41 protein-coding genes and 3 pseudogenes (2 of these 44 cut by a window edge) are annotated in these 57671 nt (G+C 44.1%); 11 read left to right on the top strand and 33 right to left on the bottom strand.

From position 1 onward, the window contains the following. The 13 genes and pseudogenes from PWYN_RS05245 to PWYN_RS05310 all read right to left on the bottom strand — a co-directional run. On the bottom strand, window positions 1–1008 hold the 5' portion of the coding sequence (locus PWYN_RS05245; RefSeq protein ID WP_036649195.1) for an ATP-binding cassette domain-containing protein. 576 nt of this gene lie to the left of the window's left edge; the window shows 1008 of its 1584 coding nt (coding positions 1–1008); the start codon lies at window positions 1006–1008; the stop codon falls past the left edge of the window. Between the two features lie 379 nt (window positions 1009–1387). Beyond that, window positions 1388–1900, bottom strand: a pseudogene (gene sigK / locus PWYN_RS05250) (RNA polymerase sporulation sigma factor SigK); the annotation flags it as partial. A 401-nt stretch (window positions 1901–2301) separates the two neighbouring features. Next, a complete protein-coding gene (locus PWYN_RS05255; protein WP_036649198.1) occupies window positions 2302–3132 on the bottom strand; it encodes a hypothetical protein in 831 nt (276 codons plus the stop codon). 658 nt (window positions 3133–3790) lie between these two features. Next, entirely contained in the window at window positions 3791–4528 is a 738-nt protein-coding gene (locus PWYN_RS05260) for a hypothetical protein (RefSeq protein ID WP_036649200.1), read from the bottom strand. A gap of 1038 nt (window positions 4529–5566) precedes the next feature. Continuing rightward, window positions 5567–5884 (bottom strand): annotated as a pseudogene (locus PWYN_RS05270) (sigma-70 family RNA polymerase sigma factor); the annotation flags it as partial. A gap of 376 nt (window positions 5885–6260) precedes the next feature. Beyond that, window positions 6261–7472 carry a copper amine oxidase N-terminal domain-containing protein gene (locus PWYN_RS05275; protein WP_036649204.1) on the bottom strand — a complete coding sequence of 404 codons (1212 nt, stop codon included), beginning with the start codon at window positions 7470–7472 and terminating at the stop codon, window positions 6261–6263. A 177-nt stretch (window positions 7473–7649) separates the two neighbouring features. Beyond that, window positions 7650–8180 (bottom strand): RNA polymerase sporulation sigma factor SigK, encoded by a 531-nt coding sequence (gene sigK, locus PWYN_RS05280; RefSeq protein WP_084146608.1) that lies wholly within the window; start codon window positions 8178–8180, stop codon window positions 7650–7652. Window positions 8181–8547: 367 nt separating this feature from the next. Continuing rightward, on the bottom strand, window positions 8548–10656 hold the full coding sequence (locus PWYN_RS05285; RefSeq protein WP_052087770.1) for a serine hydrolase domain-containing protein: 2109 nt from the start codon (window positions 10654–10656) through the stop codon (window positions 8548–8550). A 767-nt stretch (window positions 10657–11423) separates the two neighbouring features. Further along, window positions 11424–12125 (bottom strand): RNA polymerase sporulation sigma factor SigK, encoded by a 702-nt coding sequence (sigK, locus tag PWYN_RS05290; RefSeq protein ID WP_036649206.1) that lies wholly within the window; start codon window positions 12123–12125, stop codon window positions 11424–11426. Window positions 12126–12823: 698 nt separating this feature from the next. Further along, complete coding sequence (locus PWYN_RS27860; protein ID WP_052087771.1) at window positions 12824–13924, bottom strand: acyltransferase domain-containing protein; 1101 nt, start codon at window positions 13922–13924, stop codon at window positions 12824–12826. 87 nt (window positions 13925–14011) lie between these two features. Then, complete coding sequence (locus PWYN_RS05300; RefSeq protein WP_036649208.1) at window positions 14012–15031, bottom strand: Gfo/Idh/MocA family protein; 1020 nt, start codon at window positions 15029–15031, stop codon at window positions 14012–14014. Window positions 15032–15077: 46 nt separating this feature from the next. Beyond that, window positions 15078–16091, bottom strand: a complete 1014-nt coding sequence (locus PWYN_RS05305) for a Gfo/Idh/MocA family protein (RefSeq protein WP_036649209.1) — start codon at window positions 16089–16091, stop codon at window positions 15078–15080. Window positions 16092–16116: 25 nt separating this feature from the next. Continuing rightward, window positions 16117–16965: a sugar phosphate isomerase/epimerase family protein gene (locus PWYN_RS05310; RefSeq protein WP_036649211.1), complete on the bottom strand. Its 849-nt coding sequence runs from the start codon at window positions 16963–16965 to the stop codon at window positions 16117–16119. A 178-nt stretch (window positions 16966–17143) separates the two neighbouring features. Here PWYN_RS05310 and PWYN_RS05315 point away from each other — a divergent pair, with 178 nt between their 5' ends. Next, a complete protein-coding gene (locus PWYN_RS05315; protein WP_036649214.1) occupies window positions 17144–18049 on the top strand; it encodes a helix-turn-helix domain-containing protein in 906 nt (301 codons plus the stop codon). 91 nt (window positions 18050–18140) lie between these two features. Here the strand turns inward: PWYN_RS05315 and PWYN_RS05320 are convergent, their stop codons facing one another. The 7 genes from PWYN_RS05320 to PWYN_RS05355 all read right to left on the bottom strand — a co-directional run bounded on the left by PWYN_RS05320 (window position 18141) and on the right by PWYN_RS05355 (window position 33545). Continuing rightward, window positions 18141–19754 (bottom strand): response regulator transcription factor, encoded by a 1614-nt coding sequence (locus PWYN_RS05320; RefSeq protein WP_036649217.1) that lies wholly within the window; start codon window positions 19752–19754, stop codon window positions 18141–18143. A gap of 13 nt (window positions 19755–19767) precedes the next feature. Continuing rightward, window positions 19768–21480, bottom strand: a complete 1713-nt coding sequence (locus PWYN_RS05325) for a sensor histidine kinase (protein WP_036649220.1) — start codon at window positions 21478–21480, stop codon at window positions 19768–19770. Continuing rightward, complete coding sequence (locus PWYN_RS05330; RefSeq protein WP_036649223.1) at window positions 21477–22997, bottom strand: ABC transporter substrate-binding protein; 1521 nt, start codon at window positions 22995–22997, stop codon at window positions 21477–21479. The genes PWYN_RS05325 and PWYN_RS05330 overlap by 4 nt, the downstream gene beginning before the upstream one ends. An 855-nt stretch (window positions 22998–23852) precedes the next feature. Then, window positions 23853–30260, bottom strand: a complete 6408-nt coding sequence (locus PWYN_RS27865) for an S-layer homology domain-containing protein (protein WP_052087772.1) — start codon at window positions 30258–30260, stop codon at window positions 23853–23855. Between the two features lie 155 nt (window positions 30261–30415). Continuing rightward, the gene (locus PWYN_RS05345; protein ID WP_036649225.1) at window positions 30416–31255 is read right to left on the bottom strand and encodes a carbohydrate ABC transporter permease; all 840 of its coding nucleotides are present in this window, start codon (window positions 31253–31255) and stop codon (window positions 30416–30418) included. 9 nt (window positions 31256–31264) lie between these two features. Further along, window positions 31265–32134 carry a carbohydrate ABC transporter permease gene (locus PWYN_RS05350; RefSeq protein ID WP_036649227.1) on the bottom strand — a complete coding sequence of 290 codons (870 nt, stop codon included), beginning with the start codon at window positions 32132–32134 and terminating at the stop codon, window positions 31265–31267. Window positions 32135–32213: 79 nt separating this feature from the next. Further along, a complete protein-coding gene (locus PWYN_RS05355) occupies window positions 32214–33545 on the bottom strand; it encodes an ABC transporter substrate-binding protein (RefSeq protein WP_052087773.1) in 1332 nt (443 codons plus the stop codon). Between the two features lie 238 nt (window positions 33546–33783). Here PWYN_RS05355 and PWYN_RS05360 point away from each other — a divergent pair, with 238 nt between their 5' ends. After that, window positions 33784–35322, top strand: coding sequence for a glycoside hydrolase family 31 protein (locus PWYN_RS05360; RefSeq protein WP_036649229.1), 1539 nt, complete (start codon window positions 33784–33786; stop codon window positions 35320–35322). A 25-nt stretch (window positions 35323–35347) separates the two neighbouring features. Further along, a complete protein-coding gene (locus PWYN_RS05365) occupies window positions 35348–36622 on the top strand; it encodes a Gfo/Idh/MocA family protein (protein WP_036649231.1) in 1275 nt (424 codons plus the stop codon). Between the two features lie 508 nt (window positions 36623–37130). On the opposite strand, the gene PWYN_RS30275 is transcribed toward PWYN_RS05365, so the two are convergent. The 5 genes from PWYN_RS30275 to PWYN_RS05390 form a co-directional block, all read right to left on the bottom strand. After that, window positions 37131–40055, bottom strand: a complete 2925-nt coding sequence (locus PWYN_RS30275; protein ID WP_036649234.1) for a DUF4832 domain-containing protein — start codon at window positions 40053–40055, stop codon at window positions 37131–37133. Window positions 40056–40244: 189 nt separating this feature from the next. Next, window positions 40245–41273, bottom strand: a complete 1029-nt coding sequence (locus PWYN_RS05375) for a LacI family DNA-binding transcriptional regulator (protein ID WP_338049192.1) — start codon at window positions 41271–41273, stop codon at window positions 40245–40247. A gap of 155 nt (window positions 41274–41428) precedes the next feature. Continuing rightward, window positions 41429–42331 carry a class I SAM-dependent methyltransferase gene (locus tag PWYN_RS05380; protein WP_036649238.1) on the bottom strand — a complete coding sequence of 301 codons (903 nt, stop codon included), beginning with the start codon at window positions 42329–42331 and terminating at the stop codon, window positions 41429–41431. Window positions 42332–42446: 115 nt separating this feature from the next. Continuing rightward, on the bottom strand, window positions 42447–42854 hold the full coding sequence (locus PWYN_RS05385; protein WP_036649241.1) for an RrF2 family transcriptional regulator: 408 nt from the start codon (window positions 42852–42854) through the stop codon (window positions 42447–42449). A gap of 45 nt (window positions 42855–42899) precedes the next feature. After that, window positions 42900–44303, bottom strand: coding sequence for a DHA2 family efflux MFS transporter permease subunit (locus PWYN_RS05390; protein WP_036649244.1), 1404 nt, complete (start codon window positions 44301–44303; stop codon window positions 42900–42902). Between the two features lie 396 nt (window positions 44304–44699). Here PWYN_RS05390 and PWYN_RS05395 point away from each other — a divergent pair, with 396 nt between their 5' ends. From PWYN_RS05395 to PWYN_RS05405, 3 genes are read left to right on the top strand one after another with little or no spacing between them, the layout of a single operon-like run. After that, window positions 44700–45005: a chorismate mutase family protein gene (locus PWYN_RS05395; RefSeq protein WP_036649247.1), complete on the top strand. Its 306-nt coding sequence runs from the start codon at window positions 44700–44702 to the stop codon at window positions 45003–45005. Continuing rightward, on the top strand, window positions 45005–47080 hold the full coding sequence (pabB, locus tag PWYN_RS05400) for an aminodeoxychorismate synthase component I (RefSeq protein ID WP_036649249.1): 2076 nt from the start codon (window positions 45005–45007) through the stop codon (window positions 47078–47080). Before PWYN_RS05395 ends, pabB begins: the two co-directional genes overlap by 1 nt. After that, a complete protein-coding gene (locus tag PWYN_RS05405; protein WP_036649252.1) occupies window positions 47077–47970 on the top strand; it encodes a prephenate dehydrogenase dimerization domain-containing protein in 894 nt (297 codons plus the stop codon). Before pabB ends, PWYN_RS05405 begins: the two co-directional genes overlap by 4 nt. Before the next feature lie 95 nt (window positions 47971–48065). Here PWYN_RS05405 and PWYN_RS05410 read toward each other — a convergent pair whose 3' ends face one another. Beyond that, the gene (locus PWYN_RS05410; RefSeq protein ID WP_036649255.1) at window positions 48066–48719 is read right to left on the bottom strand and encodes a Crp/Fnr family transcriptional regulator; all 654 of its coding nucleotides are present in this window, start codon (window positions 48717–48719) and stop codon (window positions 48066–48068) included. 107 nt (window positions 48720–48826) lie between these two features. Between PWYN_RS05410 and PWYN_RS05415 the strand changes: the two genes are divergently transcribed. Both PWYN_RS05415 and PWYN_RS05420 read left to right on the top strand, forming a co-directional pair. Continuing rightward, entirely contained in the window at window positions 48827–49786 is a 960-nt protein-coding gene (locus tag PWYN_RS05415; RefSeq protein WP_052087775.1) for a DMT family transporter, read from the top strand. Window positions 49787–49867: 81 nt separating this feature from the next. Further along, window positions 49868–50308, top strand: coding sequence for a DUF6376 family protein (locus PWYN_RS05420; protein WP_036649257.1), 441 nt, complete (start codon window positions 49868–49870; stop codon window positions 50306–50308). A gap of 118 nt (window positions 50309–50426) precedes the next feature. Here PWYN_RS05420 and PWYN_RS05425 read toward each other — a convergent pair whose 3' ends face one another. The 3 genes from PWYN_RS05425 to PWYN_RS05435 form a co-directional block, all read right to left on the bottom strand. Further along, window positions 50427–50729, bottom strand: a complete 303-nt coding sequence (locus tag PWYN_RS05425) for a hypothetical protein (protein ID WP_052087776.1) — start codon at window positions 50727–50729, stop codon at window positions 50427–50429. A gap of 354 nt (window positions 50730–51083) precedes the next feature. Further along, window positions 51084–51581: a hypothetical protein gene (locus PWYN_RS05430; protein WP_036649260.1), complete on the bottom strand. Its 498-nt coding sequence runs from the start codon at window positions 51579–51581 to the stop codon at window positions 51084–51086. An 88-nt stretch (window positions 51582–51669) separates the two neighbouring features. Next, window positions 51670–52299 (bottom strand): YfbR-like 5'-deoxynucleotidase, encoded by a 630-nt coding sequence (locus PWYN_RS05435; RefSeq protein WP_036649263.1) that lies wholly within the window; start codon window positions 52297–52299, stop codon window positions 51670–51672. 290 nt (window positions 52300–52589) lie between these two features. Between PWYN_RS05435 and PWYN_RS05440 the strand changes: the two genes are divergently transcribed. Together PWYN_RS05440 and PWYN_RS05445 are read left to right on the top strand one after the other, a co-directional pair. Continuing rightward, on the top strand, window positions 52590–52808 hold the full coding sequence (locus tag PWYN_RS05440) for a PspC domain-containing protein (RefSeq protein WP_036649266.1): 219 nt from the start codon (window positions 52590–52592) through the stop codon (window positions 52806–52808). A 45-nt stretch (window positions 52809–52853) separates the two neighbouring features. Further along, window positions 52854–53546 carry a PspA/IM30 family protein gene (locus tag PWYN_RS05445; protein ID WP_036649268.1) on the top strand — a complete coding sequence of 231 codons (693 nt, stop codon included), beginning with the start codon at window positions 52854–52856 and terminating at the stop codon, window positions 53544–53546. 105 nt (window positions 53547–53651) lie between these two features. Here PWYN_RS05445 and PWYN_RS29935 read toward each other — a convergent pair whose 3' ends face one another. Together PWYN_RS29935 and PWYN_RS29940 are read right to left on the bottom strand one after the other, a co-directional pair. Beyond that, window positions 53652–54320 carry a vWA domain-containing protein gene (locus PWYN_RS29935; RefSeq protein ID WP_036653334.1) on the bottom strand — a complete coding sequence of 223 codons (669 nt, stop codon included), beginning with the start codon at window positions 54318–54320 and terminating at the stop codon, window positions 53652–53654. Between the two features lie 99 nt (window positions 54321–54419). Next, a pseudogene (locus tag PWYN_RS29940) lies at window positions 54420–54935 on the bottom strand (TerD family protein); the annotation flags it as partial. 79 nt (window positions 54936–55014) lie between these two features. Here PWYN_RS29940 and PWYN_RS05455 point away from each other — a divergent pair. Continuing rightward, the gene (locus tag PWYN_RS05455) at window positions 55015–55647 is read left to right on the top strand and encodes a 3'-5' exonuclease (RefSeq protein WP_036649271.1); all 633 of its coding nucleotides are present in this window, start codon (window positions 55015–55017) and stop codon (window positions 55645–55647) included. A 7-nt stretch (window positions 55648–55654) separates the two neighbouring features. Here PWYN_RS05455 and PWYN_RS05460 read toward each other — a convergent pair whose 3' ends face one another. Together PWYN_RS05460 and PWYN_RS05465 are read right to left on the bottom strand one after the other, a co-directional pair. Beyond that, window positions 55655–56611: a 3'-5' exoribonuclease YhaM family protein gene (locus PWYN_RS05460; RefSeq protein WP_036649274.1), complete on the bottom strand. Its 957-nt coding sequence runs from the start codon at window positions 56609–56611 to the stop codon at window positions 55655–55657. A 192-nt stretch (window positions 56612–56803) separates the two neighbouring features. Continuing rightward, a protein-coding gene (locus tag PWYN_RS05465; protein WP_036649277.1) for an FMN-binding protein crosses the window boundary here: on the bottom strand, window positions 56804–57671 show its final stretch. Its footprint extends 1361 nt past the window's final position; the window shows 868 of its 2229 coding nt (coding positions 1362–2229); the start codon falls outside the window, past its right edge; its stop codon occupies window positions 56804–56806.

The raw sequence follows: 57671 nt of genomic DNA on the forward strand, positions 1-57671 counted from the left end.
CTCCAGAGCAAAGTCTCCCAATCTAACAGAAACATCTATAAATTTGATAGTGGAATTGAAATTTATTTGTTCAGGTCTAGAATCATTCTTCTGATATATCAAAGTTAGAAGTTTTTCCTTCGCCTTTCTGGAAGCATTAACATTATTGATTTCTTTCAATAGGTAAGCCATAGGGAAGCAAAAGCTCTGTATATACCCCAAGACCGCAACAGCGATTCCCATTGTTATATGATGTTTATAAAGCATAAAGGCTATAGAGACAAATACAATCAGTTCTAATAAATACATGCTGCTTCCACTTAACACATTTGCAAAAGTCTTAAATAACCCAAACGCATATAGTTTACCTTCCGTATCATTTAGTGTTTTCTTTTGCCTATCTGAAATACTCCTCCTAGTGTCCTCATTAACGAACCGGAATCCGGAAAACAAATCTGTAATCATATCAATATAACCTGCCATGGCAGACAAATGATTGTTTTTTTTCTCAGCCAGACGGTTACCTGTTATTCGGGGCAAAATAATACTGAACAAAGAACTCAAAATTATAATTATTGCCAGCCGATAATCAAGTGTAACCAGAAAGAAAGCATACACACATAATTGTAAAATGGTCTGAATAATAGCAACAATACTCTCTATATATTGCTCACAGGTTTTTATATCATTATTAAAAATTGAAACATATTCAGGAACATCATAGTTCAGAAACTTTGTATAATCTTTATGTAGTATGGAATCAAATAAATCCTGTTTCACTAACAGGTTAAACCTTTGTTCAAGCTTCCATGCATGACTTTGACTTATATACTCAAACAACATTCCCACAACAATAGCACCAGCGTAAGCTAAAATTAAAACAACAATACCTTTTATCCCTTTAGAAAAGTCATAGTCGAATAATAATTTCAGTATGTATGGCATACTTGCCAGACCGATAATGGATATAAGAGCAGCAAGAATTTTTGTAAGTATAACGTACTTGAGTTTAAAAACGTAGTTTTTCATTTTGCCTCCTGCTTAAAATGAAAGGCAGTAAGAAAAACCCTTTCTTACTGCCTTTGTTTTTGTTATACCCAAGTTATCTTCGGTTACAGCGCCACAATGGACTTGCATTCTGTTTTATTATTTTTGTATGAATTCCGTTGATTTCATCTAACTCAATTATTGTGTATTTAAGGTAATGTTATCCATACCATTTTTTATCTTATACAGACTATTTCTATTTCTTTATCCTTTCCTTAGATCTTACATAAAAATTTTGTACCGCTAAAATTCCAGATCCGTATAATCTATCCATATAAAAACAAAAGCAACCTCTCCGTAGACAAGTCGCTTTTCAAACCATTTTTTTTAATGGGTACTGCTTTGTAATTGTCGTTCATCTTCAACGCTTCACCTTATAAAACTCATGATACAGCTTCATGAGCGCCCTTTTCTCTATTCTTGAAACATAACTCCGACTTATCCCCAGCTCCTTCGCAATCTCCCGCTGCGTCCGCTCTTCCCCGCCTGTATCCAACCCAAACCGTCCAACCACAACTTCCTTCTCCCGGTCGTCCAGAATATCAAGGTTCCGGTAGATTTTACTCTTCTCAATATTCAAATCCACTGTCAACAGCAGATCGTCCGCTCCCGAGCCCAAGATATCTATCAAAGTAATTTCATTTCCCTCTTTGTCCGTTCCAATAGGATCGTGCAGCGACACGTCCTTGCGGGTTTTCTTCAGTGAACGGAGATGCATCAGGATCTCATTCTCAATACAACGTGCAGCAAAAGTGGCCAGCTTCGTCCCTTTGTTGGGGCGGTAGCTTTCAATGGCTTTGATGAGTCCGATCGTACCGATCGAGATTAGGTCCTCCATGTCTTCGCCGGTGTTATCGAATTTTTTGAGGTTGTGGACACGATACGATGTAAATTATTCCAACTGTAGTAACCCGACTAATAATAAGGTGTGTGGCCCGGGACGGGTGAAAGACGGCTGCGTATCCATCTGCTGGCAGCTATACTTGAAACTTCATAGAGGTAATATTGCTATCGCCAGTTTCCTGTATATAGTGCTTTAGTGCTTGTTCGATATACGGATACAACCTATCCCCCATGATCCCAGTGTACACAGAATTGGAGTAAGGGACTTGTTACCTCTGACCATTTTTATAAATTAAGTATACTCCTTGGCATATTTCGTTTGCTTGTCGGTATCATCTTTAGTGTTTGCTAATAGGATTGTATATGTAAGCATCATCACTTAGACTCAGAAACTAAATCAGTTGTCATCGTAAAGCCCCTCCCAAGTTAAATTCAAAACACGATTTCACTAAGTGTAGAACATTCGGCTGCAACATAATCCGTAATAGTTAAATTCTCATTAAAGGCTTCAAGAGAGAAGGAGCATTCATCTACCTTATCCCGGCGTAAGGGAGTATCCCTTATTTTGTCGTTTTCCCTCATTTCAATCATGTTATTGTACTCTTTCACTTGAGCCTCATCGGTTAATGCAAGAGGAAAATACAGAGTTATAGTCCCCTCATCTATTTGGTTCTTGTTAAGGAGTTGAATCAGAGACTCAATATTACGCAATTTTTCTACATTCTCTGAATTCGGCTTATTCTCCACCTTCCAATAGGTAAACACATTGAATTGAAGGGGCTCATTCCGATAATCCGGCAAGTAATTTTGCCAATCGGATGTCTTTATATAAGGGATTTCGTATACTTCTGAGTAGTAGTTCGCGTCTTCGTAGTCAACGTCGTAATAATAGAGGCCCGTTGTTAAAACAGAATCCAGAATGGGGCCAAAGGATCGGTTAAGCACATAGTTTTCATGATAAACCTTTGACTTCTTATGATAGACATCAATATTGAATACGGTATCAGGACTATCATTTGGGTAGGCTTTCATGGTGGAAAACCCAAGAGTCTGCTTGAATAAAACTGTATCTTTTTTAACCGTAAAGGTTTCCCCATACTTATTCATTAAATGCTTTTCTGCTAACCGACTTTCTTTTTGCTCACTGTAAAACAGATTTTCGAACATCTGACTCCCCCCCAGCAGCAATAAGGGTAAGACGAAGATCAATACAATCACAAGACATGCTACAGCAATTCCAACGGATAGAGTTTTCACTTTCAACTCAGTTCTCCATTTCTAAATGAATTTCCCATAAACAATGACTCTCACTATCTATAATTTCGTTGTCCATCCTCTCCTTGATATTATTTTTTGTATAGGTACAGTACATGCCCGGTAAGATGTAAATTTGTTCTCACAGGAGAAGTACATGATCTTCGATCTTACTGCGTTCTTAGTTCTGATATGTAGCCTCACAAGTTACTTCCCATATTCGGCGAACTAAAACTACAGAATCCTTTTAAGGAAATTACTAACATATTTGTTATAACGATCATTGTCGAAATCTATTATTTTTCACAAAATTCTCTACTAATCTCAACTATTTAAAACAAAAACAAGCAACCACTATTCTCCCAGTAATTGCTTGCTAAAAATACGTTAGAAGTTCAATATTGAGCCAATGCTTAAATGGTATCTCTTTTTTAAATTTACAGCTTGAGATCAAACCACATCGTTGAATTACCGTTCTTTGACGCACCGTAAAATCCGTTCTCGAGTTTTGATCTAACACTTCAAGAACTTTCCAACTGGATTGTACACCTCTATAGTGGGGACTTTACTCCATTGCGGTTGGCATTTGTCCTTCATCTTGGTTCTTATAGATACTTTTACAAAGTTCCACATATTCTTAATCCGTGGCCATTTATGATTCCTCCTTTTAGTTCGTATTAATGCATTCACTGCTGGCAACGATGTCTTCCTCTGCCTGGATGTTTTCGTAATTATTAATCACACACGTACCGCCAAATTGCTCACTATGTTTTTCGTGATAATCATGGATATCCTGTTTCTGCATTCCCTCTAAATCAGGAGGATACATCATAGGGTATAAAACGAAATTCACCGCTCTTATTTGGTTAGTTTTAAAACTTTTAATTATGGAATAAATCTGAGTTCTGCTTGTTTTATCAGAAAACGCCAAATAGATATTAATGGTTACATCATGAGGATTCTTAATGAAAACATTGTCCCGATAGTCCTGATCCTTATTCGCCGATGATAGCGGAGAACTGGAAAATTCCACTTCATAAATAGTGTCGCCATTTACAAAGGGCGCTATCAAAGGGTTAGCCCAAGACCTTAAAAGATAATCATTTCGAGGTTCGCCACTTAATGTCTTAAACGTATTGAAAACAATATTATCTTTTACAGACAGCACCCTCCCCTCATACCCCTCATATAGCAACTTGGTTCCTTCAAAGGAAATAATCTTAAATGATTGATTATATCTTTCTTTTAGAAAACTGCGTGTTTCTCGTTTCGCTTCCCATTTATCAGAGAGGATTTCAGGCGTTAAAAAAACGCCGAAGAATAAAGGATTAATGACAAACAAATAAATTATAGGAACCAAAATGCATATAATTATCCAAAGAGGGACTTTCAGTCCGTTTTTCACTTAGAAACTCCTTTCTCAATTGCTGTGTTTCAAAATTCACCCCAACATTCTGTAAACCAATTAACTTTATCTCCCATCATTCCGGTTTCAGAATTGAGATATGCAAAAAACTTAATCTTTTCATTGCTTTGAAGATGTAAATTCAATTGATAGTCACTTGTATTCCAAGTGTATTCAATAGTGTCCACAACAAATTCTTTATGGTACTTATTTTCCAGATAGTTCAGCATGTTTGATTTTACTTGTGTTATCTGTCATTGATGGTTGTCGGAAACAACCTGACAATACTAGAATAAATGACAAAATTAATAGTAAACGAATTACAGTAGATTTCACGGCCTCACCTCAGCTTCAATAAAGTCAATAGCTCACCACATATACTGTGATCCAATCCATTTTATTTCTTTTGGTTATATTCTGAAAGACCAGCTTGTCTCCTTATGCTCCATACACAGAATGAGTTCAAGGTGATAATGATGAGCAGGGCTATTGATTAAAGGATATACGAGAACAAACATTTGAATAAATCAGGAAGCCCACGGGATTTCAGTAAGTAATAAATACCATTCCATGTTCATCAATAGCAATGAATGGCTTATTTGCTTTGATTTCCCTCTACTTGAACAACTGCTGTACTCATTTGTTTAACATCCTTTGTCTTTTAGTAAAATATACCTATGTAATATACCTCTAAATATTAGACAAATAGTACCATACACTTCACATCTATTTTTGTCGAATTATGCAATCAAGGAAAATATTTGTATGAATTGTGAGGGGATTATTAATATTTATTTCTGTACTCGTAAATAAATGTTTTAAACCGTATCAAAATAAGCTCCACCACGGGCATCTGTTGAAGAATAAGTATATGAAAATGAATAATAAGTAGTTTGGAGAAAACATATAAAAAAGCAAGCAAAGTCCGCATCAGCGGTGCTTGCTTACTTTTTTTGTGATTTACTGAGGATTTTTCAACTATTCGAAGCAGTCCAAGATTAGGTCAGTACTTGAAAGGACATCCCCCATTTTTTTCAGTTACCGCTTCACCTTATAAAACTCATGATACAGCTTCATGAGCGCTCTTTTCTCAATCCGCGACACATCACTCCGACTTATCCCAAGCTCCTTCGCAATCTCCCGCTGCGTCCGCTCTTCCCCACCTGTATCCACCCGAACCTCCCAACCACAACTTCCTTCTCCCGATCATCCAGAATCTCCAGGTTGCGGTATATCTTGCTCTTTTCAATATTATGATCTACTGTGAGCAGCAGATCATCGGCTCCTGAACCCAAAAATATTTATCAACGTAATTCCATTCCCCTCTTTATCCGTTCCAATGGGTTCGTGCAGCGAATAATAAGGATTTTTGATTCCAACTATATCGGCGATTTGATACGCCTTCCAGTCCGTGTTATTAAGTAGCTTTACTGCCTACTCCAAAACGTTTCGAAAGGATTAGTGTGGTAAGGGCGCTCTGTCGCCCAAATTCAGGGGTGGTAGCTTCTTTGTTTTGGGAGATCGACAATCTCCATTATGAACCAACCACTTTATCCAATGCCAAAACATGTACTTCTTTGTATGTCATCATAACGCTCCTCTATAGTAAAGTCTCTGATACCTCAAATCCTCCTTTCTCAGGAGAAAATTTTCAAAAAAAAGCAACTCATCCGCAGACAAGTCACTTATTAAAGCCGTATAACAGCAACTTACTCAGCGCCCTATCGAGTTTTCACAAAGAAAAAGCCAGCCAGAAATCAACGAATTCAAGTTTGCTATGTACAGTCCAGCGCCCATCTTCGGTTTTGTCCATACGCATCAATGTATCAACTTGAACCTTCACCAGCTTACCGTCATCATCCACATCTGTTTGCAGTTCAGACACATAAACAACAGCATGATCAGCAGACAAATAAGGAATAAAAGTTTCTGATGCGTCCTCCTTATTATAAAGAGACGATTGATAGCACAGTGCATTCTCATATCTCACACCGGCAGCTGCTTCAAATTCATTGATATAGACCGGTGAGGTCGATTGAAGAATGGCCGCAGCATTATCATCCTTCCAAGCCTGACTATATTTCTCCAGATCCGCCATAACCGAAGCAGCCTCTTTTGCCTTCAGAGCGACCGCAGCGCCTTCTTCTCTAGCACCTTCAGCCATCTCATATCGGGTATTCCCCATATAGAACCCGGATAGCTTCCAATCCTTCTTTTTTTTCGTGACAAGTAATGTGAAGTCGATTTCCCGATTAAAGACGGCGGATGAAGATACATAAGATACCTTTACAAGGGCATGATTTTCACTGAGATAAATAATATCGTTGACCTTAAAGCTGGAAGTCAGCAAGGGGAGGAAATTAAACGCCACACCAATCTCCGGTTCAAATCCTCTGTAATCCTCCCAGCCCGAGTCGCTGAAGATTTCACGTGTCGGATTGAATTGGCCTTCCTTGAAAAAGGCATCGAGTACAGGTGAGATTTCCTCCGATTTTTCAGATATTTTTTTCGTTAAGCGAATGATTTGCTCAGCTTTATTGAACTGTACCTTGTACCCTAATAGCTCACCAATGGAGCGGACAGGAATATGTGTCAGATTCCCGGTTCGCCGGACTGGCACCGAAAGCGTCCAATTCTTGCCTTTATATGATACCTTCTTGCTGTCTAACCATAGTGTAAGGAGCGGCTCAGATTCTCCGCCATCAAACACCTGAATTCTTCCTGTGTTGTGATCCAGCTCTACAGTCATTCCCAGAGACTCGAAAAAAAATCGATAGTAGATTAGAGCTGTTCCATTTTCCATGTACATAGAATCTAAACTGACCAGCGTCACACCATTGATCTCAATATAAATGTCGGGATTTTCTGTTGCGGCGAAGCTTGGTTTGGAGATCACCAAAAACAGCATGCAAGCCAACAAAAAAATAAAAACTTTTTTATTCATAGTACTTCTCCCTTCGAATCTCTCACGATCCGAATAGTACCACAGGACCACTAAATACTTTGTCGAACTTTGTATTCCCATTAAAAAAGTTGAAGAAAAAAGGGGAGGACCCAAAGCCATGAAATGGTTACTTGGATCATCCCCTTGTTGTTTTAAATAAGATCAATGCTTGTCAATCTACCGCTTCACCTTATAAAACTCATGATACAACTTCATCAGTGCCCTTTTCTCAATCCTCGAAACATAACTCCGGCTTATCCCAAGTTCCTTAGCAATCTCCCGCTGCGTCCGCTCTTCCCCGCCAGTATCCAGCCCAAATCGTCCAACCACAACTTCCTTCTCCCGATCATCCAGTATCTCTAAATTCCGATATATCTTGCTCTTCTCAATATTAAGATCTACTGTGAGCAGCAGATCGTCGGCTCCAGATCCCAATATATCTATCAACGTAATTTCGTTACCCTCTTTGTCCGTTCCAATGGGATCGTGCAGCGACACGTCCTTTCGGGTCTTTTTCAACGATCTTAAGTGCATGAGGATCTCATTTTCAATACAGCGTGCAGCAAAAGTGGCCAGCTTTGTCCCTTTGTTGGGGCGGTAGCTTTCAATGGCTTTGATGAGTCCGATTGTGCCGATCGAGATTAGGTCCTCCATGTCTTCGCCGGTGTTATCGAATTTTTTGAGGTTGTGGACACAATACGATGTCATTTAATAAAGCAACTTATATTGCAACATTAAATATATTCAAATTCAATTTCTACAATTGACATTGAACTGGAACTGACTCTGCTTTTAAACTTCTCTTCAGCCTTCCCTTGATGACCTCTACGGTTACCATTTCGTCAATAACTTTATATCATTTCATTTAATCTCCTAAGTTCTTCGTTCCAGCAATGCTCATCACTTAACTCACCAGTATGTTCGACCATGTAAACTAATTAAAAAAGGCGCCCCTTATAATATTCATCGGTTCACCCTTAGGGGTGTTTATAATGTCCTATAAGGGGTACATTTCATCTCAGCAGAAGGTGGTTTTTGTTCCTATATGAGATTGATGGAAATATACCATTTCCTTCTAATACTTTAAATTATCCGCGAGCAACATCGTGAACAACAGAGCCGCAAGCTCCTGCTTGTTTAAATCCCGCTGCGAGCCATAATCGAAGGAACCGTTCGATTCGGTCACCTCCGGACCGTGAAGCTTCAAGTTCATAACAGATTTGACGGCATCGACGGCCCACTTTGACGTGCCGGGCGCGAGCGCAACCGTGGGATCTGGCACTTTAAGTCCTAATCCCGCGACAAGTCGGATGAGGATGACGGCAGCCTCTTCGCGGCGGATCGGACGGTCCGGTTCGAACAAGCCGCCCCCGGTTCCATTCAGTAGGCCTATCTCCGCAGCCACTTGAATATCTTTTCGGTACGGAGAATCTTCAATGTCTGTGAACGAAGACGGGTTGACTGATCCCTGAATACTTAATAATGCGGTAACCGCATGGATAAACGCTCCGCGTGTGACTGCTTGTAGTGGTTGAAACGGCTTTGACGGATCGTCTGTCAAGTAACCAAACGACTGCAAGCCGAGTATGTAACTAGCATACGGATGATCGACCGCTATGTCTGGAAATCCGGCCGAATCCTCCGACATTTTGGCTGCATAGGTGACGTAATTAGTGTATTTCAGGTAGATGATGCGGCCGTCGGCATCCGTCTTGAATGCGAGTGGCTTGCCCTCTTCATCCAAGAACAATAGATCGTTCACCTGCTTTAGCTCGTGGCGACCGTTTAAGTTACTCACGATCAGGACACCTTTACCTGCGGCTTCTACTTTGGCAAGAAATTTGTACCGTAAATCGGAATACAGGCCTTCGAATTTAGCAAGATCGTCTTCGGACTGCGGCTTGAAGTCCTTCGGTCCGAACGTAGATTTGCCACCAGCATAATAATGATCCATAAATGCGGTAAACAGGTCAACGCGCAGCTCCTCATTCATACTGTATGAAACGAAGACACCCGTTTTGCGGTCTGGCAGCAGCCACAGCAACGAACTGAAACCGAGAAGATCGCCACCTTTGGAGATTACGTATTCTCCGTTCGTTTTGGACTGAACAACAGGCGCTTCAAAGCCGTATGTCGTATCCGGCCAATCTGGATGGATGGCCATGTGGTAGGTCGACATCGCCTTCACCGATTCGGGCGACAGGATAACGGTGCCGTTAGCCGTCCGGCCATCATTCAGCAAAGTTTTCATAAACAGCGCCATATCGGAGGCGGTCGAAATCATGCTGCCCTCTGGCCACTCACTCGGTGAGAAATAGTACACCGGAATGGCATTACCCTCCACATCGTAAGAAGTTGCGAGCCGTCCTACCAAATCCTTAGTCAGGCTAAAGCTACTGGAGGTCATGCCGAGCGGTTGGAACAGATGCTTTTGTATATAGCTCCCGAAGGGCTCTCCGCTTACCTGCTGGACGATGTATCCTTGGAGCTCAGCTGCGAAGTTATCGTACATGTAAGACGTTCCGGGCTTGCGAACGACTGGCGGGAACTGATTGAAGATGTTTTCTTTCAGCGAGATCGGCTTCTGGGAAGCATCGGCCAGGAAGTTGGCATCTGTAGATTCGCGCACTTCAAAACCGGTCGTATGTGTCAACAGATCCCCGATCGTGACAGGTATATCGAAAGGATTGGTTACTTTGAAACCATTCAGGTACTTTTCAATGTTATCCTGAAGCGAAATTTTCCCTTGATCTACGAGTTGCATGACGGCAGTTGCCGTGAACACTTTGGAGACGGATCCAATCCGGTAGGTGGTCTTACTTGCGTCTATCGGCGACTTCGACGTTTGGTCGATTGCACCGTAGCCTTTGGATACGAGCACTTTCCCGTCTTGAACAACGGAAACCGTAATGGACCCGGCCTTTTGTTTGATGGCATCCTTGGCAAAAAAAGCATCCAGGAACGCCTCGACTTCCTTGGCTTCACGAGGTCCGCTCGTAAAATCTTCCGAGGCCGCGGCCTCCTCAGATAACGGAAGTGCGGTGCTATCGAGTGAGGCAAGTTGTTTGACGGCGACAGACGGATTTGATTGCTGCTGCGCGTGCGCGCTTGTTTCTGCAACAAGACTGAGCACCAGCAGAGCGGTCAGGATGCGGATCGTGCGGTGGGTTCGTTTCTTGTCCAACTAAAAACCTCTCCTTGCTTTCATATAATTTCAACTTGTTGTAACCAACAATAATCATAACTCGGACTAGAGCAGTTGTATTCAGACTTGGGGCGGGTTGTATTTAAGACTTGAGGCGGGGCTTAATATAGACTTTAGGTGTGGTTACGAAGTCAGTTGGAGGAAGTTCGTCAGATCCAAAAAAGGCACCCCCAGGTATTCACCAACTGAAATGTATTCTGTCGTATTAAACCATATTGCGTTAAATCTATCGTTCTGATCTTTAGTTGAAGTGATAATAAGTGCATTTTATCTTCTTTTTTCACAACGAAACCAATCACACTCCTATCAACTTCTTGGGGCTACCACTGTTACCTTAATCTCAGAATGTGTGATTAGGATTTATCAGATTGATTGTATCTTGGTAAGAAGCATTAAAGATAGCACACAAAAATTTGGCACACTGCAAACCAGTTTTCACACCGTCTTTACAGAGCATCTTTTAAAAACTAAAGAAACCCAAAAGATTCGTACACCCTATAGGTTTCTATGTTTTTTCACTTTTCAATACACCGCCTTATAATATTCGCTTCTTCCTTAAAGTGAATGTTACATGCCTGTTTAATAGAGAATGTGTCTATATAAAAGAGAAGCTTCACCAAATATACTAGAAAGCACGAATCTCTACGGTGATTTCCTTAGTTTGTTCATGATACAGAAACACAAATAGCCTGTAGAAAGAGAGATTAATATCTCATCTCTACAAGCTATTATCCTAAATCTCCAACTTATCTTTTCACCTTATAAAACTCATGATACAGCTTCATAAGCGCCCTCTTCTCTATCCTTGACACATAACTGCGCGAGATCCCCAGCTCCTTAGCGATTTCCCGTTGCGTCCGCTCTTCCCCGCCTGTGTCTAGCCCGAACCGTCCAACTACAACTTCTTTCTCGCGGTCGTCTAGAATATCCAGATTGCGGTATATTTTACTCTTCTCAATATTCAAATCCACTGTCAACAGCAGATCGTCCGCCCCAGAACCCAAAATATCTATCAAAGTAATTTCATTTCCCTCTTTGTCCGTTCCAATAGGATCGTGCAGCGAGACGTCTTTGCGGGTTTTCTTCAGTGACCGGAGGTGCATGAGAATTTCATTCTCGATACACCGAGCGGCAAAAGTGGCCAGTTTTGTTCCCTTGTTAGGGCGGTAGCTTTCAATGGCTTTGATGAGTCCAATCGTTCCGATGGAGATTAGGTCCTCCATATCTTCGCCTGTGTTGTCGAATTTTTTTACTATGTGGGCTACGAGACGAAGGTTATGCTCAATTAACTTATTGCGGGCTTGGGCATCTCCCTCTGCCATCCGACCTAAGCAGCGGCTTTCTTCTTCCTCCGTGAGCGGTTGTGGAAACGCATTGTTTCGAACATATGACACCAGCAGTGTCAATTCTTTAATCAGCAGTGCTATGGTGCTTATTATTCCGGGCACTTAGCGACACCTCCCGCACATGTACAATGAAACCGTTCCATCAGAGTCTAGGGTTCATGGTCTCTTTAATGTATGTGGGCAATAGCCTAGATGTGCCTGTACGTTGGAAAAACTAAGCCCCAAAATAACTTTGTTGTTGCTCATCCTTTCACAAACCTACTTGATTTTAAAATGTCTCCACAAAGTCATTATTTACTTCCTATATTAGTTGAACTTAGAACCTATCCACTTCGGATCTGGTTCACAACTGCGGTGATTGTTGGACTTCAGGCCGCTGTTGTAGCCAAATTGCAGCAGCTAGATCGGGTGAAGAACGCTATGCGGACTACAGATCCCTTATTGTCTATAAATTACTCGCTAAGTAAGTTATGCGGACACCGATGCCGTTATTTACGAATACTGGGCTATTTATAGCCTAATTCTTGTAAATAGGGTCTCCTGAGTCCGCATAGATAAGGAATTCAGTTAAATGGAGCAAATAGCGTCCACTGGGTCCGTATAGCTCGCGCATTCATCTTAAGAAGATATCCACGCGTGTTCATACATCCAGAAAAAACACTTTACTATATAAATCCAACTTTATAATTAGAGAAAATCCCCCTCCGTTACAACAATCCTTTTTGTCAGTTTCTCAAGTTCAATCTATAATAGTTACCTTTTAAAATCGCAGACTGGTTATTACCCCTAAGTTATTGCGCTTAATTAACCCGCCGCAGTTTAAACCCGCTTCCGCCACAGAAGGATACCCCTTGTTCCATAGCGTCAAGGACACTGCTCCTTAAGGTCGTATCCCGGGGTGCCTCTGACAGCTTTTCCGGTCTGCTGCCGAACACCCGCTCCATCATTTGGTCGTCATTGGAATATTCGGGAACCAAATGAAATTCGCTCTGAAAATTAACGATATTGGAGGATTCCGGCAATACTTTCCTAAGCTGGGGGCTCAGCAGCCACGATGTGCAGACAAAGGCCTTAAAGTCCTCTCCAATCCCATTCTCTTTAAAAAAAGTCTCCGCCATGTCGTAGGATACCGAACAATCAGCTTCAGACAGGGAGCCCCCTTCCGGGATATGGATGTCCAACACCAAGTTTCCTTCCTCAAGAAGAAGCTCCCATGCCTGCTTCTCCAGCTGTATCGTTTCGGGGTCTGCTTCTCCTCCCTCAAGAATGCGGTGTCCTGTCACATGTAATTCAGTCTCATGGAAGACAGATTCCCAGCCTTCCTCGGTGCCCACCCGACCAAAGGCTTCCTTAACCTTTCCGTCTCGGCGAAATGAAACTCCAGGTCCAGACAAAATGGCAAGCTCGCCGCTTTCCCTGTGGCGGTACACCTTAATTCTTCCCATATAGTTTGTGGGCATAAATTGAAGCCTTCCCAACTTGAAAAGCCTTCCGCTCAAATGATGGATGAGCCACCCGACCTCACTTATCCCCCATTCCCCATACCTCTTCCGGTGTTGCTCCATCCACACCCGAAAGTCAGATAAAGTATCTACTAAAATAGTCTGAGAGATCCCCCGGGTTTGGTACCACTCAGTTAACTGTGGTACACAGGAACCTAATACAACGGCAGCAAACATCCCTTTCTCCGGCATGAGTTTCTTCAAGCAATCGGCGACCACCTCCCAGCTTTTACCCCCACGCTGCAGCATTTCGTGGAGCGAGATTGCCCTTGTCTGTAGACCGTGATCGGTGTTGATTCGTTCGGTTTCCTCCCGGTACACTTGCAACGCCGTCTCCGGCAGTCCTAATAGATGGTTGATGTCGTCCACAAACGATTTCTCCAAAAATGCATATGGCATGTTTATATCCCTCTTTTTGTAAAAAGTTTAGACCGAAAAGAGCCCATCATAGAGACATTGGCAGCATCTGCTCGTGGGCCCTTTTCACTATGTGCACTTTATGGTCATCCCATCTAGAATGGCTTGGTCCGCCATAAGAGCAATCTCCATCGCGCGGTAAGCTTCGTCCATAAGAGGCCTGGATGAAAAATTGTTCTCGATCATGGACAGGAAATAGTCCAACTGGGCGCCGGTCGGCTTCTCAGAGAAATCTATATTCAACTGCCGAACGGTTCCCGTTCTGTAGTCCTCATATTCTACCATGTTCCCCAGATGCTGCACTTCCTGAGGTCGGTCGCATTTATAGATGATTCGGATCCGTCCGGCTGGACCCATAAACTCCTTTCGGTTGTCGGAGGGCATACCTCTGCCCCATCCCGTTTCGAAAGAGCCGACAGAACCGTCTGACAGTCGGAGCGTAATAAGCCCGTAATTGTACGTGTAAGGCGGAACATCATCATCCAGCCGCTGCCCGATGCCATTAACGCTCAGGATGTCCGCCCCGGTGGCCCAGCGCATCACATCGATATAATGAACCCCGCAGTCCACAACCGGTGATGCATCCTTCAAGAGGGAAAGATGGGTCGCCCAATCCATGGACCGCTTCAACTGGGTGAAACGCATGACCATCGGGGATCCGACAGCTCCGTCATGAATCATCTTCATGACAGTCTGGTAAGTGCTATTGTGTCGCAGGATGTGGCCAATCAGTACTTTCGGCTTGGACTCCCTAGCCATCTTCATGAACTCCAACGTCTCCTTGGCGCTCTTGGCGATAGGCTTCTCGCATAAAACATGCTTGCCGGCGGCAATACTTGCTTTTGCGATTTCCAGATGGGATGACGGATACGTGGCGATAATAACGAAATCCACATCGTTTCGCTCAATGAGGAGGCGATAATCGTTGCTCCAGCATGTAGCCCCGTATTTATGAGCAACTTGTTCAGCCTTCTCCTTGTTCCAATCCACAACCCCCACCAATCGGACCCGCTCATGGCGTACAATGGCGTCCAAATGGAGGGATCCCATATATCCGCAGCCGATCAATACCACTCCGTACTTTTTCATGATGGATCATACCTGCCTTGTTCACCCTCAAAGGGTTAATCTGATCTTATTCAATCGTAATCCAGGCGCCTTCCTGAGCTGCAGATTTGCTCTCTGCCTGAACCACAGCAAGGGTCTCGGCAGTACTCTCCGGCGTGCACACTTCGATCGGCTGTTCATTATGGACAGCATTCAGGAAATACACCAGCTCATTATAATATCCGTTATCTGAGGACATCTCCGCTGTAAACCCGGTTGCTTCATTAGGATTTACCTTCACAACCGATCCATCAAAAATGATATTACCGCGTTCGAAATTGACCCGGTAGCCCATATAGAAGCCAAAATCACCCTCAAGTGTCCAATCTGCCTGGGCATTAATCACCTTGCCGTCCGTGTAGTAATAATGACTCGATACAATGTCATTACCTGCGCCGGGAATCACATTGCGTCCCAAGACGGATACACGAGTCGGCTTGCCGAAAAGGTACTGAATCATATCCGTATCATGGATATGCATATCGAGCAGACAGCCTCCGCTCAGCGATTCATCAAGGAACCAACCTTTCGGAGCGCCTGATCCTCTGTAGAAGTAGCCTTCCGTTACCGCGCCATAACGACCATCGGACACACATTCCTTCAGGTACTGGTAGGCTGGCCAGAAGCGAAGACACTGCCCGATCATCAGCTTATTGCCGGTTCTGACGGCGGTTTCGGCCATTTTTTTAGCATCTTCTGCATTCAGCGCCATCGGCTTTTCGCACATCACATGGTAGCCTTTCTCCAGCAGGTGGCAGCTCATCTCGGCATGAAGATAAGTAGGAACGGCCAGATCGATAATATCCAATTCTTCCGCCGCAATCATTTTCTCAAAATGGTCGTAGAGATTGTAAGGAGTCAGATCATATACTTCCTGCGCCGTTGCCATGTTGCCGCTGGCTTTTCCATCCTTCAGCTCATCAATCCGAATATCGCAGATCGCTTTTAGTTCAATGGCGTAGCCTTCTGATTTAAGGCGGGTATAGTTGTCAAAATGCATACGGCCCATAAAGCCGAAGCCGACTAATCCAATTTTTAGCATGGACTGTTTCCTCCTAAGTAGAAAGTTATAGTACCGTGCGTCCCAGGATAACATCCATGGAAGCGGAGGTATTAAAAATGATTTGCTCGGTATGGTGGTTATAATTAGGAATCATTTCGGCCGTCACATAACCGTCATAGCCAATGTCCTTGAAGGCCTTCATTACGGCCGGGTAATCCACATCGCCTGCTAGCAAATCGACGAAACCGTGCAGTCCGCCTGCCTGACGGCGGTAGTCTTTAAAGTGCACCTTCTTGATTCTATTGCCCAGAATGCGGATCCAATGTTCAGGGTAACCGGAATGCACCACATTACCTACATCGAAATAGGAGCCTACGTAAGGAGACCCTACAGTGTCGATAAACTGGCGGAGTTCCAGCGGAGAAAGCAGGAATTTGTTCCACACGTTCTCAATCCCGATCGCAACTCCCGATTGTTCCGCAGCAGGAGCCAATTTGCGCATTGCTTCCAGCGCGCGGTCATAAGCCTTCTCATAGTCAATGACATCACAGCCGGGGATAAAATCAACGCCTACAGCTCCCGGAATGACTAGAATCGCATCCGATCCCAGTGCAGCCGCCGTTTCCAGCTGCTTTATACAGATATCCATCGCTTTGTTACGTACCTCTTCAGAGTCGCTGGTCATCCAGTTGGCCCAGTACAGTCCGGTAGCCAGTCCGCTAATCTCAAGACCCAAGTCGGCTATATTCTGGCGCAGTGCCATAGCTTCCTGCTCTGTCGTTGCAAGCCCCAATTCTCCCGATTCGTTCAGGGACAGTTCAATACCGTCGAAGCCCGCTTTTTTAGCCAGCTTCGCGCATTCCAGGATCGGCCTTCCCTCCGGGAACGACCAGATGTTAATACCCTTCTTCATGTGCACGCCTCCACTTCATTTGTGAAATTCTTGAATTTCAAGTATGACGACTCATCATTGTGAAGAATTGTTCTTACCTGTATTATAGTAAATAAAATGATTGATTTATTTAGTTAATGAAGATACTTTTTGGACTATTCCGTTATTAATCATCCATTTATCGGGAGGTGTTAGACCCATGAGGCAAGATCCCGGCTACCATCCGGTCCGCAAGCAAATCCCCTTTCAGGAATGGTCCCCCTCCATCCACTATGCGCAATTCCAAAACATTGCTCCGCAAGTCTTTCCCGGCAGAAAGCTGTACGATTTTGAGCTTCTTTACTTGTGTCACGGCCAATTATCCGTCGCCATGGAACATAAAACCTTTTATTTAACCCCGGGACAGCTGATTGTCCTGCCTTCCGGCGTCTATCACCGGAACGAAACGGCTGCTCTTCCTACTACTAAAATGATCGGAATCCATTTCGACTTCTTCGGCGAATTAAATGTTACTGGAGAGGAGGATATGGTCGTTTACGAGGGAAACGCACAAGAGGACAAGTTTGCCGTGGAGGCAGTGGATTCCACCTGTTCGCCGCTGACGGAGGATCCGGTATACACCCCTTCGCATGACTGCATCCAGTCCATGGAGGATCTGGTCCGGGAATTTACCATGCGCCCTTTGGGCTATCAATTGGTTTGCAGAGGACTAATGCTGAATATCCTAGCGTACCTGATCCGCAGCCAAGTAACGCGTAGAATTACGGACGCAACCGTTCATGGACAACGCATAAAGGTGCTGATGCGAGAGATAGAAAGTAACCCAACAGTGGCTTGGACCAATCCCGTTCTTGCGAAACGCCTCGGCATGAGTGAAGATTACACCTCCAAGCTGTTCCGCCAGATCGCTGGAGTGCCGCCGAGTGAATTCCTTCGCTCTATCCGGCACCGCGAGGCACGCAAACTGCTGCAGGAGACGGATTGGTCCATTGGGCTTGTTGGAGAACATGTCGGCTATCCCGATATACATTACTTCAGCAGAGTTTTTACCGCCGTGGAAGGGATTTCGCCACGAGAGTACCGTAAACTGTCGCGGGTGCTGTAAGTTCCGCGATACGAAATCGATAAGCACTAAAAAACAAAAGCAACCCATCCGAAGATAAGTCGCTTTCTTAATCCTGTTTTGTAACTCGTCCTTATAAACTGTTCTTAAACTCTTGCGGCGTCATCCCATACTGAACTTTAAACAGCTTAATAAAATACTGCGGTTTCTGATAACCGATTTCATGCGCAACTTGGCTTATCTTCAAATCCTTGTGCTTCAACAATTGAACCGCCTTCTCCATTCGCAAGCGAAGCACGAAGTTTGAGAAATTCTCTCCAGTTTCCTGTTTAAATAAGTTAGATATATACACCGGATGCAAATTCACATGATCCGCAACCGCTTGAAGAGTGATAACCTTTATATTCTCTTGGATAAATCGACGGATCCGTTCCATCAAGTTAGAGCGTATATTGTCTAATCGGCTGTCGCTGTAAGCTTTGATTTGGACATAACTGCTGAATGCCCAATCTTTTAGCGGCTCCAAGCTCCAACTGGAATCAATTTTCAGCATTTTCTCGATATCCCTTCCAAACACTTCAAAGATCCGCTTCCCTTTTTTATGCAAGTAATAGGAATAGGCTTGCAGCAAAGTAACATAGATTTCAACCCCGAACTCACGGGCTCCACTACTTGCACCTTCTAACTCATCAAAAATGCGGATCAGCTTATCCTCAAATGCTGTCCACTGCTCAATATCAATTAACTCTAATAAAGTCTGAGAACGATAGAGTTCTGCGAGCGGCTGGATTTCAAAAGCTTCTTTCTTCTGTCTCACATGAAAAAAGCTTTCTGTCTGGTAACCTATATAATCGGTATATATCGATAAAGTGGAGTAGTACAAGGAAGACAGGTCTTTCGGGAATCCTCCCCAATTGCTTAGTACAATAGAAACTTTCGATTTCAAATATAATTTGATTTGATGCTGGGAGAGCCTGGCCAAGTCTTCCATGATTGCAGAGCTGTCATTGTCGGATGGTTCTACGTAATTGTCTTGAACTAGAAAAACCAAATAATCATGCGCATCTTTACAATGCATCACATGAAATTGATTTGAAAAAACTTCTTCTACGATGTTAATCATAGCGTATTCGATCAATGAGAGACTATAAAGATCCGTATTCGAATAATCCTCCTCTACTCGCATACATAAGAGGATAGCGTCCTTTTCAAAAGAAAAGGGAAGCCCATACAGATGAATCTTGTCCTTCAAATCAGATAAAGGAGTTTTTTTGCCGGATATTAAGTCAAACAGTAGCAACTCTCTTAATTTGGGTAAGCTTTCCTGGAAACGGTAAACAAATTTCTGTTGATTGAGTAGCTCGTTTCCTTCCTTTGTAATCTTATCAATAATACTTCGAAGGGTTTGCTCCAATTCTTCGTTCGATACCGGTTTCAATAGATAATCGCATACTTGGTGTTGAATGGCTTCCTGTGCATATTGAAATTCATCAAATCCGGTTATAATAACAGCTTTCGTGTTTTTCCATTTCTGATTGATTCTGGCGATCAATTGTAGTCCGGTCATTCCGTTCATCTGGATATCCGTCACGACAATATCAACGGAACGGTAATTCAGCAGCTCCAGAGCCTCCTCGCCGGAATATGCCTTATAGACATTGGTGATCCCCATTTGCTCCCACGGAAGTCCAATCGCCAAACTGTCAACCAAATGTGTATGATCGTCCACAATCAATATTTCGTACATCCCTATCCCCCCTTCAAGATACGCCTTCCCTGTTGCTCCAACACAATTCTACGCAAAGTCCACCTAATTCCGATTGACTGAGCAGCAATCCTGAGTCGCCGCCGTACATCAAACGCAGACGCTGATGAACATTTTTAAGCCCGGATTCTAATTCTTCGTTAAGGGAATAGACCTTCATTCGAATGGACTCCATAACTAAATAATCAATTCCTGTACCTGTATCCTCAACGGCTACATGGTTTATGCCTTCTTCCCTCCAGCATCGGACCCGAATCATTCCGTATTCCGAATGATTGTTAAACGAATGAAGGATTACATTTTCGACAAGCGGCTGTACGATTAAACGTGGAACTTCCAGATCTTCCATCTGCGGATCGACCACGATATCAAATTCGAAATCGTCTCTCAGCATGCAATGTATTTCCAAATAGAAATGGATCAAATCCAGTTCTTCTTTTAGCCGTACCCTCTTACTTCCCGTTTTGGTCGTATAACGATAGTACTTGCTCAAATTCATGGTCATCGAAATGGCAGCTTTGTCTTCTTTCAACTCGATCATACTTTTGATATAAGCTAACGTGTTGTACAGAAAGTGCGGATTGATCTGAGACTGCAGCTGCTTCAGCGTTGCATCCTTCGATCGGAGTTGTTCTTTATACACATCTTCGATCAACTCCTCTATTTTTGACGCCATAGCGTTAAATCTGTCATAAATAAACCGGTACTCGCCATTGGGCTTGTCTATCATTCTCACAGAATAAATACCTTTTTCAATCAAGTTCATATTCTTAATCAGTTTCCGGAATGGAATCTGGATATTTCGATACATCATAAAGGCAAGATAAGCCCCCATAAACAAAAGCATCCCGCTTATCATATAAAACATGTTCTGGTTTCGACTGATTGGCGCCATAATATGACTGATGGGTACATAATCAACTAGATACCAACCTAATGATTCCAGTTTCTGAAAGTGTACCTGAAACCTCGCCTTGTCGGATTTAATGAGCATGTAGCCGCTTTCCATTGAGCTATCAATCTCGCTAAGCCGGGGTAGAATTTCGTTAATTTGATCAACATTTACGGAATAATTATTAATAGGGTCCGCTCCAGGATGATATAGAAACGGATCTCCCGAACCATTCGCTTTAAATTCAGACAAGGCACTCCGCAAAGCGGATAAACCGAATTTAAGCACTATTCTCATATGCGCCTCGCCTGGCTCCACTGAGTTTTCGGGATAAGACAATATTTCCATGAAATAATCCTCATTGGGATCGGAATAGTATTGCCAAAATGTATCCTTTGCGGGAAGTTCCTTTGGAAGCGCATTCAGACTGGAGTTGCTTTTAATGACAATTCCAGTGCGAGGATAAAGAACTGCAATCACTGCCTTCCAGTCACCATATCCGGCCAGTCGATTAATCTCTTCAGATACCGTTCGATTGATTCTATATTTATCCAAGACATCGTCAAGCAAATCAGGATAGGCTAAATTACGTACATCCGTACTTTCGTACAGCATTTTTTTATAAGTATCCAGCCGAAAAAACAACTGATCCAATTGATTAGCTAAAGTTTCAATCTGATATTGCTTCACCTTACTAATTTCGTCAGTCAACACACGCGTACTTGTTCGGTTCGACACCCCAAACAGGAATAAGATCGGGATAAGCAAGATCAATAAAGTGGCTATCAGTTTTGTGAATATGCTGAATCTGCTCATGATCGATTCCTCTCCACTTTAGGCTTAGCTTCTGACTTTTGGAGTTTGAATTCTGAGAACTGCTTTTTCAATTCAGCAAAAACAATGTCATAACCTGCCTTCTTGAGCGCTATAAGGGCATCCTCATAAAACTCTTCATAACTGGCCAAACCAAAATTAATGGGCTCGAACTTTTCCTTATAAACCGCAATAACCTGCGCAATCTCATGTTTGACGGGTGCCTCATTGAAATGAAACCCAAATAGCTTGGAAATACGGGAGTTCTCGTCGTTCTTAAGCATGTCATCAATAATGTCGTCCTCTACACTGGCAGGTGCGATAAAATAGTCTTTGTTTCGCCACATCCACTCATACATCAACTGGTCATTGGTCAATAGCTTAATTTTCCCGTTCTCTAATGCATAGTCCTTTCCCTCTACTCCATAGATAATAAAATTATAGTTCTCTTTGCTATGCAAGATCCAATTCATAAACATCATTGCACGTTCGGGATTTTTGGATGCCGCAGCAATCATAAAAGCTTCATTGCTTGGGGTAGTAATAAACTTGGGTTTGTCCTTTTCAAAATAATACTCGCGCAGCCTGGCATCAGGATCAGCATTTCGTGCTGTCTGCAGGTTCTCCATGGCCCTTGAGACCGCGCCCACACGAAAAAGAAGTTTCCCTGCATTCTCCTGATCGATTTTGGCTGCCGGATTGCCCACTAGATTTTTATCAATGATCCCCCTGGTCACCCAGGACTCGCGTAATTGAGCTACTTTTTTGTATAAATCAGACTCTACATAACTCAGAATCTCCCCTGAATCCTCATCCACCATAAATAACAACCGCTCGTCCAGTGAAGAGTAGTTTCGATCTGTCAATTCGCGCCACAGCATTTCATGCCCTCGGTCTGTCTCCAAATAACCATAATAACTTGGATCTATAGCGTGCATTTTTTCGTAAAATAATTCTATATCAGCGATCGTCTTAATATCTGACACGCCGACCCTCTCCAGCAAATCCTGGCGGACCATTACTGAAGAGAATTTCCCTGCGGACGTAAATGCCTGAGTTGGTATCGCCCAAAGCTTACCACCAATCCGGTTCTGCTCGAAATTCTCTGCGGGAATATGTTTGATCAGATCCTGCCCATATTGGTTCAGAAGCTCATCTAAAGGTTGAATATAATTTTTCGTGTAGTAAACAGAGACGAATGGTGCGCCATACCAGAACAAATCATAATTTTCTCCGGTAGATAAGGCCAGTTCCAACTTTTGCTGATAATTGGACCATGGAATATAAGTCAATTCAAGCTTCATATGTAGATCTTTCTTTAGCCGATCATTCAATTCATTCTCAACGAAATCACCCATACGCGCAGACAGATCGCCAGGCATAATTACCTTCAATGTAACCAGCGATTCAGGCTCGTCTTCCACTGGCTTATTCGCTTCAGGACCGATATATTTGCTGTATAAGATGTACATGATAGACACGAAAAGTATCGCGACCATACCACTGACAGCACGTTTCATCAAAAGCACAACCCCCTTTACCATAGCACCTCAATGCTAGTCTACACTAATTCTATCAATGGGAATACGATACCTTTCAACTTCTCGTCCTATCCGTATAGCGTTATCCAACATAGAACAGGAGCACATGAATTCGGATGTCATGTGCTCCTGTTATTCATTTCAACTATTAATATAAATTGCACTTAAGAAATAGAAATACTAGTTATGGTAGATCGGGTGAAGAACTCTATGCGGACTACAGATCCCTTATTGTCTATAAATTGTTCTATGAGTAAGTTATGCGGACACAGATGCCATTATTTATGAAATATGGGGCTATTTATAGCCAAATTCTTGTAAATAGAGCCTTCTGAGTCCGCATAGATAAGCAATTCAGGTAATTGGAGTAAATAGCGTCCGCTGGGTCCGTATAGTTCACGTATTCATCTTGAACAGATATCCACCAGTGATCGTACATCAAGAGTGAGTGAGTGAGTGAGTGAGTGAGTGAGTGAGTGAGTGAGTGAGTGAGTGAGTGAGTGAGTGAGTGAGTGAGTGAGTGAGTGAGTGAGTGAGTGAGTGAGTGAGTGAGTGAGTGAGTGGCATTCGTATGAATCAGAGATCTACGCCTGTTCATTCATCCAGAAAAAACACTTTTACTATATAAATCAAACTTAATAATTAGAGAAAGGGCAATGGAGCGGCGAAGGAAAATTTTGGAACTGGAGGAGCGTCAGCGTTCGCCTTTGTCTCCGGATTTCAACCGCGAAAAGCGGTTTTAATCAAGAAATCTGGAGACAACAGCGGCCGGAAGTCCAACATTCACCACAGTGCGACTAACCCTTTAGTCTAAAAATCTTAAGTTCAATCTACCTAGTTAATAAATTGTAAATACTGTAATAACCGTTTGAGCATCACAGCGGCTTCAGCCCGGCTCGCATGGGCCAAAGGATCTATCACCGTATCCGATTTCCCTTGTATGATCTGAGCGGTGAGCAATTCAGCTATAGAGTATTTTGCCCAAGAAGCAATGGAACCGTTATCTGTATATTTCCCGAGGATTTGTTCATTTACATCCTTAACCTGGACGGATGGGTTCACATAATCCAGAGCTCTAGACAGCATAACAGCCATTTGCTCACGTGTGATTACTTCATTGGGTTTAAATGAACCATCACTGTAGCCTTCAATAATTCCTGCATCAACCGAGGTTGCAATGACATCTGCAAACCAGTCTCCTCTGGATATGTCACTAAAAGCGGTATCTCTACCCAGAGAACTCAAACCAAGGGAACGAACAAGTATCGCTGTGAACTCTGCGCGGGTTATCGGTTGCTCTGGTGAAAATTTGTTAAGAGAAACCCCGTTAATAATCCGCTTAGAGGCGAGTAGTTCGACTTCCGATTTTGCCCAATGGCCCTGAAGATCAGAGAACGTCTTAGTACCCGAAACTACAGTATAAATACTGTTCCCATTCCGTTTGATTACAGCTTCTGTATTTCCGCCATGACGCACAAGTATGGCTGGAACAAAACTAAATGTCTCAGTAGTCGGGTTAAATATGAGTGCAGTAGTATTCGTTGGCTCAATGATTCCTGGCAGTATAACCGTTCTTTCGAGATAGTTGCTGCCGAAGTTCGTTAGCTCAATCGACTGTCCGTTTGCCCCAGCTGAGATTTTGTAATCCAGAGCAGGGGTAAGTAATGTCAAACCCTCTCTGCTTGCCTGTTTAGATAATAGATCTGCCATACTCCCTGAAACTCTGTCAATGCCTATACTTATGGTCATATTTTCAGGACTCACGCCTAGCTTTTCCGCTAACGTGGCCAATCCTAAAGCTTTGACAGGAATCTTGTAACTTCCAAAGTCCGTTTGTACAATTACCAACGCATCCGGCAGCCCAGTCACCACTTTTGCAAAAGCTGAGGAAGGAATGTTGACCTTCACGCTACCACCGTTGTTTTTCAATTTGATGATAACCGAATTTGACTTTAAGGCCGTTGAATGGTCTTGAAGAGCCTGGAAGGCATCCCGAAGTTTCTTCGAATCAATGGTTGCGGTCGTTTCGATCACACCATTTTCATTCGTAGTTTGAACTATGGTTATCGCATCTTGCCCCAACTTGATTCCGTTATCCGTGTTTTCCAGCACTGGTATTGCGGGCTGTGTTGATGTGCCGCCAGAGGGCGGGTTCGTATTTAAGCCAGAAACAACAGTTAAATTAAATTGCTTTTCCAGATTGCCGTCGGAAGACTTCGCTATAATGACGGTTTGGCCGGCACCAACTGCCGTTACCAATCCTGTAGCAGATACATATGCAACTTTATGGTCTGCAGATGACCATACCACCCTTTTATTGCTGGCTTCTGCCGGAGCTACAGTGACATCCATTTGCTTGCTTGCACTTGGAGCCAATTGTACCTGTCCGGGTGTATTTGCGGTTAAACCTGTAACTCTTACCAGGGCCTCAGCAGCACTATTCGATACATCTACGCTGCCCAGATTCAGCCACCCGTTCCCATTCTGCTCGGCATTTGCGAAGCTGAACTTCTTGGCGTCTGCATTGATTTGCTCGAGCGGATTTACATAACGCATCAATATCTGATAGGTTCCATTGCCTAATTCCGGATTAGTAGTGGATTCAAACAGCTTATTGTGATCAAATCCATTCGTATTCGGAAGAATGTCTTTCAGATCCCAATCCGGATTCCATATTTTAATAATGTTATTTCCTGATTTGGCCGCAAGCTCGACATTCCAGCTGTAATAAAACGGTGCTACTCCTTTGTTCTCGAGTTCTACTCCCACTTTCAGGTTTCCATCTGATCCTTCCAGGTAGGCAGTGGGCACATAATATTCATATCCCATTCTGCGTGAACCTTCAGTAGCTCTTGCCAAAGGGGCAGCATCCAGCGGAGTTTGGAATATTCCCTGTGCAAGCAGCCAGGATGTATGGGTCAAGCCCAGACTCGTGTAATAATCCTCACCTTGTGCTCCCTCGATAGGCGTCGATGGTTCATTGTATTTGGGCGGATCATTGTTCCACATCTTCACTTGAATTTCCGGTCTCATCTCTCCGCCCATACTATTGTTCTTCCAGAATTCAGTGACTCCTGCATCATTGACTCTACCCCAGAAATGCCAGCCTTGACCTCCCAAGCTTGGGGGAAGTGTCTGGAAAGCAAATGAATCATCATGGTAGCCGACATCGAAGTTTTTGGTTTTAAGCGTACTGTTATCCATTGGGTATCTCAATACAAGCTGCGTTTGGTTGAAGGCGTTATCTATTGAGGTAAGAACCCGTTTCATGTTAGTATCGGTTGGCATCAGGTTCGGCGTTTTCAGATTTCCGTCATAGGGATACGTATGCCATTCGCCCCAGAAACCGATTAATCCGATCATGATGGATCCGACACGAGCGTCGCCATCATAACGCGTTCCAAGCGCGCTGATGAAATTGTCCAAAGCGTCCAATAAACGCTCATCATTATAGTCAGGCGCTAAACTCGTGGCATCCTTGCCATTGTCGAATTCTTTATAATTGTAAGTCTCTAATCCTTTATCTATCAGGAATTGCGGTATTCCTGAAGGCTTGTTCGGGTAGTCCAGATATACCCTGAACACAGCCTGATTACCTCTGGATGCTACCTCAGCCAGCCGTTTATCCAGTTCAGACCAATTAAAGTCATCCATATTGTTCATCAATTTGTTTAGCGGCAAGTAGAAGAATTCCAAGCTGTATGGCAGTTGGGTCGGCCGGTCCCGCCAATCGTCACCGTTTTTGAAATAAGCTTCCTCGGATGCATCATAAAAAGGAAGGAAACCCTTCAACGGATTATCCACCGGTGCCTGATGATACTCCAAAGTATGAGTTCCGGACGTTGTTGCCCACACTGGCCGGCTTGGGTGCTCAACTGGAGGTGTCGTTGTTCCTCCTCCAGATCCGCTTGTTCTGCCCGCTAACGCATATATTCCAATCTGGTCTATGCTAAGGACATTGTCAGCTTGATTCTTAGGGCCAAACCCGAATTGAATTTGAAGAACCTTGCTCTTATCAAATACAGCATCGCAAGCATCGCAACCTTGCCATGCGGATTGGGCGAATGCGCTCCAGGGAATTCTAACCATTCCCTTGTAGCCTGGAGCAATTGAAAGGGAACCTCCACCGAGAACGGTAGTCTTCCAGCCGTCGGCTGCGTTGTAGAACTTCACAACACCACCTTCTTTTAACGAAAACTCACCTTTCGGTGCATCTGTAACAAGCGATATATTCAGATCCATATTTTTATTGCTTGGTGACGTTTGATTGACCCAGAAGGTGAGTCCATCAAATGCCGACCAATCCGAATCTGCTCCAGTAAATGCTGCACGTTTAATATTGACCCAATCGGACGCAGATTTGCCCGGAGGAGGGGAAACTGAGAACTTCATGGCTTGACTGCCATTCGAATAGTTCACTTTGTCAATCGTACGAAGCGCAGACGCTTCTCCGGATTCCCAATCGATTCTCCAGGTGTTCTGCAAAGCGGCATCATCTGTGTAAGATTCGAAATCTTCCAGTATTTTATCTGCGCGATAGAGCACGATATCATCAATCGTGATGACGTTATGGATATAACCTTTTGGCGGGTATCCGAACTGAAGCCCGGTTACTTCGCTTGGGTTCAGCGCTGTAGCGCTTTCATTCTGATCGCCTTCGAACTGCCATGCAGATTGAACAAATTGATCCCAAGGAATTCTTACAACGCCTTTAAATCCAGCAGGAACATCAAGCGAGCTTCCATTGAATGCCGCAGGGTGCCAGCTTCCATCAGGAGCAATCGTCAGGGCTGACCCGCCTTCTTTTAACCCGAACTCCCCTTTGGCTATAGGCGTTTGTAGTGCAACATTTAGGCTGAAATCCTTATTATCATTTGTTGTATTGTCCACCCAGAAGCTTACACCGTCAAACTTGGACCAGTCTTTCTTATTCGACGGAATGGAATGGATGATATTCGACCACTCCGAATCAGCGGTTGCAACTGAAAGCTCCAAGCCTTTGCTTCCGCTCGATTGGCCCAGCGCTCTTGTAACTGAGCCCGGCTTATCAGACCACGCTTCAGTCCATGCTTGCCCAAGAGCAGCATCATCAGTATAGGATTCGAAATCCTCAATGAGCCCTGGTATTTCTGAACCAGAACCAGGGTTAGGGTTAGGTCCAGGTCCAGTGCCAGGATCACTATCTGATTCAACCTTGTCGGTAAAGTAGATTTCCTCTATATAGATGGTGCCTGTAGTATCCCAAGCAGCTTGTGCTATTGCCACACTCCAGATGGTTTGTGATAAATCCACTCCCTGATCGGGCAGGTCGATAACCAAGTCTTTATAGCTGGTTGTGATCGTGTCTCCACTGAATTGACCGATCGTTTTCGTTACGCCGCCAATACTAACACTGACCTGATTCTCCTCACCGCCAGTAGCTCCTTTCACCCGGATGACCAGTTTCCCTGTATCTGAAAGATTCCGGCCGATGTTGGTTTCTAGTCGTGACATATTCTTATACTGCAGAACTAGTGCACCGCCCTCGGCTACACCAGCGCCGTTCCCATTTGCAAAGCCACTTGACCCCGTCCATTGATTAAGATCATTCTGAGTGTTTCCAGACCATGCTGGCGTACCATCATAATTATCTACCAGTAGGCGTTTTGGCGGCAGCGGCGGTGAAGTTGGAGGTGTTGTTGAATTACTCTCCCCTACCAGCACTGGCCCCAAATTGAGCCAGCCTTCGTTGTCTTGGTCCGTATTCGCAAATCTTACCTTCTTCGCTTTACTGCTAAGGGTCTCTAACGGATTAACGACCTTCATAACCAAATAATAATAACCGTCATTTAAGTCTGGATTAGAAATGGACGTATCAAAATAATAGGGTTCGCCAAATGGGACGTACTGTGGATCCCCAGAGAGATTCCACTCAGGATACGTCCTGATTTGCAAAGGCATAACCTTTGTCATATCCCATGTTGTATCCCATTGCTTAACAAGCTTACCTGATAAATTCTTTACTCCCAGTTCTACCTTCCAAGGGTAAGCGAAGGGAGCAACACCATTATTCTGAATGGTTACTCCAACCTTTAGCGGATCACCTTGAGCAACATCATTATAATACGCGCTCTTTACATTTAAATCGTAGCCCATCTTTCTCACGCCCGCAGCAACGGTATCATCGCTCACATCATAGTTGCTGATCCCGCCTTGATTAATCATCCACGTTGCATGAGTCAGTTCAATATCATCCATTGCACTATCAACATTAACACCGCCGCTGAAGAAGTTGCTCTGAATTTCCGGACGTACTTCTCCACCCACAGATTGCGTGATCCATTTATTCTCTGAACCGGCTTCCAGCATTTTGGTCAAGAATGAGTAATAGGCTCCGCCTATACTCTCCGGCTGGGTTACACTCTGCAGCGGATCACCTTCCTTATACCCGAAGGAGTCATCATGGTAGCCAATATTAAACCCCGATGCACCTGGCAAGCCGGGATATCGGACCTCAAGCTTGGTTTGATCAAAAGCTGTATCATATGCGGTAAAAATTTCTCCGATAGTTTCAGCATTAGGCATGTAGTTCGGCAATCCGTCTGCAGTATCCTCATCATATGGGTAAGTATGCCACTCCCCCCATAATCCAACGAGGCCCATATGAATAAATCCGATACGCGGATCCCCGTCATACTTTGCACCGAAAGCTTTAATAAAGTTTGTCAAATAGGTAACCATTAACGGATTATCATAATCAGGCTCATCCTGGTTAAATGTACCGTTATGACGCATGGCAACGCCGCTTTGATGAATAAAATCAGGTATTGCATCCTCTTTATCAGGATATTCCAGATAGACTCTAATCGCAGCCTGATTCCCTCTTGCCGCAATCGCATTCAGTGCCGTCTCTAAACCAGTATCAAAAGTATATGAATCTGGGCCATTCATCACCGCTTTCAGCGGAACATAATACCATTCTAGGCTGTGGGGAAATGAAGTCTCCGTCTCCCAGGGATAGAACGGTGCAAACCCTTTGAGCGGATTGTCGAGCGGACTTGGGGCATTGGTTAAGTCATGCTTGGTTAGAGTACTGTCCACTGCTGGGCTCGGATACGGATTAGCGGGTACGCGCGAGGGTTCCGGGTCCGCATGAACTCTGCTTGCAACATTCCCCATGAATGTACTTAGCAACAAAATGATAATGAGCATCACTTTAAATGATGACGCCTTCCTAAACTTGTATACAAATAATGGATTCATCGAATTCCTCCTCGTTAACGCTGTTATCAATCAGTGAGAACGATATCATAACGCCAGGCAGCAGCAGGCCTATCCGGACTCTCATAAGTCCGGATACCTGAGGGAACTTGATTCAAAACCGATGAAGCTTATGAGAAACACAGGAAATAACTGATTTAACCTTTATGCGCACTGAATGCTATACCTTCGATAAATTGCTTTTGAAAGATAAAAAAGAGGACGATCATTGGAACTACCGCCATGAAGGCGCCTGCCATTAACACGGGGTAATCGGTTCCGAACATGGAGACTAGCGTCGCAATACCTGATGACAGGGTCATCTTCTCAGGCGAGCTGTTAATAATGAGCGGCCATTGCAGTTCATTCCATGACCACTGCAATTGAATAATTACAATGGCTACTAGAGCCGACTTGACTAAAGGAAGCATGATGTGCCAATAAATTTGAAATGGATTGCAGCCATCCAGTACAGCCGCTTCTTCCAATTCTTTAGATATGGTCAGGAAAAATTGTCTTAATAGAAAGGTAGCGAAAGGGCTGATGAGCGAGGTAATCCAAAGAGCTGTAACTGTATTCACCAACCCCAAGTCACTCATCATCATATATTGCGGCGTATAAAAAACAGGATTAGGTACCATCATGACTGAGATAATCAATGCAAAAAGAAAGGTACCTCCCGGAAACCTGATCCGCGCAAAGGCATAGGCCGCCATCGAGCTGAATATAACTGGAAACGCTGTTTTCATGAAAGCTGTGAAAATAGTATTTATGTAGTAATGTGAGAATGCCGATTGCTTGATCGCTTCCGTATATCCTCTTAAGCTGGGGGTCTCCGGCAAATAACGGATCGGAATTTGCGTAGCTTCCGTCGTTGTCTTCAGCGAAGTCAGTACCATCCAAATAAATGGAATGAGCATAGCAATTGCGCTGATAATAAGAATGATATGAACAATCGAATTGATTTTCCTCGCTGATGCGGTGTGCACTTCTGTCATCCTCCCTTCTTAGTCGTAGATGACCCATTTTTTTTGAAGAGCAAATTGGATCCCTGTCAGTATGATGTTAATCAGTAGTAATACATTGATAATGGCTGCACCGTAATTAGGATTGAAATAAACGAAGGTGTTTTGGTAATAGGCATAAACGAGTGAACGAACCGCTGGCAGCGCTACATTTGTCTTCCCGATAATCAGATAGATGGAGTCGAAAATTTGCGTGGCCCCAATCAAAAGGATGATACTTGTGAAAAAAAGTGTCGGCGTCAACATGGGAATGGTAATATATCGAAACTTGCCCATTCTCTTGGCGCCATCAATCTCTGCAGCTTCATAGAGTGATTTCGGTATCCCTTGCAAACCTGCGAGAATCAGAAGCATATTTAAGCCGATGGCTCCCCACACGCCAACGATAACGAGCACGAACATGGCATAATTGGGATTAGACAACCATGCTATACGGGTTCCTAGAATATGGTTGATGAGTCCGAAATCCTGAGCGAACAACACGACCCAAACCATCGCTGCCGCTGCAGGCATCGTGACCTGAGGCAAGAAAAAAATAACACGGTAAATAGATAGTCCTTTGATTTTCGAATTCAGCAGTACAGCAAAAAAAGTAGAAAGGGCAAGTGTAATCGGCACAAACAGAACAACATAATACAGGGTATTTCGCAGATTCTGCCAAAACTCCTCGTCACTGAATAACTTCACATAGTTATCAAATCCAACCCAATGATTTATAAGCCCGAAATTCTCCGACTGCTGGAATCCTAGCAAAATCGATTGGAGAACCGGCCAACCCCAGAAAATCAATGTGCCTAGGAGAGTCGGCGCGATCATGATATAGGCCCATACATATCTGCTCCTGGAATTCAAACGGATCACTCCTTATATTTCGGGAACGTTCCTGATCGTCAAGAACGTCCCCTGAATCACTTTAATCTGGACAATAGGCTTATTTCGTTTCTTCTATGGCTTGATTCATCATCTCAGCGACCTTCTTCGCTGCTTCCTCGACTAAGATGGCTCCGCCCCACGCTTGCGACATAATCTCTGGTTCTTTCGCGAACCATACCGGATATGCCAACGAACCGCTCGGATACGGAATCGCATCCTTTACTTGCTCAGTGAATACTTTTAGATTCAAATGTGGTCTCGAAGTCAGCCACGCATCTTGGGTTCCGTTAAATGCCGGTATAGCCGCACCCATTTCCGCCGTAATTTCAGCTGCTCTTTGGGATCCAAGGAACTTGAGGAATAACCAAGCCTCTTCCTTGTTTTTGCCACTTGCAGACATGACATTGCCGAGGCCATTAATGATATTTCCTCTTTTCACCTTGCCTACAGGCAATTTCGCCCAATCCCATTTCCCCTTGATAATTTCGCTACTGTCAATGTCGCTGATCCGCCAGGATCCGTCGAAGATCATCGCTAATCTACCGGACTTGAACATCTCGGTTGCTTCCGTATCCGTCATTTGTTGATGAGTCGGAGAAGCGCCATCGACAGTCATTTGATAACGAGCTTTCAAAGCTTCAATTGAAGCCGGATCATCGTACCCCGACTTACTCATATCAGCGGACAAAATATTTCCGCCATTCGCCAATATATCGTTCCAATATCCAGTTTGCGTGTCCATCTTCGCTCCAAAGCCATAAATGCCTTTATCAGGCTGGCTCAATTGTTTAGCAACCTCTGCAAGCTTCGCATAATCCCAAGTGTCATCTGGATACGGTATTTTGGCTTGATCGAACAATTCTTTATTGTACGCCAAACCGATCGTATCGAAATCCTTTGGTATACCGTAGTTTTCGCCGTTCAGCGCATATATGGTAGCAAGGTCAGCCGCATAATTATTTAGATCGATCTCCCCAGCCTGTATTTTGCTTGTAATCGGCTCAATGAAATTACCTGTTGCATATTTGACAAATTGACCCCCATGCATCCAAAAAACATCAGGCAGTGTCCCGGCAGGAGCTGCAGCGGACATTTTTGTCCAATAATCACCCCACGGGATGACTTCAACCTTCACCTTAATATGTGAATTTTCTGCCGTAAACTCCTTCGCGATAGCTTCCATTGCCGGTTGCTGAATTTTATCCCATATGGAGTAGGTAAGCGTTACGTCCTTTTGGGGTTTCTCAGTCGCTTCCCCGGCATTGCTGTTCGGACTCTTGTCCGGTGTGTTGTTTGGCTTGTTTGAATTGTTGCTGCATGCAGATGCGACTAGAGCAAAAACCATGAGAACAACTACAAACAAAAATGAAAATTTGTTTCTATTCTTCATTTGACATCCCCCTAATGAATAGTTTAGGCAAATATTTGCGTAAATTTTGACTACGAAATACTTACCTCTTTACATTTTCATTTTAATCTAATTCTACAACTCCTTTATATGCCTCATTTTAAAGATTGCATGCCTAATTTTTAAGATAAAAAACGTTTGCATTGGAATAAAGATTAATCCATACTATTAGTAAATAATTGCGCAAATTATTTCATAAATTGAATTGGGAGTGTCTGCGATGACGATCACTGTATTGCAAAAAAAACCTGGGGAGTTCTGGTGGGGAGGGGTTATAAACGAAGGGCATTTAATGCCGTTCGGCGACCGTCCACATTCACGTGATTTACGTATGACGGATGATAATCAGGCTTCTCCCTTATTACTTTCTAATCTGGGAAGGTATATTTGGTGCGAAGAACCGTTTGCCTTCTCGTTTAATGAGAGCAACCTTACCATCGATCACAAACAGAAGTTAATAATTGAAGAAGGTCATGAAACTCTTCAGGACGCCTACCGACATGCCTGCAATATACATTTCCCCCCTTCCGGTGTTACGCCTGACAAACTGGCTTTCACAGCACCGCAATACTGTACTTGGGTAGAAATGTTTTACGAACCGACACAGGAAAAGCTCCTCAATTATGCGACGTCCATTATTCGGCACGGCATGCCCCCGGGTGTGTTAATCATTGACGACAATTGGATGCAAGACTATGGAACCTGGGACTTTGATAAGCATCGATTCCCCGACCCCGCCGGAATGATCCATTCCTTACACGAATTAGGCTTTAAAGTCATGCTTTGGGTATGCCCGTATGTGAGTCCCGACAGCATTATATTCCGGCAATTACGTGACCATGGGATCTTAATGAAGCATGCTGACGGTGCCCCAGTCCTAAGAAGATGGTGGAACGGGTACAGTGCGGTCGTTGACTATACAAGCACAGAAGGATCGACATGGTTCAAGCAACAGTTAGACCGACTGATTGAAGATTACGGGGTTGACGGATTTAAGCTCGATGCAGGAGAACCTCTATTGCCTGATCTGATGGATGACATTACACAAGATGTTGCATGGTCACGTCCTGTACACCCTTTGGAAGATTGTGAATCCTATGCCCGATTGGGAATTGGATATCCGCTTAGCGAATTGCGCATGTGCTGGAAACTCGGGGGACAGGCGCTCATCCAGCGGCAACGGGATAAAACGCACACTTGGGAGGCGGCGACTGGACTACAAGGGCTTATCCCCAACTCCATCACTCAGGGCCTAATGGGATATGCCTATAATTGTCCTGATATGGTTGGCGGAGGGATGGATGGAGACATTAATTCGCCCGATTTCCGTTTTGATTCCGAACTTTTTATTCGTTTTGTTCAATGCTCGGCTTTATTTCCCGCGATGCAGTTCTCCATGGCGCCATGGCGGGTTTTGAACGGCGATGAATTGGCCTGGTGCATGGACGTTATACAGATACGGACGGAGTTAGGCTCTCTGCTCTCTGAGCTTGCGAGCCAAGCTGCGGAAGACGGACTTCCAATCCTGCGCAGCCTAGAATTCGTTTTTCCGCATCAAGGCTTTCATTCGGTTCAGGATCAATTCATGGTTGGCGAATCCATTCTGGTAGCCCCGGTTCTGAATAAGGGACAGGTAACTCGAAAGATACAATTTCCGTCAGGCCGATGGCTGGGCGATGATGAAAGCGTGGTCGAAGGCCCAAGCGAGGTCGAAGTGAGTGCGCCTCTTTCCCGGCTGCCGTGGTATAGAAAAATCTAAATTTGCACTTCAAGGAGATATTCTCATGAAAACAATCAAATTAGCTGTCATAGGAGCAGGAGCAAGAGGTTTCTTAGCCTATATGCCGTATGTTCAGAGGTTTCCCCGCGAGGTGGAGGTGGTCGCGGTTGCCGAACCGAACGAAGAGAGAAGAACGAGATTTGCGGAAGCATTAAACCTAACCCCAGAGCAAATCTATTCGACATGGGAAGAGTTGCTGAACCAACCCAAGCTTTGCGATGCGCTCCTCATCTGCACACAAGATCAGATGCATTACCAGCCTACGGTTGCTGCTCTCAAGAAGGGGTATCATGTTCTTCTTGAGAAGCCAATGTCCAACAACCCGATGGAGTGCGTTGAAATGGAAAAAATCGCACACGAAGAAGGACGCTTACTCTCGATCTGTCATGTCTCTAGATACACTCCTTTTTGGCAAAAAATGAAGCAACTCATTAATGACGGTTTGATCGGAAACGTAATGTCCATTCAACATAACGAAAACGTTGGTTACCTCCATTATGCCCATAGCTTTGTCAGAGGAAATTGGCGGAATGACGTGCTCTCCAGTCCAATGATATTGGCTAAGTCTTGTCACGATATGGATCTGATCCGTTGGATTGTCGATGCGGATTGCACAAAGGTCAGTTCCTTTGGTTCTTTAGGCCATTTTCGGATCGACAATGCGCCTGCAGGGTCGACTGATCGATGTACGGATGGCTGTGAGGTGGAACATACCTGTCCATATTCAGCTTTGCCATTCTACATGCAGGATCTTGAATTAAATCCTTTTGCAGCACTCATAGCAGATCCGCCTACCGAAACGAATAGAATGAACGCTATAATGGAAGGTCCCTATGGCAAATGTGTCTATCGAACAGATAATAATGTAGTGGATCATCAAACAGTAAATATGGAATTTGAGAATGGAGTTACCGTTATTTTCAGTATGTGCGGGTTTACTCGTGATATCAATCGTACCGTCCAAATCATGGGGACCCAAGGGGAAATTCGCGGTGATTTACTAAGAGGCTCTATTGATCTGTTTGAATTTTCTTCAGGTACACAGACTGTCTTCTATACCCCAACCAGTAGTAGTGGGCATCAAGGAGGCGACGATGGGATCATGCGGCAATTCCTGTCCGACCTCCGGCATGAACGATATATGGATACCCTGACTTCTGCGGAAGCCTCTCTGGAAAGTCACCTCATGGCCTTCGCTGCCGAGGAATCCAGACGTAGGGAAGGCGCCGTTGTTGACATGAAACTCTTCCGTCAATCCTTTGTGGCAACAGTTCATTAACAATCATGTTATAAAGAAGCTGTCCCAAGCCAATGCTTTGGGGCGGCTTCTTTTTTTTTAACGAGGATCACGGTATCGCATGCATGGGGACCCGCAAACAAAACGTTGTTCCAATCGCCCCCCAGTCCAAATTTTATTTAATCCCCTGAAGCGAGTTTGTTGATTCCTCACGGACTCAGGAGGCGCTATTTGGAGTAAAATCCACGTTTTTGCTTTCTTGCGGACTCAGATGACTCTATCCGCTCTCATCGCATTCCGAATACACCTAAAACGGAGAAATAGTAGCGCTGGTGTCCATAAACTTCCTCTAACAAGAGGAAAAGACACTAATAAGTGCACTCCAGTCCGTTAGCGTGAACCATCCACTTCACCAGACCATGCGAATCAGTTCACCCAGATCCATCCACTATGAATGGAGTGACGAACTGCGCCTTCTTCCGTAAACTAAAAAATCCGGGCAGCGACCCTCCAAAAATGGAGAGTCGCCGCCCGGCGTTACAGGCCTAGATTATTCGAAACGAATCTCATCGATCCAGACTGTGCTGTTGCCTCCATGCCAGAATGACATTTCCAGCTGTCCGGGGCTGATACGGTTCACACCTTTCGCCACCAAATCAATTGCAATATCCTTGTAGCCGGTTGTTATCGCATCCCCGCTGAAAGCCGCAAGTGTTTGAGTCACTCCGCCGATCGTGAGCTGAATATGGTTCTGTTCACCTCCGCTTGCGCCTTTGATGCGAATCACCAGCTTCGAGTAGCTCCCTATGCTCTCGCTGACCGTAGAGCCAAGCCATCCGTTGTTGTTGTATTGAAGCTTTAAAGCACCGGATTCAATGACACCTACATTGTTTACAAAACTGTTGGCGCTGGACCATTGGCCGAGATCGTTCGTTCCCGGCCAGACCGGTGAATTGTCGAAGTTATCCAGAAGCAAGCTGTTCGTTCCTCCGGCAATAGTCGTTACATTAATCCCTACGCTGGCTGCCGACAGATTGCCCGCTGCGTCCCTTGCTTTGACGGTATACGTATAGGCCGTGTTGGAATTTAAGCCACTGTCCGTAAAGCTGGTCGCAGCAGATGTGCCCGTTTCATTCCCGTTTCTGTAGATCACATACTGCGCAACTCCGATATTGTCCGTCGAAGCGCTCCATGTCAAGCTTACGGTGCTTGATGTTTTACCAGATACGCTCAAATTCGCCGGAGCAGTTGGCGCTTGCGTATCGCCGACACTGCCGCCGCTAATCTGAATACGGTCAAAATCGGGCGCCCATCCTGTCGGATTGGAGAAATGGATCGTGTTGTTGCCTGCATTCAGCTGAATCTGTGTCTGTACGGTGCCAACCGTAGTCCAGCTCCCTGTGCTGGGTAGATTGACCGTGGAAGGCGACCCTCCGTTTACACGCAATTGCGCGGAACGGGCCTCGCCGCTAAGGTATGATATCGTCATTGTATAAGTTCCCGGTGCCGATACATTGATGCCGTTGAATTGTAATGTGCCGTCATTGTTTCCCACATACCCTACTTTCGAACCGCCCGAAGACGAAGTGCTTGCGGAAACTGCCGCTGCTCCGGTTAGTGTGTTGTTTGTGGCCTCCGCTTCGTATGACGTCAAAGTACCGCCTCCGGAAGCGTTGGTGGTCGCACTGACGGAGCTGCTTGGACCCGATACATTCCCACTCTCATCCTTGGCTCTGACCGTGTAGCTGTAGCTCGTATTTGCGCTTAACCCGGTATCCGTAAAGGAAGTTGCGGTCGCAGAGCCTGCCAGAGCGCCGCCGCGGTAAATATCATAACCGGTTACACCTACGTTGTCGGTTGAAGCCGACCACGTCAGACTGATGCTGCTCGAGGTCTTTCCGCTCACAGCCAGATTTCCCGGGACGCTCGGCGCCTGGGTATCCGTGCTTCCTCCGCCACTGTACCCGCCGTCATATGGTGTTTGAGTCAGGCTGTACGAAAGCGTATTGTCCGGCTTCAGACTGTCGAAAGGTGCGATATTCTGATTCGCAGGGTCCATACCGATCCCCACTTTACCAAGCGGTGTTCTGCCTCCGGCATAATAGTTGGTATTGGCAAATCTGACGCTTGGCTTATAACCGTAAGGGTCAAGAATAGAAAGTGCCAAAGTGTAAGTTCCCGCCGTCAAATTGGAGGGAATAGCGAATGTACCAGAAACCTGCTGTACTGCCGGGGCTTGATTATATCGGCGTGTCGAGCTGTTCCAATCGTCGCCCGGCATCCAATTCCGAATGTCCACGTTGCTAAAAATACCTTTCCAGGCCACGGTACGATCGCTTCTCAGCAAGCTGGCTTCCACAGGCCAATTATAATAGAATGGCGCCGACCCTTTGTTCACAACTTGAAAGGCTACGTTCATCGACCCGCCGGGCTGTACGCTGCCAGAAAAAGTCGCCTGATTGATGACGAACCGATAGCCGAATTCCTTCTGCATCAACGCCGCACCCTGCGAAACGGCGGAATTACCGGCATCGTACAGATCTATCCATCCGAGGCTGGTTGTATGCGTCTTTTTGATCCAATCGATGACGTAGTTCCGATGGTTCGGATCGCTTAATGTATCATTCGGTGAATCACCGGGCTGGATCTCCTTCTGTCCCCAATCATAGGCTACCTCACCGCCGTTGACCTGCGTTCTCCAGACATTTCTTGCAGTAATGCCTTCCCCTCCTGCCAGATCATCGATTAATGCGAAAGAATCCCACAGGAATCCAAAGTTGAAATTCTGGAATGTATCGGGATACCTTACCTGAACCTTTTTGTTCTGAAAAGCTTGCGCCGCGGCGTTGCCTAACGCTGTCTGAAAGCTGAGCGGAATCCGGTCTGTTCCGTCGGCAAGCTTATCCGGCCAGATATGATGTTCTCCCCAATTCCCCCAAAGTCCGAGCTCGATATAGGCCACTCTCGGATCATTGTCCCAGGCTTGACCAAGCTTCTGGATGAAAGCTGTCAGACGATTTTTTAATACATCTGACGTCCATTGCGTCGTTACATCTCCATGGGTGACGCCTTCCGGCCAATATTCCCCCCCGTTCGGATACACGATGAACACGCGGGGAATCACCTTTTTATTTTGACTTTCAATGCCTGCCCAAGCCGTATTACTCCAATCCTTGATCTTCTGAACGGAATCCGACGCTGCGTTTTCCAAATCTGTGTATTTGATGTAGTGTTTGAACACAGTTCCATATTCCTGATTCGAGAACCCGGTGTCATTCATGAACCGAGTAGGCCTGAATCCCTTTAAGGGGTTTTTAAAAGCCTCTTGCGTTTCCGTCAGATTCACAGTGATCGGACCGACGGCTGCTGACGCCGAATCAAGTAATGCTACCGCCCATGAACCTCCAGTTAGTAAAATAAAAGATAATAAAATGGTAAACGCTTTCATAAGCGGCTTCGAAAAACTACTTTTCATCAATCATCCCTCCTATGTTTTTTAAAGTTTGCACAAATAATTTGCGCAAATTATTTGCGTCTAGAGTATATTCTAACATCGTTAGTTCCGTCAATCAAAATAATCCCGAATGTAATTTCAAACGCCAAATAACCGTCCACAGACTGTAATGAGATCTGAGAGACGGCTATTTCGTAATTTTTCGTAGTCTTAAACCTTGCTTAACACTCTGGCGCATGATTCTCGTACGATCAGCTCAGTCTTTAAACTGATGCTGACTTCCGCAATATTTTTGTTCTTGATCAATTCTGTAAGTACTTTCACAATGATGGAGCTAATATCGTATCTGAACCTTCGAACGGTCGTTAAAGGCGGAACCATGAACTCCGATAGCTTCAAATCATCAAAACCAACTAAGGAGACATCCCTAGGTATACGGATGTTCAGCTCGGCCAAGCCCTTAATCGCCCCAAAGGCAATGATGTCATTCAACGTAAAAATCGCGGTTATAGACGGTTCTTCTATCATCAATTGCTTCACTGCCTCATATCCATGAGCAGGATCAAATGCTCCCATTACGACATTGCTTTCAACCCATGGGAGCTTAAAATCGTGAAATGCATCTTTGCATCCGTCGAGACGGTTTACATTCACCAGATGATTTTTAGGCCCCGCAATAATCCCGATTTTCTGATGACCCAATCCATGCAAATATTGAATCACCTCATAAGCGCCTTTACGGTTATCATAGTCAATATAGTTGTGACCGCTCTTATAGGTTCTTCCATTCGTAAGCAAATACGGAATTCCGAGTCTCTCAAGCTCTTCAAACAACTTGTCATTGACAAAGGGGTCAAATATGATAGCTGCGTCTACTTTCCCCTCGCCCAAAAGCTTATATGCTGGAGAGGACTGCAAGTCTGTGCTGTGTTTCATAATATTAATCTGATGACCGTATGCTTCAAATTCTTCCTTTAGGTGATTTAAATCGGCAGAGGTAGACGGGTCATTATCGAAGAAATCATTATTGCCTGGCACGATTACGGCTATAATATAGGGGATGCCTGCCAGCTCGGAGGGAGAGACACCCGGTTTTAAATGTTCATTGGCAATTCCCAAAACTTTCCTGCGAGTCTCCTCACTGAAATTGCCTTGATTGTTTATAATCCTGGACACTGTACTAATCGAAACGTTTGCCTTTTTTGCGATTTCTTTAAGTTTGATATGTACCCCTCCAATCCCTACGAAACTTTTTGCACAACAAAGAAATTATAGCGTTTATTAGCATATCCAGTCAATCATGATGAGTAACCCAGCCATAATAAAAACTCCTCTCCAGAACTTGTGGTTAGACAAGCTGGAAAGGAGTTTTATCGTCGTGATCTACCGCCTATTTACACCTTTACCCAGCTGTACATATTCTGCTCCTTGAGCCGGATCAGCACCTTGCCAAATCGCCCGCCTTGGCTTATCGTCACGGGTCCGTCCCCATAGGTACGGCGTACATAATCGGTAACGATCTTCCGTGAAGCTTCGTTCGGCACCGCATGATGATTCTGCAGCACCGCCATTACCTCTTCGATCGCTGCTTCCGGGGAGAGTTCCGTGGTCTTCATCTCCCGGGTCACGATTGATTCATAGGAATATCCCTTCAGATAGAGCAGATGCAGGAGATATGCCATATCCGAAGCTTCCGCCCCGCTCTTCCGGACGGGAAGCAGCGGCAGCACCTCGTTCATGAGACTGTGCTGTGATCCGCCCGCTGGTAAACTGATGTAACAGAACTGGCGCGCGCAGCTTAGAACTCTCTCCACACTGTCCCAATCGACGATCGTCGGACACATGGACACGAAAACCAGGTCAAAGGCCTGCTCCCAACCTCTGTCCGCCAAGTCGATATCCTCAAATGCCTCCGGCACAATGCTTACTCTCACCCGATCCCGGTTAAGCTCCGCAGTATTGGCTTCAAGTAATTCCACCAAGGGAATGCACGGTTCAACAGCCGTTACGCTTGCTCCACGCTCTGCAAAAGGAACGGAAAATCCCCCTGAAGCCGCACCGATATCCAGCACCGAAAGTCCACCAAAATCAACGCCCTGCCCTTCGTTCCAACCGACGATCCGCTCAGCCCGGCGCCTCCCCGCTTCACTAAATACCTCTTCATTAAAAGCCTTCGCTTTATGATCGAAACTGTGGGCAAAGTCGATCCCCATTCGTTTCATTTTGTTGCCCATGGCCTTTGGATCCGCTTTCCAAGCCTGTTCCCATACCTGTACATTAAATAAATCCTGTGTCATATTCGTTCATTCCTCTCTTATTATGATCTTTCTCTGCAGCAATCAAAGACTTAATAGACTTGTTATATCTACAATTAGGCTATAAAAAATATGACTCACGGACGGCACACCGTTATTAACGGTGTGCCCCTTCCTCTAGGTTTGCTGCAAGCTCGGACAGCTTTTTATTACGCAAATAATTCTCCATTTGCTGCTCGGCCTCCACCATTTCCCGCTGGATCAGGCACTCGGACGGGTGATTCAGCGAACAATCGAACAAGGACGCCGTCCCTTCAATTGCATGGATGATGTCGAGGAACGAAATCTCTTCTTTTTTCCGTTTGAGCCTGTATCCACCGTTGGCACCAGACGCCGATTCGATGAGTCCCGCCTTCACCAACTTTGTCAGGATTTTGGACAAATAGGTTGGCGACACATCCTGCTTGGCCGCAAGCATCTGTACCCCAATGGGCTTATCTGGAGCCGAAGCTACCAGAAACAGCATCGTATGCAGGGCATAATTCGTTGCTTTGGAATACTTCACGAAACATCCACTCCGATCAAAGACTTTATTCATCCATAATAGCTTTTATTTCCCGGAATCGTCAAGTTTGACGCTCTCATTGAGCAGGAATGTAAGAACAAATCCAAGACCAGCCATAGCCGCGAGTATCCAAAATACAAGCTGAATCCCTAGCATCAACCCTCCCGAAAGAACAGTTGTATGATCAAGCGATACGGAAGTCATCACAGACACAAGCACCACCCCGCTCATCGAACCGCTTAACGAACGAAGCGTAATCGTCATCGGAGAAGCATGCTTGATCATGTTCGCCGGAACTTGAGTCATGGTAAACGCAGTAATTGGAGACATAATAAAGCCAATCTCAATCATAAACAGCGCGAACAGTAGCATTAACAGCAGAAACGGAGGCTCCAGCGGGATCATGACGGCCAGAAGCAATAGTGTAACGGTCATGCAGAGAAAAGAAATCCGGGTGAGCATCCTCGCGCCAAAACGATCGTAAAGTCTTCCCGAACAAAGTCCTGAGATCCCCATCAGCAGCGCACCCGGCAACAGCATCAGTCCCGACTCTCGCGGCGTCAGCCCCCTCACCTTCTGTGCATACAGCGGCAGAAACAGTTCCACCCCAATCATGACAAAAAACAAAATCACCCCGATGACCGAAGCATGTGTAAACATGCGGTAACGGAACAGACGAAAATCCAGCAAAGGTTCCGATAGTTTAAGCTGGCGCCCTATAAACACGGCGATCATACCGGATCCGGCAAGCAGAACGGCCCATGAAAATAAAGCGGATCCTCCTTGATCCCCAGCCGTACTTAAACCATACATCAGACCTGCAAATCCTAAAGAGGAATACATGACGGATCTAAGATCAAGCCGTGCCTCGCTCCGTTCGCCGACATTCCGCAGGGTAAACCAGGCGAGTACCAGATTGGCCATCGCTACCGGAAGTACGCCATAAAACAGAATTCGCCAGGAATGATGCTCCACCACTAACCCCGACAGGGCCGGCCCAAGCGCAGGCGCAAGTCCCATGACCAGGCCTACCAGACCCATAGCCAAGCCGATTTTTTCTTTGGGGAACACTCTTAGAATCGTCGTTTGGAACAGCGGCATCAGCAGTCCGGCCCCCGCCCCCTGAATCAACCTTCCGCTGAGCACCAGAGCAAAATCTGCAGAAACGGCTGCCAGCAGTGTACCGGTAATAAAGGCAGCCCCAGAAGCGAAGAACAGGGCTCTTGTAGAGAATCTCCCGAGTAAAAATCCCGCCACCGGCACCACGATGCCCGCTACAAGAAAATAAACCGTGATCAGCCATTGCCCCTTGTCCTCCTGAATTCCCAAATCCGTCATCATCCGTGGCAGTGCCGTGTTCAGCATCGTCTGCATCAGCTGAGCCAGAAAATTGGCGATTACCAGAGAAGCGACGATCAGCCCCGGTCGTGTTGGTGTTATTTGTTTCATGGCAACCTCGCTTCCACCCCCAAATTAAGATACATTAAAGATATATAATATCCGTAATTGAAACAATAAATAACGCAAAATCAATCAAGGACTTAATGTATCTATAATATACGCGATTAAGGGATATGTCAAGAACGTAATGGTTTTCCTCCCTCCGACAAACGGTTGTTAGTTGTTACAACTTATAGCGCCCACTGTAGTACTGCTTCGCATTAACGTATGATAGAAAAGTTATTTACAAAATTCGGATGTTACCGTAGTATAAGTAACTGTATTACGAGGGACTTTTTTGTATCATTTCAATTTTTTGTTATATAAGTAGTTTCTATAATGAATACACTGCTGGCCAGCTTGTATATATAAAAATATTTCATTATACAAAGAGGAGCGTATCTTATGGTAACAGATAATGGGCTTAAGGCCTTACGTATGGAACTTGATAAGATCGATGAGCAATTATTGGACAATATGAAGGCACGTCTCGATTGTTGTGTTCAAATTGCCTTGCATAAGCGTGAGCATAATATCCCCATGATGCAGCCAAGTAGGATCAACTTTGTCCAAGAACGAGCGGCTCGCTATGCTGAAGCACATCGTATCAGTCCAGATTTTTTGCGACAACTCTATACACTCATCATTTCTGAGACCTGCCGGGTTGAAGATGTCGTCATCGGCAATACGATTACAGGAGGACATAATTGATGTCAAAAGAGATTCAAACACTCCTAATCGACAATTATGATTCATTTACTTACAATTTATATCAGTTGATTAGTGAGGTAAATGGTAAACCTCCAATAGTTGTTCGAAATGATGTAGATTGGGAGACAATTCCACTGGAAGAGATAGATAACATCATTATCTCCCCAGGGCCAGGCAGACCAGACAGAGTGGAGGACTTTGGCATTTGTCCTACTGCGATACTCCATTCAGGGCTACCGGTTTTAGGAGTATGTCTGGGTCACCAGGGTATTGCACATGTGTTCGGAAGTCGTGTTATTCACGCTCCTGAACCTATGCATGGACGTGTATCGACTGTCTGTCATACAGAAATAGACATTTTTGCTGGTCTCCCCTCTCCTTTCTCCGTTGTGAGATACCATTCACTTGTTGCAACTGAATTAAGTGAAAACTTGGAAGCTATCGCGTGGAGCGAGGATGGCTTAGTGATGGGTCTACGACATCGTTCCTTTCCCATTTGGGGTGTGCAGTTCCACCCTGAATCCATCTGTAGTGAATTCGGGAAAGAATTGCTGTCCAATTTTCGTAACCTAACCCTTAATCATTCTCCAGGCTCAAATCAAGAAAACTACCAAGTTCATGTTCGTAAACTGGAGACTTTTCCTGATGCTGAAGTAACTTTCCGAGAATTATTCTCCAATTCTAAACATGCATTTTGGTTAGATAGTAGTAGTGTTATTGAAGGTTTATCACGTTTTTCATACCTCGGTGATGGTAACGGTGCACAAGCTGAGTATATTACGTATCGGGTTAGCGAAGGAGTAGTTAACATACACCGCAGTGGCCAAGAACCCTTATCCGTTCAACAGCCATTCTTTGATTATCTTGATGAACAAATGCGACTGCGCTCTACAACATCACCGGAAGGTCTACCTTTTGATTTTAATCTCGGCTATGTCGGATACATTGGTTATGAACTTAAAGCTGAGACCTGTGGAAGCATTCAGAATCAATCCGATGCCCCAGATGCAGCACTCCTTTTTGCAGATCGGACAGTTGTCCTCGATCATCTCGAAAAAACAACTTATTTGGTATGCCTCTCGGTTGGTGGAGATAATCATGAGGCAGTTGCTTGGTTCGATTCTATGGAGCAACGTTTAACTAAATTGCCTCCAGATGTAAATGATCAAGACAAATCATCAGTGCTCACGACGGTGCCCGATCACCATTTGACCATCAAGTTTCGCCATGACCATGATTCCTACATTCAATTAATTAATGAGTGCAAGGAGGAGATACGAAATGGTGAATCCTACGAAATCTGTCTAACAAACATGGCTACGGTACAAACTTCCATCAATCCATGGGCTACCTATTCTCATTTACGACGCATAAGTCCGGTTCCCTATGGTGCATTTTTACAATTTCCAGATGTGGCTGTACTTAGTGCCTCCCCAGAGAAGTTCCTAACTATTAACAAAGAACGTGTCGTTGAATCTAAACCAATCAAAGGTACACGCAAACGTGGAGCCACTGCTTCTGAGGATGAACAGTTACGTAATGAATTGCTTAATCAGGAAAAAGATCGTGCTGAGAACCTGATGATTGTAGATCTCGTTCGCAATGACCTAAACACAGTTTGTGCAGACAACTCAGTTCATGTTCCTCAAATGTTCTATGTCGAGACCTATAAGCCTGTACATCAGTTAATCTCAACGATTCGAGGCATTATACATCCTGATAAATCAACGGTAGATTGCTTGCAAGCAGCGTTTCCTGGTGGATCGATGACGGGTGCTCCAAAAATTCGTACGATGGAAATCATTGATCGTCTAGAAAGAGGGGCTCGTGGTGTCTATTCAGGAGGGATTGGGTGGTTTGCATTAAATGGTGCCGCAGACCTCAGTATCGTCATTCGCACCATCATCGTCAGTAAAGATAAGGTTACATTTGGGGTTGGTGGAGCTATTACCGCATTATCAGATCCAGAAGAGGAATTTGAAGAGACACAAATTAAGGCGCGGGCTATGATTTCAGCAATCGCAATGTCGAGTGTCGATACTATAGATCTCGCTGTATTAGTGGATTCATTATGAGCCAGATGATTCGTCGCTGCGTTATAGTTGGTGGAACCGGTGGTATTGGCGGCATGTTTGCAACCCTTTTGGCAGAGGCTGGTGTAGAAGTTTGCCTGATCGACCAGAATTATTTGATTGTAAATTTTGAGCTATTACAATGCGATATCACCTCGCCAACTCCTGCGGCAATATCAGTCATAAGAATGGCTGACATGGTGATTTTAGCGTTACCAGAGAGAGTCGCAATGAATGCTTTAGCCATTGTAAGCAATCTGATGAAACCTGAATCCCTGCTCGCACACACTCTTTCGGTACAGTTACCCATAGCAACGAAGATCGATTATTTGGGAATTTCCCTAGAGGTGGTCGGTCTGAACCCCATGTTTGCACCTAACTTAAGTATCGTGGGCCGTCCGGTCGCTGCCATCATCCATAATGAGGGTCCTCGTGTGGCTGAACTACTCCAATTATTATCGGATGTTGGGGCACGTGTTGTACGAATAGATGCCGAGGAACACGACCAATTGGTGGCGGCTATGCAAGCGCTCACTCATGCAAGTATAATTTCCTTTGGATTAGCGCTCTCTACTCTCAATGTCGATATTGCGAAACTAAGTTTACTTGCACCGCCTCCACATTCTACTATGCTTGCACTGTTAGCACGAATAAGTTCCGGAACACCAGAGGTATACTGGGATGTCCAAACTGCGAATCAACAAGCGTCCATGGCGCGTATTGCGTTGGTTAATGCTATCCATCGACTGAATGCGTTGACCACAAACGAGTCCGCTTTGGATGATTTCATTGATTTATTGAGTGAGACTCGTGAGGTTTTGGGTAACGAAATAACATCATATCAAGACCTCTGTGCACTGATCTTCAACGGATCGCAATCAGCAACACAGTAAAATTAACTATAATTCTATTAAGATACTCTACTTAATCACGAACAAAGAACTGCATGAGTTCCAATGCAGTTCTTTGACATATTACCTTATCGTTATCAAACAGATGTTATAAGCTCACCTAATGCCGCACGATTAGTAATTATTATTTTTTTATACTGCAAGTCTATCCACCCTTTTTGCTTGAAATCATTCAAAACCTTGGTCACCGTTACCCGATTTAATCCAAGACAAACCGCTAGTTCCTCATGTGAATAAGGTATGCATTTTTCACTAATTCCCTTATCTTTATTTGGATAAGCCGTTTCGTCCAATAGAAAACTAGCTACTTTTTCATAACGGTTATAAAAGGTGGAACGTTTTAACTGGTGAGACAAATGACTACATGTATTGGATAGCAGTTGAAAAAGGGTTACAGTAAGCTCTTGGGATTGACTAAGAAAAGGAAATAAATGTTCTAAAGTACATGAAACTAACTCTACCTCATTAACTGCATCTACCGTCGTTTGTCTCGTTGCTTGATATAAAAATGAAGATTCACCGAAAATTCGCCCCTTTTCCACAATCTCAAGCGTCAATTCCTCGCCTTCCTTTGATAAGTAGTATACTCTCACTCGTCCTTTTGTTATCAGATACAAGCGGTTAGCGTGGTCTCCCTGCATGTAGATATGCTCTCCCGAGTGGATACTAATACTACTCCCAGCCTGCTCAAAATAACTATACAAAGACTCAGGAACCTTTATAGATACCATTTTACCCTCCCGATTAAATTTACTAGATTGTAGCATATGCTACATTGAACGAATACACTTTATGTTATTTTTTGATATATATTCAAATCTTGAATTGGGGGATATACATGCAAAGAAGTAGACAATTAGGTTATTTATTTTCGATATTAGGAGGTACATGTTGGGCACTATCAGGTGTATGTGGGCAATATCTTTTTCAATACCATCAGTTAACTTCCGAGTGGTTAGTATCCGTTAGACTCATTTGTGCAGGTGTGATCCTGCTCTTACTACATATAATAAAGGGCCATGATATATTTGCTGTATGGACAGAAAAAAACGACATTAAGGATATTATTATTTTCGCAATATTCGGAACTGCATTATGTCAATATTCGTATTTTTCATCTGTAGCTGCCTCAAATGCTGCAACTGCGACCTTTATAAGTTATACTAGCCCGATTTTTATTATTATTTATACTGTAATTGCAACAAAAAGAAAGCCTGCACGATTTGAAATTGTTTCTGTATGCCTTGTTACAATAGGAATTTTTGTTGTGGCTACACACGGTGATATACATTCATTATACATTTCCTGGCAATCATTGACCTGGGGATTATTGAGTGCTGTTACCTTTGGTATTTATAGTATCCAGCCGCAACGACTAATGAGGAAATTTAGTACTCTCGTAGTTGCAGGATGGGGAATGTTAGTAGGCGGTGTTGTTCTTATATTGATTTTTAGACCCTGGAATTCTAATGGCATCCATAATTCACAGGCCTACATTGCAATGGGCATCATTATATTATTTGGAACGGTATTGTCCTATACATTATATTTGGAAGGTATTAAGAGAATTGGAGCCACTCAAGCAAGCCTTTTATCTTCGATAGAACCGGTGATCGCTACCTTACTTTCCGCCGTGTGGCTTAATGAAACCTTTGAAATCATAGATCTATTGGGATTTGCGTTTATCCTGTCGACCGGTATTACACTTACAAAGGCACCGAAAGAGAGAGTTCATCTTAGACCTAAACGATCCGAAGCACGAAACGAACCAGTAAGGGTGAAAAATACCATCGGGTGAATGCTCACGCAACCTTGTGCGACTCAGCCCGTATTAACTACAGTAAACTGGCACACACGATAACTAAGAGGAGTGAAGCGAATGAAGAAATACAGATTAAGTCTGCTGCTATTCATCTTGCTGGTTATGCCGAGTTGCGGGTTTGCGGAAAAGGTGGGAAGCAGTGTTAATTTCGCCACCGATACAGCTTCTTATATGCAAACCTTGACGGAGTTCGGGCAAGAGATGGATACGCTAGCTGCCAATGCTGCCACAGACCTACAGAGTAGGAAGGCATTAACGGATAGACTTGTTGCACTGAAAGAACAAGTCACCCAATATGCAAAGCTTCAGGTACCGGAGTATGCAACAGACCTGCACCAATCCATAGTGGGATATAATGAAAAGCTGCAGCAAGGTCTGGATCAAGCAATAACCAACCTGGAAGAAGGAAAAGCAGCCTTCGAATCGACAGGCATTCCCGATACTATAAACCAAATTAACGAGTTATTGAACCAGATCACCCAGCTAATCCCGGGATAATAACGTAAATAAGCGCTCAAAGTATAGCAGCACATACTTTGGCGCTTATTTCATTGCTTGGCAGATATGAATTATTTCCTTGCGTTTACCACAGTGATTCGTTCAACCGTTTCCGTGTTTACTGTTCGCCGGTATCGCTCCACTCCATGTCCCCACCCGCAAATCCACCTTGGATTTGATTATTGTTATTATCTTTGCTCTTACTTTGTTCAACGATCTCCACAGTGACGGTATTCCCACTCACGGATAAGACTTTCCCTGTAAGATCAGCATTCATCATGCCACGCATGGAATTTCCCATTCCGGGAGCACCGTTACGCCCCCCGCCATTCATACCCTGAAAGGAGCTTGAGCCAGTATTGGTAATCTTTTGCGCGGTAATGGCATCGCAGGAGACTAGGGCCAGGGAACAAATAAGCATCACCAGAGCTTTTTTCTATACTTATTAAGCTTCAGGCACAATCGGTACAAAGCGACGCTAAATAGAATCACCAATACGATCACAAGAAGAAAAATGCCCAGTTGCTGTCGTTCCAGAACCGGCGTATCTCCATACTGTTTTTTGGAACACCTTTCCCATAAAAAATCTCCTTTGCGGCAATATAATGAGCATATGTTCGTGACTTTGCAACGGCTACTCGGCCTTTGGGAGCATTATATATATCCGCCTATTATGAAAATTAGCTGAGTGCGAAGTCTTTGATCAAAATTTCTGAACAAATAAAAAAACAGACAGCGAGAGGTTTCGCCATCTGTCTTAATACAATCTAAATCTTCAATGATAGAACATGAAATCCCCGCTATACCCATCGCTGCCGTACACACTTACAGCGCCTCCATTTTCATATTTAGATGAGATCTCAACCAGTGCACCGCGTTTGTTGTTCATCTCGAACCGGTCCTTCTTTCGGTTCCATTCGTCATCCATATAGTAAACATTAAAATATTCCATATTATGTACCACTGCTTTGTCATGAATGACCACACACAAATACCCAGCCGCACTCTTAACGGAAACTCCATCTTCATCCTCTTGCCATGAAATGCTGACAGACGCAGGAGTAATGGAGTTGTCTCTTTGTTTATAAACCCTGTATGCTGTAGCGCGCGGGCCAATGAGCTCAAGAATGACTGCGGAGGTATCATCGATCATTTTGTAATCGACTGCATTGATGTGGTTCGTACGGATATAGGACTTGAGTTCCCACTCTGTGAGCGGCTGAACCTGAGCAGCAGTAATTAATAGGGAAATAATCAGTGTTAATATTTTCAAATTAGTGTCTCCTCTTAGGAAAATAAAGTATCTTCCCCGATCATACCGCGAGAAAATTTACAAGTCTATACACAAACTATCAATCACTTCAAAGCGCCAGCGCTTCCTCTGTAATCCTTTTAATATCAATGGAAGAAATGCTCTCCTCATTCACCATATCCGGCAGAATCTTTTCTAAGAAATAATCCACACACTTCAAATTGATATTTTTGATTTTGACTAAGGCATTGCGATACATGACCACAAACTCTTTCTCCGTGTTACCTTTCTGAAGCTCCGAAAAGGCCTCGTACACCTGATCCATTTTATCCGCGACTTCCAAAATCAAACCCTCAATTGAATCATCCTTGCCCTCCCGCAATTGGTTATAAAAGATACTTTTAAACTCCTCGGGAATATGCTCTTTAATGAAGTTATTGATCATGCCCTCCTCGACCTGTTGGATCAAAGAACGAAGTTCCATGGAAGAATGCTTAACAGGTGTCTTGATATCGCCTATAAATATTTCCCCGTAATCGTGGCTGCTTGTGATCTCATACAGCTTCTTCCAATCTATAGTCGCACCGTTTTTCTCTTCGATATCTGCCAGTGTTTTGGCGTATTGAACCACCTTCCAGGAGTGCGCTGCTACTGTGTGAACTTCAAATTTGAACTTACCGGGACAGCGAAAAATTCTTTCCAATTCGTTCAGGGATCTGAAATAAGCGTGAATACCCATTTGTTCCGCCATCCTTTACTACGTATATTTTTAGACTGGACATGAGCCTAGTATATATTTGGAGTGTTAAATAGGGATTAACTTTCCCACAAAGAGGTGATTTGATTCCTATATCTATGATTCCCCGCCTATTTGCCAGAGCCTCCCCCGCCTCAGGTCGAGTTAACAAAACAGTCCTCAGCCCGTGTTGCCGATTACGTAAAGGCCTTACAATAAGTACATAGACAACGGATACGAGAAAGACAAATAAATTCAAACAGATTCATAACTATGAGAGGAAGCGATTTGAAATGAGAAAACTTTACCGTTCCCAGAGAGATAAAAAGGTTAGTGGATTATGCGGAGGATTGGCAGATTGGTTCGGTTTTGACGCAACGGTCATACGGCTTATTGCATTGATTGCTGCAATATTCAGCTTCGGCTCCGTCCTAATCTTTTACATCATCGCCAGTATCCTTGTTCCGAAAGAGCCTATCGGCAGCTTCAATAGCAACTTTGATTTCAATTAATACTATAGTCTTTTCAAAATCGCACACATAAGAGGAGAGATAGAAATGAGTATATTACAGAGAATTGCAACTTTGACAAAGGCAGCTTTACATGAGGGTTTGAACAAATTGGAGGATCCTATGCTGCTGACCGGACAATATTTGCGGGATTTAGAAGAGGAGATCGCTACTGCAGAGCGCAATGAACGCGACTTCAAAGTTGCGGCCAGCGTATTGGAGCGTCGCAAGCACGAATATCAGTTGATGGCGGAACAGAGCGAGATTCTAGCCGTTCAAGCGATAGAGCAAGGTAATGAGCCGGAAGCCAAGCTTGCTGTTCAAGCCAAGCTGAAGTTCATGGAGAGTGAGCAGGAATGTACGGTTGGTTTGGAAGAAACTCGGCATACCCTCTCTACTCTTGAGATTAGTATCCGAAATGCCAAGGAAGAGAGAACTCGCCTTAAGGCCAAAAGAGAAGAACTGGCCGCGCGTGCTCGTCAAGCCAAAGAAACACTTCATAAGACTCCTCGGAACATTGGACAGAATCCGGGCAAAGGGAACTACGGACATGCCCTGAATACCGGTGAAACGTCCCGCGGCTTTGAACGGATGGAAGAGAAAATTACAGAATTAGAGACTCATGCAGAAAACTCTCAACGGAATTTTCACTCCACTTCATCTCCTGCGGTCGATCCCAGTCTGAACACAGCTGTAGACGCCGAAATGGCACGTCTTCGCAGCCTTAATAACGTGAAGTAACATCCTTTAAAAAGGGATGACCCAAAAGCCATGAAATGGTTACACGGGTCATCCCTTCGTGCTGTCTTTGAGCAGGGAGGGATGTAAGAGCCTCCCCTTTATCCACTAAAGAATAATTCGTTTCTGCTTAGCCGCTTTGAGCCATATGGGAAATTCATTTAGCAATTGGTCATAAAGTTCTTCATCTGAAACCTTTTCTATTTGGTCCAAATGAATAAAATTAGCATTGTCAACAAGTCGTCCTTGCATCGTATCAAGCTGCTTTAATACTTCAAAATCAGAATTTCCAATGCCGACAAATTGCCAAAAGATCGGTTGATCTGAAGACGCCATAATCACTTTTTTGGTAGGTTTCACTACTCCTCCATCGTTGATGAATATTATAAATACGGGGGTATCATCCTTTTCTTCCTCCGTATATTTACGTATTACATCCTCCATCACGGGTGGTTCATTGTTACGGCCAAACTTATGAATCGCAGAATTGTTCATGATATGTTTAAATACGTAACGTCCCAGTTCCTGCTCTGTAACCGATGGTAAACGGCTAAACTCATTATCGTAAACCCATACATCCAGTGACCCGTTACTATCAAACTTGCAGGCAACAGCCAAAATACGTTCAACCACTTCTTGCACAGTTCCGTTATTATATAAATTTTTCATAGAACCAGTGATATCAAGGACTATACCAACCCTTGCAGATACACCCGTCAATTCCTTCTTTTCGAGCGTAAATTGTACGATTCTTTTTCTTAAATCTATGGATGACAGAATTGGTGTTTGGTTCTCCGTTACTATTGCTGCCTCAGCTGTCGTAGCCACCTCAGTGGATATGCCTTCTTCCTCAATTTGAAGTCCATAGTTCTTACATAATGCTTCTAGTCCCCCATTGAATCCACTACCTATAGCATTAAACTTCCAGTCATCACCATACCGATATAACTCACCCACCACAATAGCTGTCTGTTGGGTCAGATCGGAGCCGTAATCGAAACGAAACAGTTCTTCCCCGTTAACACCATTCAAAATCCTCAAATAGGGAGATACAACGTCCTTCATATAATGTCTCAGTTTTTCACCTTCATGAATAGTTAGCGTTAATGCTATTTTTGCAATGTCATCAGGTAACCCTTTAAGAGAAATGGAGATAGATTCTTTATCTGTTTGATTTAATGTGGAGTGTACAGCGCTACCATTGAAAAACATTGGATTTCCATAAAAAATAAAATTCTCATCACGCTCGCAAACATTCTGCTCCGACAGCAAAAAAGCAGCAGCATCAATGCCTATTTCAGCATTTGTTGTCTTCCATCCAAAGTTCAATTGGAGGTTTGTTATACTTCTCCCTTTTGTAAGCTCTACCTTTTGTCCTTTCAACAGCTGCACTCTATCATCTCCTTCATTGTTTTTACCCTCTCACTACTTTAATATGAATATATAGAAAAGATAGATAAGGGGCTTACATATGGATTTTACAGCAATAGACTTTGAAACAGCGAACTCCAGCCGCTCAAGCGCTTGCGCTCTGGGAATTGTTGAAGTTAAAGCGGGTAAGATTTGGGCAGAACACCATTGGCTGATTGATCCGCAAGCGCATTTTGACGGGATGAATATCGCAGTACATGGAATCACTCCCTCAATGGTCCGAGGCAAACCTACCTTCAGTGAACTTTGGCATTCGATAGAACCTCTTCTTAAAGGACAGATCGTCGTGGCACACAACGCCTCTTTTGATATGAGTGTTCTGCGGTATTGCTTAGATGGAGCTTCACTCAGCTACCCTGATTTTCAGTATTTGTGCACCTATTTATTAGGCAAAAAAATGCTGCAGAATCTGTCTTCCCACAAGCTGAATGTAATATCTGATCATTTTGGGATTAAGCTGAAGCATCATGATGCTTTGGACGATGCACGTGCTTCTGCTGCTATTCTTTTAAAACTTATGGAATTGGAAGAACACTCTGATCCCTTACAACTATCCAGCATTCACGGTTATAACAGCGGAAAGATGTACGTCGGGGGTTACTCTCCATTTACACGTACAGTAAAAAAATCTAGAAAAAAGCCTGCTCCAAGATCCAGCAGACTTTCAATCTAAATTAACATTATATTTTTAAACGGTAAACCGCCTTATTCTCCAACCCCCTAATGAAAGGCGTCCATTCCTCAGTTTCAGGTGTGGTATCCAATGCATCCTCAACCATCTGAAGTTTGGCGTCCATAGCATCAATGTGATGCAGCGCCACTGCCTCAGCTGTTTGCGGTTGCACGGGACTACCCCACTCCCCAAGATTATGGTGTGACAAAACCAAATGCTGTAAAGCCAGTACCTTTTCGGAGCCCAGATCAATATCGGAACGAATAGCAGCCTCCGTAATCCAGTTAGAGGCCATAGAAATATGACCGATCAGCTTTCCGTGAACACTATATTCGGAGACGATGCCCAGCTGGGAGATCATTTCCTCCGGTTTGGCGATGTCATGCAGGATTATTCCTGCCTTCATTAAGTCCGGATTCAGGAAAGGACGCTGTTTACAGAGAAACTCGCCGATCTCCAGCATGCGCACCATGTGATAAGCAAGTCCGGCAAAATAAGCATGGTGATGGGTTTTAGCCGCCGGATAATGCATCAGCTTCTCTTCTACTTTACCTACACAGAAGGAAACAATCGTGGATATTTCTTGATCTGTAATACTTGCCATTACCATTTTAATCGTATGAATGAGATCTACGGGGCGGATAGGCGCAGAGCGGATAAAGTCTGTTAAAGCCACTCCATCGGATTCTATAACCAGTCTCATTTTTGAAACCTTGATCTGTAGCTTCTCACGGTAGGTATGAGCTGTACCCTGTACCTTTACAAGCGCCATCGGGAAGAACGTCTCTTTATCCGTAGTGGTAACGTCCCAAAACTTAGCAGATAACTGCCCACTCGAATCCCCTAATACAATATCAAAATAATCCTTTTGAGGAGTACCATTCGTTTGTTTAATTGCCAACTCCCGCAGTAGATAAAAGCCGACAAAATCATCCTGTGGCGCTAGCTGCTTGATTTGTGTCATGTTGAGCCTCCTATAGATAACAGGTTGGAAACCTGTCTTTGTATATGTAACTTTAGACATCTACCTCATAAATCCCTTTAATTCACCAGATTATCTTAACCGTAATGCCCTTCCTGTGCAAAAAGGGGTCATCCTCCAGTCATTTTCATGACCTTTGGACAACCCCTTATACTTTAAGGCTTAATTTATTGATTATTTACCTGCTGATTCAAGAGCCGCTTTAATTGCTTCTACAACTTTAGCAGATACAATCTTCTCAGCGTCGTTGTTACCAAATGCTGTTGGTTTGTATCCATATTTATGCATGATGCCATAAGTTGTACCTTCAACTTCATTCTTAACTGCTTTTTCAGCTTCTAACAATTGATCAGCAGTTTTAACTTTACCTGCAGCATCAAGGAAATAAACTGTCATGTTTGTTGGAACACCATTTTTAACAGTTACCATTACATTTACCATCTTATCCTTGTTCACTCCGATGAAGATTCCATTGAAGTAAGCAGCTTTGCCAGTTTCAACGATTTCTGCTTTACCGAATGCTCTGTCAACAGCTGCTTTCAATGCAGTGCTGCTGCTTGTAGCTCCTGAAATAGCATCTACCTTTTGAGCTTCTTCTCTAGTTCCAGCAGCCATGAAGCTTGCAGTAAGCTGTGGAATAGCTTTTACTACTTCTGGGTAAGCTTTTGGACCTAAATCTACAAGGTTCATACCTACGCGTGCTAACACTACATCAACAATCATACCGTTACGCAGGGTTACATTCGCTTGATTCGTTCCTTTATCGTAAGCATTACCAAATGCTGTGAAAGTACCGTCTTTATAAGCACCTTGTTGCTTGGATGCATTTGTCATAGCGTCAACCATAGCTGCTTTTACTGCTGCGGACAATGCAGCTTGATCAGCAACTTCAGAGATATTAACACCATTTTCAAGCAAATCAGCTGTTACTTTTGCTACGAAATCCTTTTGTCCAGGGGACAATTTGTCTTCAGCAATCAGCTTCTTGTCAGCTCCGAACAAGCTAACTTTAACAGCAGTTACTTTATCAGATGCAATATCA

Source organism: Paenibacillus wynnii (assembly GCF_000757885.1).
Classification (GTDB): domain Bacteria; phylum Bacillota; class Bacilli; order Paenibacillales; family Paenibacillaceae; genus Paenibacillus_AQ; species Paenibacillus_AQ wynnii.

Bases quoted from the DNA above. Each gene is read 5' to 3' on its own strand.
- PWYN_RS05365 (WP_036649231.1), top strand. From the start codon at position 35,348: ATGAAAACAATCAAATTAGCTGTCATAGGAGCAGGAGCAAGAGGTTTC.
- PWYN_RS05360 (WP_036649229.1), top strand. From the start codon at position 33,784: ATGACGATCACTGTATTGCAAAAAAAACCTGGGGAGTTCTGGTGGGGA.
- PWYN_RS27865 (WP_052087772.1), bottom strand. From the start codon at position 30,260: ATGAATCCATTATTTGTATACAAGTTTAGGAAGGCGTCATCATTTAAA.
- PWYN_RS05345 (WP_036649225.1), bottom strand. From the start codon at position 31,255: ATGACAGAAGTGCACACCGCATCAGCGAGGAAAATCAATTCGATTGTT.
- PWYN_RS05300 (WP_036649208.1), bottom strand. From the start codon at position 15,031: ATGAAAAAGTACGGAGTGGTATTGATCGGCTGCGGATATATGGGATCC.
- PWYN_RS05325 (WP_036649220.1), bottom strand. From the start codon at position 21,480: ATGAGCAGATTCAGCATATTCACAAAACTGATAGCCACTTTATTGATC.
- PWYN_RS05435 (WP_036649263.1), bottom strand. From the start codon at position 52,299: ATGGGTATTCACGCTTATTTCAGATCCCTGAACGAATTGGAAAGAATT.
- pabB (WP_036649249.1), top strand. From the start codon at position 45,005: ATGTCAAAAGAGATTCAAACACTCCTAATCGACAATTATGATTCATTT.
- PWYN_RS05420 (WP_036649257.1), top strand. From the start codon at position 49,868: ATGAAGAAATACAGATTAAGTCTGCTGCTATTCATCTTGCTGGTTATG.
- PWYN_RS05320 (WP_036649217.1), bottom strand. From the start codon at position 19,754: ATGTACGAAATATTGATTGTGGACGATCATACACATTTGGTTGACAGT.
- PWYN_RS05380 (WP_036649238.1), bottom strand. From the start codon at position 42,331: ATGACACAGGATTTATTTAATGTACAGGTATGGGAACAGGCTTGGAAA.
- PWYN_RS05355 (WP_052087773.1), bottom strand. From the start codon at position 33,545: ATGAAGAATAGAAACAAATTTTCATTTTTGTTTGTAGTTGTTCTCATG.
- PWYN_RS05395 (WP_036649247.1), top strand. From the start codon at position 44,700: ATGGTAACAGATAATGGGCTTAAGGCCTTACGTATGGAACTTGATAAG.
- PWYN_RS27860 (WP_052087771.1), bottom strand. From the start codon at position 13,924: ATGCCATATGCATTTTTGGAGAAATCGTTTGTGGACGACATCAACCAT.
- PWYN_RS05455 (WP_036649271.1), top strand. From the start codon at position 55,015: ATGGATTTTACAGCAATAGACTTTGAAACAGCGAACTCCAGCCGCTCA.
- PWYN_RS05275 (WP_036649204.1), bottom strand. From the start codon at position 7,472: ATGAATAAAAAAGTTTTTATTTTTTTGTTGGCTTGCATGCTGTTTTTG.
- PWYN_RS05440 (WP_036649266.1), top strand. From the start codon at position 52,590: ATGAGAAAACTTTACCGTTCCCAGAGAGATAAAAAGGTTAGTGGATTA.
- PWYN_RS05310 (WP_036649211.1), bottom strand. From the start codon at position 16,965: ATGAAGAAGGGTATTAACATCTGGTCGTTCCCGGAGGGAAGGCCGATC.
- PWYN_RS05305 (WP_036649209.1), bottom strand. From the start codon at position 16,091: ATGCTAAAAATTGGATTAGTCGGCTTCGGCTTTATGGGCCGTATGCAT.
- PWYN_RS05405 (WP_036649252.1), top strand. From the start codon at position 47,077: ATGAGCCAGATGATTCGTCGCTGCGTTATAGTTGGTGGAACCGGTGGT.
- PWYN_RS30275 (WP_036649234.1), bottom strand. From the start codon at position 40,055: ATGAAAAGTAGTTTTTCGAAGCCGCTTATGAAAGCGTTTACCATTTTA.
- PWYN_RS05445 (WP_036649268.1), top strand. From the start codon at position 52,854: ATGAGTATATTACAGAGAATTGCAACTTTGACAAAGGCAGCTTTACAT.
- sigK (WP_084146608.1), bottom strand. From the start codon at position 8,180: ATGACATCGTATTGTGTCCACAACCTCAAAAAATTCGATAACACCGGC.
- PWYN_RS05415 (WP_052087775.1), top strand. From the start codon at position 48,827: ATGCAAAGAAGTAGACAATTAGGTTATTTATTTTCGATATTAGGAGGT.
- PWYN_RS05390 (WP_036649244.1), bottom strand. From the start codon at position 44,303: ATGAAACAAATAACACCAACACGACCGGGGCTGATCGTCGCTTCTCTG.
- PWYN_RS05410 (WP_036649255.1), bottom strand. From the start codon at position 48,719: ATGGTATCTATAAAGGTTCCTGAGTCTTTGTATAGTTATTTTGAGCAG.
- PWYN_RS05315 (WP_036649214.1), top strand. From the start codon at position 17,144: ATGAGGCAAGATCCCGGCTACCATCCGGTCCGCAAGCAAATCCCCTTT.
- PWYN_RS05460 (WP_036649274.1), bottom strand. From the start codon at position 56,611: ATGACACAAATCAAGCAGCTAGCGCCACAGGATGATTTTGTCGGCTTT.
- PWYN_RS05330 (WP_036649223.1), bottom strand. From the start codon at position 22,997: ATGAAACGTGCTGTCAGTGGTATGGTCGCGATACTTTTCGTGTCTATC.
- PWYN_RS05425 (WP_052087776.1), bottom strand. From the start codon at position 50,729: ATGCTTATTTGTTCCCTGGCCCTAGTCTCCTGCGATGCCATTACCGCG.